This window comes from Vibrio methylphosphonaticus, from assembly GCF_023634655.1.
GTDB classification, from domain to species: domain Bacteria; phylum Pseudomonadota; class Gammaproteobacteria; order Enterobacterales; family Vibrionaceae; genus Vibrio; species Vibrio methylphosphonaticus.
Genome location: NZ_JAMKMS010000011.1, coordinates 115,344 through 167,910 on the forward strand (window position 1 = coordinate 115,344; position 52,567 = coordinate 167,910).

The 52,567-nt window shown below is 45.7% G+C and carries 42 protein-coding genes and 1 pseudogene (1 of these 43 running past the window's edge); 23 read left to right on the forward strand and 20 right to left on the reverse strand.

All coding sequences use genetic code 11. The features are described from left to right. The 3 genes in view from M9196_RS14275 to M9196_RS14285 are tightly spaced (each overlapping or abutting the next) and all read left to right on the forward strand, a layout consistent with a single transcriptional unit that may run on beyond the window. Positions 1 to 412, forward strand: the 3' end of a protein-coding gene (locus tag M9196_RS14275; protein ID WP_250618197.1) for an ABC transporter permease subunit. It extends 476 nt beyond the left edge of the window; the window shows 412 of its 888 coding nt (coding positions 477-888); its start codon lies beyond the left edge, outside the window; it ends in the stop codon at positions 410 to 412. Continuing rightward, positions 412 to 1,407, forward strand: coding sequence for a peptide ABC transporter ATP-binding protein (locus M9196_RS14280; RefSeq protein WP_250618198.1), 996 nt, complete (start codon positions 412 to 414; stop codon positions 1,405 to 1,407). Before M9196_RS14275 ends, M9196_RS14280 begins: the two co-directional genes overlap by 1 nt. After that, on the forward strand, positions 1,404 to 2,189 hold the full coding sequence (locus M9196_RS14285; RefSeq protein WP_250618199.1) for a peptide ABC transporter ATP-binding protein: 786 nt from the start codon (positions 1,404 to 1,406) through the stop codon (positions 2,187 to 2,189). Before M9196_RS14280 ends, M9196_RS14285 begins: the two co-directional genes overlap by 4 nt. A gap of 256 nt (positions 2,190 to 2,445) precedes the next feature. Here the strand turns inward: M9196_RS14285 and rluB are convergent, their stop codons facing one another. From rluB to rnm, 3 genes are all read right to left on the reverse strand, one after another. Then, a complete protein-coding gene (gene rluB, locus M9196_RS14290) occupies positions 2,446 to 3,387 on the reverse strand; it encodes a 23S rRNA pseudouridine(2605) synthase RluB (protein WP_250618200.1) in 942 nt (313 codons plus the stop codon). Between the two features lie 142 nt (positions 3,388 to 3,529). After that, positions 3,530 to 4,150: an L-threonylcarbamoyladenylate synthase gene (locus tag M9196_RS14295; protein WP_250618201.1), complete on the reverse strand. Its 621-nt coding sequence runs from the start codon at positions 4,148 to 4,150 to the stop codon at positions 3,530 to 3,532. A 70-nt stretch (positions 4,151 to 4,220) separates the two neighbouring features. Then, positions 4,221 to 5,093 (reverse strand): RNase RNM, encoded by an 873-nt coding sequence (gene rnm, locus M9196_RS14300; protein WP_250618202.1) that lies wholly within the window; start codon positions 5,091 to 5,093, stop codon positions 4,221 to 4,223. A 377-nt stretch (positions 5,094 to 5,470) separates the two neighbouring features. Between rnm and M9196_RS14305 the strand changes: the two genes are divergently transcribed. From M9196_RS14305 to M9196_RS14335, 7 genes are all read left to right on the forward strand, one after another. Beyond that, complete coding sequence (locus tag M9196_RS14305) at positions 5,471 to 7,036, forward strand: anthranilate synthase component 1 (RefSeq protein ID WP_250618203.1); 1,566 nt, start codon at positions 5,471 to 5,473, stop codon at positions 7,034 to 7,036. Between the two features lie 6 nt (positions 7,037 to 7,042). Continuing rightward, the gene (locus tag M9196_RS14310) at positions 7,043 to 7,684 is read left to right on the forward strand and encodes an aminodeoxychorismate/anthranilate synthase component II (protein ID WP_250618204.1); all 642 of its coding nucleotides are present in this window, start codon (positions 7,043 to 7,045) and stop codon (positions 7,682 to 7,684) included. 34 nt (positions 7,685 to 7,718) lie between these two features. Next, on the forward strand, positions 7,719 to 8,717 hold the full coding sequence (gene trpD, locus M9196_RS14315; RefSeq protein WP_250618205.1) for an anthranilate phosphoribosyltransferase: 999 nt from the start codon (positions 7,719 to 7,721) through the stop codon (positions 8,715 to 8,717). A 16-nt stretch (positions 8,718 to 8,733) separates the two neighbouring features. Continuing rightward, the gene (gene trpCF, locus M9196_RS14320) at positions 8,734 to 10,098 is read left to right on the forward strand and encodes a bifunctional indole-3-glycerol-phosphate synthase TrpC/phosphoribosylanthranilate isomerase TrpF (RefSeq protein WP_250618206.1); all 1,365 of its coding nucleotides are present in this window, start codon (positions 8,734 to 8,736) and stop codon (positions 10,096 to 10,098) included. 46 nt (positions 10,099 to 10,144) lie between these two features. Next, positions 10,145 to 11,335 (forward strand): tryptophan synthase subunit beta, encoded by a 1,191-nt coding sequence (gene trpB, locus M9196_RS14325; RefSeq protein WP_250618207.1) that lies wholly within the window; start codon positions 10,145 to 10,147, stop codon positions 11,333 to 11,335. Continuing rightward, on the forward strand, positions 11,335 to 12,141 hold the full coding sequence (trpA, locus tag M9196_RS14330; protein WP_250618208.1) for a tryptophan synthase subunit alpha: 807 nt from the start codon (positions 11,335 to 11,337) through the stop codon (positions 12,139 to 12,141). The genes trpB and trpA overlap by 1 nt, the downstream gene beginning before the upstream one ends. Before the next feature lie 263 nt (positions 12,142 to 12,404). Beyond that, positions 12,405 to 13,712 carry a dicarboxylate/amino acid:cation symporter gene (locus M9196_RS14335; protein WP_250618209.1) on the forward strand — a complete coding sequence of 436 codons (1,308 nt, stop codon included), beginning with the start codon at positions 12,405 to 12,407 and terminating at the stop codon, positions 13,710 to 13,712. Between the two features lie 113 nt (positions 13,713 to 13,825). On the opposite strand, the gene M9196_RS14340 is transcribed toward M9196_RS14335, so the two are convergent. Beyond that, complete coding sequence (locus M9196_RS14340) at positions 13,826 to 14,566, reverse strand: hypothetical protein (RefSeq protein ID WP_250618210.1); 741 nt, start codon at positions 14,564 to 14,566, stop codon at positions 13,826 to 13,828. A 714-nt stretch (positions 14,567 to 15,280) separates the two neighbouring features. On the opposite strand from M9196_RS14340, the gene M9196_RS14345 reads away from it, so the two are divergent. From M9196_RS14345 to M9196_RS14365, 5 genes are all read left to right on the forward strand, one after another. After that, the gene (locus tag M9196_RS14345; RefSeq protein ID WP_250618211.1) at positions 15,281 to 15,949 is read left to right on the forward strand and encodes a hypothetical protein; all 669 of its coding nucleotides are present in this window, start codon (positions 15,281 to 15,283) and stop codon (positions 15,947 to 15,949) included. Between the two features lie 268 nt (positions 15,950 to 16,217). After that, positions 16,218 to 16,790 (forward strand): septation protein A, encoded by a 573-nt coding sequence (locus M9196_RS14350; protein ID WP_250618212.1) that lies wholly within the window; start codon positions 16,218 to 16,220, stop codon positions 16,788 to 16,790. 88 nt (positions 16,791 to 16,878) lie between these two features. Beyond that, a complete protein-coding gene (gene yciA / locus M9196_RS14355) occupies positions 16,879 to 17,280 on the forward strand; it encodes an acyl-CoA thioester hydrolase YciA (protein ID WP_250618213.1) in 402 nt (133 codons plus the stop codon). A gap of 184 nt (positions 17,281 to 17,464) precedes the next feature. Beyond that, positions 17,465 to 17,761: a YciI family protein gene (locus M9196_RS14360; RefSeq protein ID WP_250618214.1), complete on the forward strand. Its 297-nt coding sequence runs from the start codon at positions 17,465 to 17,467 to the stop codon at positions 17,759 to 17,761. A 4-nt stretch (positions 17,762 to 17,765) separates the two neighbouring features. Then, positions 17,766 to 18,206 (forward strand): GspS/AspS pilotin family protein, encoded by a 441-nt coding sequence (locus M9196_RS14365; RefSeq protein WP_250618215.1) that lies wholly within the window; start codon positions 17,766 to 17,768, stop codon positions 18,204 to 18,206. Between the two features lie 128 nt (positions 18,207 to 18,334). On the opposite strand, the gene metE is transcribed toward M9196_RS14365, so the two are convergent. Then, positions 18,335 to 20,617, reverse strand: a complete 2,283-nt coding sequence (metE, locus tag M9196_RS14370; protein WP_250618247.1) for a 5-methyltetrahydropteroyltriglutamate--homocysteine S-methyltransferase — start codon at positions 20,615 to 20,617, stop codon at positions 18,335 to 18,337. A gap of 190 nt (positions 20,618 to 20,807) precedes the next feature. Here metE and metR point away from each other — a divergent pair, with 190 nt between their 5' ends. Next, the gene (gene metR / locus M9196_RS14375) at positions 20,808 to 21,719 is read left to right on the forward strand and encodes an HTH-type transcriptional regulator MetR (protein WP_250618216.1); all 912 of its coding nucleotides are present in this window, start codon (positions 20,808 to 20,810) and stop codon (positions 21,717 to 21,719) included. Between the two features lie 134 nt (positions 21,720 to 21,853). On the opposite strand, the gene M9196_RS14380 is transcribed toward metR, so the two are convergent. The 5 genes from M9196_RS14380 to M9196_RS14400 form a co-directional block, all read right to left on the reverse strand. Continuing rightward, positions 21,854 to 23,347 (reverse strand): ArnT family glycosyltransferase, encoded by a 1,494-nt coding sequence (locus M9196_RS14380; protein ID WP_250618217.1) that lies wholly within the window; start codon positions 23,345 to 23,347, stop codon positions 21,854 to 21,856. Between the two features lie 352 nt (positions 23,348 to 23,699). Continuing rightward, positions 23,700 to 24,653: a hypothetical protein gene (locus tag M9196_RS14385; protein ID WP_250618218.1), complete on the reverse strand. Its 954-nt coding sequence runs from the start codon at positions 24,651 to 24,653 to the stop codon at positions 23,700 to 23,702. Continuing rightward, positions 24,650 to 24,808 carry a hypothetical protein gene (locus M9196_RS14390; RefSeq protein ID WP_250618219.1) on the reverse strand — a complete coding sequence of 53 codons (159 nt, stop codon included), beginning with the start codon at positions 24,806 to 24,808 and terminating at the stop codon, positions 24,650 to 24,652. The genes M9196_RS14385 and M9196_RS14390 overlap by 4 nt, the downstream gene beginning before the upstream one ends. Before the next feature lie 353 nt (positions 24,809 to 25,161). Further along, positions 25,162 to 25,731 (reverse strand): aldolase/citrate lyase/malate synthase family protein, encoded by a 570-nt coding sequence (locus M9196_RS14395; RefSeq protein WP_250618220.1) that lies wholly within the window; start codon positions 25,729 to 25,731, stop codon positions 25,162 to 25,164. Between the two features lie 306 nt (positions 25,732 to 26,037). After that, entirely contained in the window at positions 26,038 to 26,922 is an 885-nt protein-coding gene (locus M9196_RS14400) for a radical SAM protein (protein WP_250618221.1), read from the reverse strand. 1,066 nt (positions 26,923 to 27,988) lie between these two features. Between M9196_RS14400 and M9196_RS14405 the strand changes: the two genes are divergently transcribed. Continuing rightward, positions 27,989 to 28,915 carry an SMP-30/gluconolactonase/LRE family protein gene (locus M9196_RS14405; protein ID WP_250618248.1) on the forward strand — a complete coding sequence of 309 codons (927 nt, stop codon included), beginning with the start codon at positions 27,989 to 27,991 and terminating at the stop codon, positions 28,913 to 28,915. Positions 28,916 to 29,015: 100 nt separating this feature from the next. Further along, positions 29,016 to 29,804, forward strand: a complete 789-nt coding sequence (locus tag M9196_RS23635) for an IclR family transcriptional regulator (protein WP_250618222.1) — start codon at positions 29,016 to 29,018, stop codon at positions 29,802 to 29,804. A 120-nt stretch (positions 29,805 to 29,924) separates the two neighbouring features. On the opposite strand, the gene M9196_RS14415 is transcribed toward M9196_RS23635, so the two are convergent. The 9 genes from M9196_RS14415 to M9196_RS14455 form a co-directional block, all read right to left on the reverse strand. Further along, positions 29,925 to 30,731, reverse strand: coding sequence for an IclR family transcriptional regulator (locus tag M9196_RS14415; protein WP_250618223.1), 807 nt, complete (start codon positions 30,729 to 30,731; stop codon positions 29,925 to 29,927). A gap of 147 nt (positions 30,732 to 30,878) precedes the next feature. Beyond that, positions 30,879 to 35,906, reverse strand: coding sequence for an NPCBM/NEW2 domain-containing protein (locus M9196_RS14420; protein ID WP_250618224.1), 5,028 nt, complete (start codon positions 35,904 to 35,906; stop codon positions 30,879 to 30,881). A gap of 186 nt (positions 35,907 to 36,092) precedes the next feature. Then, positions 36,093 to 37,616, reverse strand: a complete 1,524-nt coding sequence (locus M9196_RS14425) for a CoA-acylating methylmalonate-semialdehyde dehydrogenase (RefSeq protein ID WP_250618225.1) — start codon at positions 37,614 to 37,616, stop codon at positions 36,093 to 36,095. Between the two features lie 99 nt (positions 37,617 to 37,715). After that, on the reverse strand, positions 37,716 to 38,873 hold the full coding sequence (locus M9196_RS14430) for an iron-containing alcohol dehydrogenase (protein WP_250618226.1): 1,158 nt from the start codon (positions 38,871 to 38,873) through the stop codon (positions 37,716 to 37,718). 128 nt (positions 38,874 to 39,001) lie between these two features. After that, positions 39,002 to 40,492: an FGGY-family carbohydrate kinase gene (locus M9196_RS14435; RefSeq protein ID WP_250618227.1), complete on the reverse strand. Its 1,491-nt coding sequence runs from the start codon at positions 40,490 to 40,492 to the stop codon at positions 39,002 to 39,004. Positions 40,493 to 40,513: 21 nt separating this feature from the next. After that, on the reverse strand, positions 40,514 to 41,359 hold the full coding sequence (locus M9196_RS14440) for a class I fructose-bisphosphate aldolase (protein ID WP_250618228.1): 846 nt from the start codon (positions 41,357 to 41,359) through the stop codon (positions 40,514 to 40,516). Beyond that, positions 41,343 to 43,115 carry a glycerol-3-phosphate dehydrogenase/oxidase gene (locus M9196_RS14445; RefSeq protein ID WP_250618229.1) on the reverse strand — a complete coding sequence of 591 codons (1,773 nt, stop codon included), beginning with the start codon at positions 43,113 to 43,115 and terminating at the stop codon, positions 41,343 to 41,345. The genes M9196_RS14440 and M9196_RS14445 overlap by 17 nt, the downstream gene beginning before the upstream one ends. A gap of 102 nt (positions 43,116 to 43,217) precedes the next feature. Further along, positions 43,218 to 44,204, reverse strand: coding sequence for an aldo/keto reductase (locus M9196_RS14450; protein WP_250618230.1), 987 nt, complete (start codon positions 44,202 to 44,204; stop codon positions 43,218 to 43,220). A gap of 9 nt (positions 44,205 to 44,213) precedes the next feature. Next, a complete protein-coding gene (locus M9196_RS14455) occupies positions 44,214 to 45,167 on the reverse strand; it encodes a sugar-binding transcriptional regulator (RefSeq protein WP_250618231.1) in 954 nt (317 codons plus the stop codon). 459 nt (positions 45,168 to 45,626) lie between these two features. Here M9196_RS14455 and M9196_RS14460 point away from each other — a divergent pair, with 459 nt between their 5' ends. The 4 genes from M9196_RS14460 (at position 45,627) to M9196_RS14475 (ending at position 50,372) form a co-directional block, all read left to right on the forward strand. Beyond that, positions 45,627 to 46,652 (forward strand): sugar ABC transporter substrate-binding protein, encoded by a 1,026-nt coding sequence (locus M9196_RS14460; protein WP_250618232.1) that lies wholly within the window; start codon positions 45,627 to 45,629, stop codon positions 46,650 to 46,652. Positions 46,653 to 46,795: 143 nt separating this feature from the next. Continuing rightward, entirely contained in the window at positions 46,796 to 48,304 is a 1,509-nt protein-coding gene (locus tag M9196_RS14465) for a sugar ABC transporter ATP-binding protein (protein ID WP_250618233.1), read from the forward strand. Then, on the forward strand, positions 48,304 to 49,329 hold the full coding sequence (locus M9196_RS14470) for an ABC transporter permease (RefSeq protein WP_250618234.1): 1,026 nt from the start codon (positions 48,304 to 48,306) through the stop codon (positions 49,327 to 49,329). Before M9196_RS14465 ends, M9196_RS14470 begins: the two co-directional genes overlap by 1 nt. A 14-nt stretch (positions 49,330 to 49,343) precedes the next feature. Next, positions 49,344 to 50,372: an ABC transporter permease gene (locus M9196_RS14475; RefSeq protein WP_250618235.1), complete on the forward strand. Its 1,029-nt coding sequence runs from the start codon at positions 49,344 to 49,346 to the stop codon at positions 50,370 to 50,372. Between the two features lie 106 nt (positions 50,373 to 50,478). Here the strand turns inward: M9196_RS14475 and M9196_RS14480 are convergent, their stop codons facing one another. Next, a complete protein-coding gene (locus M9196_RS14480; RefSeq protein ID WP_250618236.1) occupies positions 50,479 to 51,855 on the reverse strand; it encodes an aldehyde dehydrogenase in 1,377 nt (458 codons plus the stop codon). 523 nt (positions 51,856 to 52,378) lie between these two features. On the opposite strand from M9196_RS14480, the pseudogene M9196_RS14485 reads away from it, so the two are divergent. Next, positions 52,379 to 52,567: pseudogene (locus M9196_RS14485) on the forward strand (diaminopimelate decarboxylase family protein); the annotation flags it as partial.

A 52,567-nucleotide genomic window follows, 5' to 3' on the forward strand; every position in this document is an offset into this window, starting at 1 on the left:
CATTCTACTTGCCATCTGTCTAGCGTTGATCCCTCGCTTTGTTCGTACCGTCTATGTAGCGGTGCATACCGAAGTGGAAAAAGACTACATTATGGCCGCCCGCCTCGATGGAGCCAATGACTTCTACTTACTGTGGAACTCGATTTTGCCAAATATTTTCTCCATTATTGCTGCCGAATTCACCTTCGCATTGTCCATCGCAATTTTAGATATTACTGCGCTGGGCTTTTTAGGGTTAGGTGCTCAAGCCCCTAGTAGTGAATGGGGTGCAGTATTGGGTGATGCAGCAGAGCTTCTTTATCTCGCACCCTGGACGGTGGTCTTACCCGGCCTTGCGATTTTATGTGTGGTTGTCGTCATCAACATCGTCGGCGAAGGCGTGCGCAGCGCGTTAAACGCGGGAGTGGAATAATGCCTGTATTAGATATTCGTCATTTAACGATCGAAATTGAAACCCCACAAGGTTTAGTTAAAGCCGTCGACAGAATGAGCTTTACCATTAATGACGGTGAAATTCGTGGGCTTGTTGGCGAATCTGGATCCGGAAAAAGCTTAGTTGCCAAAGCCATCGTTGGCGTATGTAAAGAAAACTGGCGGGTCTCTGCCGACCGCATGCGCCTTGGTAACATCGACCTATTGCAACTCACACCACGTGAAAGACGTCGAGTCATCGCCCGCGATGTCGCGATGATTTTCCAGGAACCATCTACCTGTCTGGACCCATCAGAAGAAGTGGGACGTCAGCTAATTGAATCGATTCCTTCACGATCCTTCGACGGCAAGTGGTGGGAGCGATTTAAATGGCGTAAAAAGCAAGCTATAGCACTCTTGCATAAAGTCGGCATCAAAGAGCATACTCGCGTCATGCACAGCTATCCGTATGAGCTCACCGATGGCGAATGTCAAAAAATCATGATTGCCATGGCGATTGCAGCTAAGCCGAAGCTACTGATTGCCGACGAGCCGACTAACGATTTGGACCCGATTACTCAGTCGCAGATCTTACGCTTACTGAGCCGTATGAATCAGCTCCATAACACCACATTGATCCTCATTGGCCATGATTTAACCACCATTACCCAATGGGCAACGCGTATTACCGTGATGTATTGTGGACAGTCTGTTGAGTCTGCTGACACCAAAAAGATCTTGGAGATGCCCAAGCACCCTTATACCGTTGCTTTATTGAAAGCGATGCCAGACTTTGGTGATTGGATCCCGCATAAAGAAAAGCTACAGTCTTTGCCTGGTTCCATTCCACCGCTTCAGCACCTCCCTATCGGTTGCCGGCTCGGTCCTCGCTGTCCTTATGCGCAAAGGCAATGTGTCGAAATTCCACCCGTCAAACGAGTGAAAAACCATAAATTCAGCTGTCACTTCCCGCTGAATACGGAGAAAAAAGCATGAGTGCATTGTTAGAAGTCACAGGGCTTAAAAAGGACTTTGTGACTCGTTCAAAGCTTTTTCAGAAAAAAATTCAACATGCAGTTAAGCCCGTCAGCTTTAGCCTGGAAGCGGGTCAAACTATTGGTTTTATTGGTAAGAATGGGTCTGGTAAGTCGACACTGGCTCGCATGTTAGCAGGTGTTGTCGAGCCCACTGCCGGAGAAATACGTGTCAATGGCGATTTGCTAGAACACAAGGATTACTCCACACGCTGTAAGCTGATTCGCATGATTTTCCAAGATCCCAACACCTCTTTGAATCCAAGAATACAAATTGGTCGGATTCTGGAAGGACCACTTAAACGAAATACCAACATGCCACCAGAAGCACGAATGCGACGCGTAAAAGACACATTAGTCCGAGTTGGTCTACTACCAGAACACGCTTACTTTTACCCACAGATGCTCGCTACCGGTCAAAAACAACGTATTTGTTTGGCACGAGCACTTATCCTACAGCCTTCTATCATCGTTGCTGACGAGGCACTCAATGGCTTGGATATGGCGATGCGCTCGCAAATTATTAACCTATTTTTAGAGCTGCAAGAAGAAATGGGCGTGGCGTTTGTCTACGTGTCGCAACATTTAGGGATAGTTAAACACATTACGGACAAAGTGATGGTGATGCATGAAGGCGACGTGGTTGAATACGGCGATACACAAGACATCCTCACCACACCTCAACATATTGTGACGCAGCGAATGGTCGAGAGTCATTTTAATAAAAAGCCAGTTTACCGCTAGTATTTAAATTAACGTTGGTATTTAAATTAACGCTACTATTTAAATTTTCACTAAGACTTAAACCGCTCTTTTCCGTCTCCCCATCAATATTTCTCGGCATGTGCTTCACACTGACGCTTTAGTGTATAGAGACATTTAGGGTGGGACATACCGATAAAAAAAGCCCGTTAGTCAAACTAACGGGCTTTTTATAATTTGTCACTCTCTTAACGACTTAAGAACTCTTAACGACTTAAGAAGTGGCTAGCGTCTGCTATTAGCTACGACCCGTTTTGGCACGAGAACCCGCTTCGCCTGCACTCTTTTTGTTGCGACGTTGTTGGTTGCTGCGTCCTTTCGACGGTGTGCTCACACGCTCTTCGTGACGACGTACCGCACGACGGATTTTTTGACTGCGAGAGCGCTCACGCTGACGAGAAGTGTTGGCGCTGTTCTGATCAAGAAGTGTTTCTTTCTCAGGCTTTAGCTCAACCAATTCACGCAAGTAGTTCACGTCTTTTAGCGTTAGTTCTGTCCAACCACCACGAGGCAGCTTTTTGTCTAAGTAGATATCACCGTAACGAACACGCTTCAGGCGGCTCACTGTTGTCTCTTGTGATTCCCACAAACGACGTACTTCACGGTTTCTACCTTCGTTAATCGCAACGTAGAAGGTGTGGTTCATACCTTCACCACCTGCGTACACAACATCTTCAAAACGAGCCATGCCGTCTTCAAGTTTTACGCCATGAACCAAGTTGCGAATTTTACTTTCAGTCACATCACCAAACACACGAACGAGGTATTCACGTTCAACTTGGCGACTAGGGTGCATTAGGCGATTTGCCAGTTCACCATCGGTAGTAAACAACAAAAGACCAGATGTGTTTGCATCAAGACGACCAACTGAAATCCAGCGTGAACCGCGGATTTTTGGCAGGCGATCAAATACCGTACGACGACCTTCTGGATCGTGACGCGTACAAAGCTCACCTTCAGGCTTGTAATACGCCAATACACGACAAACCACTTCTTCTTGTGCTTTCGCCGATACAGTATGTCCGTCAATACGAATTATCGCACTGTCGTCTTCAAGGCGCTCACCCAATTTTGCAACCTGACCGTTGACACTCACTCGTCCTGACTTGATCAATGTTTCAAGTTCACGACGTGAGCCGTGGCCTGCGCGGGCAAGCACTTTTTGTAATTTTTCGCTCATCTACCTACCTATAATGTCGTCTTCACAGACGTCGAAACCAGATATTGCGATCGTCAAAATCGCGGTCGCGTATTATCGCAGAGAAACCGGTTAGAATCACCAAGTTTCTCAGGTTATTTCATCACATCATCTGGCTCGATGTTTATTCGAATGGTGCAGGATCGCCAGCACCGACACGAAGAACTTTTGGCTCGTCATCACTAAAGTCAATAACGGTGGTCGGTTGTTCACCCAAGTAACCGCCGTTCAAAATAACGTCAACGGCATGTTCAAGTTTGTCACGAATATCTTCTGGATCCGACTCTGTTATGTCATTACCCGGAAGAATCAATGACGTAGACATCAGCGGCTCGCCTAATGCTTCAAGCAAATCGAGGGCAATTCTATTATCCGGCACACGAATACCAATCGTCTTTCGCTTAGGATTCATTAAGCGACGCGGCACTTCTTTTGTTCCCTTGAAGATAAAAGTAAACGGCCCTGGCGTATTGTTTTTTAGCAAACGAAACGCCGTATTGTCGACTCGCGCATAAAGCGAAATTTCCGACAAATCACGGCACAAAAGTGTGAAATTATGTTTATCATCTAGACGACGAATCTGACAAATTCGCTCTAGTGCTTGTTTGTTTTCAAGCTGACAACCCAGTGCATACCCCGAATCTGTCGGGTAAATGATCACGCCCCCATTACGAATAATCGCGACAGCTTGACTGATCAAACGCGCTTGAGGGTTGTCTGGGTGTACGTAAAAAAATTGGCTCATTGTTATTCCTTCAGCTAAATACTCTCGGCTCAACTTTCCTTGTTGATTCACATCAAGAGCTTAAATAATACTATTTTTCGGCACTCTGGCTTTCGAGCGTTGTTGCCGTTTGTAATGATAGGCGATCCCAGACAGGTTCAACACCTGATGGCAGCCATAAGTTTCTACCCAGTTCCGTCCAAGGCGATTGATAATGAAAATCGGAACCTTGAGAAGCTAATAGATTGTATTGTATCGCATAATCTGCAAGGTTGCGTCTTTCTTGCATACTTTGTTGTGGTAACGCTACTTCCATGGCGTCTCCACCAGCCTCAGAAAACGCAGCAAGTAATCGCTTTAACCACTTCGCCGTGAGTTGATATCGACCAGGATGTGCAAGCACTGCTACGCCACCTGCAGCGTGAATGGCATCGACGGCTTCACGCATTGTGCACCAATTTGGAGGTACATAACCGGTGTTGTTTCGCGTAAGGTATTTTTTAAATACCTGCTGCATATTCTTGGCGTAGCCATTTTCAACAATCCACTTGGCAAAGTGCGAGCGTGTAATTGGTGCACCGTCGGCTATCGCTTGAACCTCTTCTAACACGCCCGGACGTGTCGCTTTTTCTAAACGCTGTGCCATTAACTCAGCGCGTTCTGCTCGTCGTGCTTTTTGTGCGGCGATGAGGGATAAAAGCGCATCGTTATCGAGCGCCACGCCTAAGCCAACAATGTGAATGTCTTTATTTTGCCAAACGGTTGAGACTTCAATGCCATTCACAAGCTCAATCGGCAATTCACGCTCTTCGATCAGGCGTTGAGCTTCAGGCAACGCATCGAGCGTATCATGATCCGTAATCGCAATAATTTTCACGCTAAACTCAATCGCTCGCTCTAGAAGCGCTTCAACGGATAAGCGACCATCCGATGCTGTTGTGTGACTGTGTAGATCTATCTTCATTTTATTTTTAATATCGGTTGACTTTCACACCCTGAACTAGTTAACTAGTACGCAGGTACAGAATTAGAGTAATGCACGTATGGTACAAGAAATTAACCCAATCCAAAAACCCCAAATCGGAGTTAAGCACTCTGCGGGTAATTGGTGGCGCACATGGAGCGATTCCAAGTGGGCTTTTTTACGTGCGTAAAAGATAAGTAGATTTAATACTAGCCCACTCAAATGAGTGGGCTTTTTTATTTTTTAGTTTAACTGATTAACTATGCGGCAATTTGGACAGATTCAACGTTGGGCAAACGTTTTAATTGTGCGAGTATGGAGCACATAGTTTTCTGGGTAGATACTGCCAAAGCAGATTGATGAAGAGAGGAGGTTTTGTGAACAAAGCCATTACTATTCAAAAACAAGGTCGTTTAGAGGTTCTTTCATTACAAGTCCCTTACTCAAAAGACCCGACAGCACTTTTTCACACGCTTTGTGAAAACAAAACCGACAGCCTATTGCTTGAGTCAGCAGAGATTGACTCAAAACAAGATCTACAAAGCTTATTGATCGTTGATTCTGCCGTTCGTATTGTTTGTGACGAACACATCGTCCGCTATGAAGCGTTGACGACAAATGGCGAAAATTTATTAGCCATATTAGCGGGAAACTTATCTTCCGACATTCATTACACACTTAGCAAGACCGAGCTAACGGTGCATTTTGAAATGCCCGATGATCAGCTTGATGAAGACTCTCGATTACGCGAAGCCTCATCGTTCGATGCCTTAAGATTAGTTCAACATAGCTTTGATGTAAGCGGACTAAACAAAAACGCGATTTTCATGGGTGGCTTATTCGCTTATGATCTCGTCGCTCAATTTGAACCTTTAGGTGATGCGAAACAGTCTAATCGCTGCCCTGACTACGTTTTTTACGTCGCTGAAAGCTTGCTTGTTGTCGATCACCAGAAAGAGTCATGCGACCTACAAACCACTCTCTTCAATCATGACGACAACGAGCTTGCTCGTATTCGTGAACGCATTCAAGAGATCAGTCAGCAGTGCAACAACCTGAAAGCTCTGCCTACTGCGCAAGTGGTCAAAGACAATCAAGAAGTCGCCAGTGTCTCGGATGAAGACTTTTGCCAAACCGTCCGTGACTTAAAAGAATACGTCGTCCGCGGCGATATTTTCCAAGTTGTGCCTTCTCGACGTTTCACGCTTCCTTGTCCATCCCCTCTTGTGGCTTATAAAGAGCTAAAAAGAAGCAACCCAAGTCCTTACATGTTTTACATGCAAGACGAACTGTTTACGCTCTTTGGTGCTTCACCAGAAAGCGCCTTGAAATATTGCTCTCAAAGTAATCAAATCGAAATTTACCCAATCGCTGGGACACGTCGCCGCGGTAAAAACCCGGATGGCTCTATCAACCAAGATCTAGACAGCCGTATGGAGTTAGAACTCCGTTGCGATATGAAAGAAAATGCTGAGCATATGATGCTAGTCGATTTGGCAAGAAATGACGTCGCTCGTATATCAGAGCCAGGCACCCGCCACGTTGCAAGCTTACTACAAACCGACCGCTATAGCCATGTGATGCACTTAGTGTCGCGCGTGGTTGGTCAACTTCGCCTCGATCTTGACGCGCTTCATGGCTACCAAGCTTGTATGAACATGGGCACCTTAACAGGCGCACCAAAAATTCGTGCCATGCAGCTCATTCGTCAGGTCGAAGGCCAGACTCGAGGGAGTTATGGCGGCGCGGTCGGTTACATGAATGGCATTGGTGATATGGACACCTGCATCGTCATTCGAGCGGCCTACGTAGAAGATGGTATCGCGCAAGTTCAAGCAGGAGCCGGCGTAGTATTTGATTCCGATCCACAAGCTGAAGCTGACGAAACCCGTGGTAAAGCACAAGCCGTAATTTCCGCTATTAAAACCGCGCATCAGGGGTAGACACGTATGAGTAAGCAATCCAACACATCCGAACAAGCCAATACCTGTTCTACAAGCACAGCAAACATTGTCTTTGTCGATAACTTCGATTCATTCACATACAACCTTGTGGACCAATTTCGTAGTTTAGGGCACAACGTGACCATTTACCGCAATCATATTGCAGCGCAAACCATTGCTGACGCGGTGCTTAAATTAACCGATGCCGTGGTTGTTTTGTCTCCAGGTCCAGGCGCGCCATCAGAAGCAGGCTGCATGCCCGCTTTAATTCAACAACTCAAAGGCAAGGTACCGATGATTGGTATTTGTCTGGGTCACCAAGCTCTAGTGGAAGCCTATGGTGGCACAGTGGCAGGCGCAGGTGAGATTATCCATGGTAAAATCTCGATGATGGCACATGAAAATCATGCTATTTATCGCGGGCTGCCCTCGCCTCTCGCCATCGCACGTTATCACTCACTCGTGGCGACGCACGTGCCTGATAGCCTAACCATTACTGCCGAAGTGGATGGATTAGTGATGTCAATTGCCAATGAACAAGACCGAGTTTGCGGTTTTCAGTTTCACCCAGAGTCCATTATGACAACCCATGGCGCTGCGCTACTCGGCAATGCTATCGATTGGGCTAGAGCGGGTTCACTTCGCTAATTCAAATAACTCACAAATTTAAGGAATCGTAATTATGGAAAATATCATCAACAAACTTTACGACCAGCTTTCGCTTAGCCAGCAAGAAAGCCAAGAGTTGTTTGACACCATTATCAAAGGTGAACTTGACCCTATTCTTATGGCCGCGGCATTAACGGCGCTAAAAATCAAAGGCGAAACACCAGACGAAATTGCTGGCGCGGCGAAAGCGTTACTTGCCAATGCCCAACCATTTCCACGACCAGACTATGATTTTGCTGATATTGTCGGCACAGGCGGAGACGGATCCAATACGATCAATATCTCCACCACCGCCGCATTTGTTGCCGCGGCATGTGGCTTAAAAGTCGCAAAGCACGGCAATCGCGGTGTCTCGAGCAAATCGGGTTCATCTGATTTGCTTGACTCGTTTGGTATCAATCTCGCCATGAGCCCGGAAGATACACGCCAAGCCGTGGACGATTTAGGGGTAGCATTCTTATTTGCTCCGCAATATCACGGTGGGGTGAAGCACGCGATGCCTGTTCGCCAAACAATGAAAACACGCACGCTATTTAATATTCTAGGTCCACTCATCAACCCAGCTCGTCCCAACATTGAATTGATGGGCGTTTACGATGCGAAGCTGGTTCGCCCAATTGCAGAGACCATAGTACAAATGGGGATGAAACGTGCGGCAGTCGTCCACGGCAGCGGCCTTGATGAAGTGGCGATTCATGGCGACACTTTAGTGGCAGAAATAAAAGATGGCGTCATCACCGAGTACACCTTAACGCCTGAAGATTTTGGCGTGAATCGACACCCTCTCGAAGCCATCAAAGGTGGCGAGCCGGAAGAGAATCGCGCCATCATTACCAATATGCTGACGGGTAAAGGAACCGAAGCCCAACTTGGCGCGGTTGCCGTTAACGTCGCACTACTCATGAAACTGTTTGGCTTTGAAGATTTAAAAGCAAACGCACAACAAGCTATCGACGCCATGAATTCTGGTAAGGCTTATGAGCTTGTAAAACAACTCGCAGCGCGCGGTTAAGAAATAGGAACTAGCAATGGAAACGGTACTAGCAAAAATCGTCGACGACAAACGAGTTTGGGTAGAAGCCCGCAAACAGTCACAGCCGCTTGAAAGTTTTAAGGCGCAATTAACGCCTTCAGATCGTTCTTTTTATGACGCCCTTTCAACGGGAAAAACCGCGTTCATTCTAGAGTGTAAAAAAGCGTCACCGTCTAAAGGGCTAATCAGAGACGACTTTGATTTAGACTATATCGCCTCGGTTTACAATAACCATGCGAGTGCGATCTCGGTGCTAACAGATGAGAAGTATTTCCAAGGTAACTTTGACTTTTTGCCACAAGTGCGTGGTCAAGTTAAGCAACCTGTTATCTGCAAAGATTTTATGGTGGATGCATACCAAGTCTACCTAGCTCGTCATTATCAAGCCGATGCAATTCTCTTAATGCTGTCCGTACTTAATGATGACGAGTATCGTGAATTAGCGGCGGTTGCCGACTCACTTAGCCTCGGTATTCTTACTGAAGTCAGCAATGAAGAAGAGCTTGAGCGTGCCATTAAGCTACAAGCGAAAGTGGTTGGCATTAACAACCGTAACTTACGAGACTTATCGGTTAATTTAGATAGAACCAAAGAACTCGCACCTAAGCTACCTGCTGGGACCATCACAATTTCTGAATCTGGTATCTACAATAACCAGCAAGTTCGTGACCTTTCAAACTACGCAACGGGCTTTTTAATTGGCAGTTCGTTGATGGCTGAAGACAATCTTGAGCTGGCGGTACGTAAAGTACTGCTTGGCGAAAACAAAGTCTGCGGATTGACCCACGCTGATGATGCAGCAAAAGCGTATCAAGCTGGCGCCGTTAAAGGTGGATTGATTTTTGTTGAAAAGTCCCCTCGTTATGTAGATTTTGAAGCGGCTCGAATGGTCATGAGTGGCGCGCCCCTTGAATATGTTGGCGTGTTCCAAAATCATAATGTAGACAGCGTAGCGCGTACGGCTAACGACTTAGGTCTATCTGCAGTTCAACTACATGGTAATGAAGACCAAGCCTACGTTGAGGCACTAAGAACACAGTTACAAGCTGATGTTGCTATTTGGAAAGCGCATGGGGTAAAAGACGCGCTACCTGATCTCACCGCAATCAGTGCAGACCGACATTTACTTGATGCTCAGGTCGGTGAGCAAACTGGTGGAACGGGTCAACGCTTCGATTGGCAACTTCTCAATAATACCAACGACATTATGCTTGCCGGTGGTTTGTCTCCAGACAACATCAAGCAAGCCAGTAAATTGGGCTGTATCGGATTGGACCTAAACTCTGGCGTGGAATCTGCACCGGGTAAAAAAGACGCCGATAAACTAAACCAAGCCTTTGCACTTTTAAGAGATTACTAACACTTGCTCACCAGCGAGTCACCAGAATTAACGAGAGGAAACAACCATGGCGAAATTGGATGCCTATTTTGGCGAATATGGTGGGCAGTTTGTACCACAAATTCTTGTACCTGCGCTTGACCAACTTGAACAAGCTTTCATCGATGCACAACAGGACGACGAATTTCAGGCGGAATTCATGGGACTGCTGCAAGAATACGCGGGACGCCCAACGGCATTGACGCTAACCCGCAACTTAACGAAAGGGACAAAAACAAAACTGTACCTAAAACGTGAAGATCTGTTGCACGGTGGCGCACATAAAACCAACCAAGTACTTGGTCAAGCATTGCTTGCCAAACGCATGGGTAAAAAAGAGATCATTGCAGAAACTGGCGCAGGTCAACATGGCGTTGCCACCGCCCTAGCCTGTGCACTACTCGGACTAAAATGCCGTGTTTATATGGGTGCTAAAGACGTTGAGCGTCAAAACCCTAACGTATTCCGTATGCGTTTAATGGGCGCAGAAGTGATTCCAGTACACTCTGGTTCTGCCACGCTCAAAGACGCCTGTAACGAAGCTCTGCGTGATTGGTCAGCCAGCTACGAAGACGCTCACTACCTACTGGGTACAGCAGCAGGCCCGCATCCATTCCCAACCATCGTACGTGAATTTCAACGCATGATTGGTGAAGAAACCAAACATCAAATTTTGGCACGTGAAGGTCGCTTGCCAGACGCGGTGATTGCCTGTGTCGGTGGCGGTTCAAATGCCATTGGTATGTTTGCTGATTTTATCGAAGAAGAATCGGTACGCCTTATCGGTGTAGAACCTGCTGGACTTGGTATTGATACCGACCAACATGGTGCACCGCTTAAACATGGTACAACGGGCATATTCTTTGGAATGAAAGCGCCACTTATGCAGGATCCTCATGGCCAAATTGAAGAGTCTTATTCAGTTTCTGCAGGACTTGACTTCCCATCGGTAGGTCCGCAACACGCTCATTTAAACGCCATTGGCCGTGCTGAGTATGGCGCAATTACTGATGACGAGGCCCTAGACGCCTTCCAAATCCTTGCTCGTCAAGAAGGTATCATCCCTGCTCTAGAATCGTCTCACGCGCTCGCATATGCGCTGAAAATGGCACACGACAAACCAGAAAAAGAACAGCTACTCGTGGTAAACCTTTCAGGTCGTGGAGACAAAGACATCTTTACCGTACATGACATTTTGAAAGAAAAAGGAGCGCTATAATGGACCGTTATCAAGACATGTTTCGTCGCCTAGCAGAAAAAAAACAAGGCGCGTTTGTCCCATTCGTCACCATTGGTGATCCTAACCCTGAGCTGTCTTTACAGATCATGGAAACTCTAGTGGATGCAGGAGCTGATGCACTAGAGTTAGGCATGCCATTTTCCGACCCTCAAGCCGATGGTCCGACAATTCAAGGGGCGAACATCCGTGCACTTGAGGCGAAAACCACGCCACCAATCTGCTTTGATTTGATTGCAAAGATTCGCAGTAAATACCCGGAACTGCCTATTGGCCTACTTATGTACGCCAACTTAGTGTATTCAAAAGGGGTCGATGCATTCTACCAACAGTGTGCTGAGGTTGGCGTAGACTCCGTACTTATTGCTGATGTACCAACCAACGAAAGCAATGAGTTTGTGGCAGCAGCGCATAAACATGGCGTACACCCTATCTTCATCGCGCCACCAACAGCGACAGAAGAAACAATTAAGCAAGTAGCGGAGCTCGGTGGTGGTTATACCTACCTACTGTCTCGTGCGGGCGTGACCGGTACTGAAACCAAAGCGAATATGCCGATGACCACGCAATTAGACAAACTGATCAAACATAATGCGCCACCATCATTGCTAGGCTTTGGTATTTCTGAACCGCAGCAAGTCAAAGATGCGCTTAGCGCAGGCGCAGCAGGTGCAATTTCAGGCTCAGCGGTTGTAAAAACTATCGAACGTAACCTCGAGAACCCAACACAAATGCTTGCTGAACTCAGTGAATTTGTTGCATCCATGAAAGCCGCCACTCAACACTAAGCGAATTGTTATCAGTTCATAAAGGTTGCACTTAAGTGCAACCTTTTTTTTACATCCCGCCCCGCCAACCCATTCAGAAAACCCATACCACCACACCAACCAATAACAATTACACAGCGCAAACGTTTGCCCTTGATGGATAATTGACCGCTCGGTACTCAATTTGTGCATTATTCGGCATTATTCGTTTCCTAACAGTTGCTAAGAGTGCTAATTAAGTGTAAAAAAACACTCGAAATAATAGTCCAACATTACCCGTTCTAATGGAAGACTATTCTGGAGTATTGCAATATAACAGCACAGAGGTTAAGGAAGTGTTAAAAGATAAGTCAATGATAAAAAACATCGGTGTGCAAGTCGTCATCGCGATGATTCTTGGTACCGTTATCGGTGCAATGATGGGTCAGTCGGCAGCTATGTTTGCGCCACTCGGAACCATTTTCATCAATCTAATTAAAATGCTGGTCATTCCCCTAGTTGCTGTCGCACTGATTTCTGGTGCTGCAGGGCTAGGTAACAGTAGTAACGCAGGTAAAGTTGGAGCGACAACGTTGGCCTTTTTTGGCCTCACGTCCGCGCTTGCAGTAGCGCTTGCTTTATTCATGGGTGAGGTTTTTGAACCAGGGGTCAATATTGACACTGCTGGTATCGAAGGCATGTTCTCGACAGAGTACGCTTCAAAAGGTGACCTACCTTCTTTTTGGGCGACCCTAACCGGTATGATCCCAACCAACGTTTTCCAATCACTAAATGAAGCAAACATCCTGCAAATTCTCGTTTTCTGCTTATTCTTTGGTATTGGTTTATCAAAACTCGAAGTTACGAAGCGTGACCCATTACTAAACGGTGTTAATGCCATCGTTGATGTTATGGTTTGGATGATTAACAAAGTAATGATCATTGCTCCTATTGGCGTATTCGGTCTCATGGCTGAAGCAGTAGGTACATTTGGTTTTGGTGCTTTGATGGTCGTATTCAAACTGTTCATGGTTTATATCGCAGCGATTTTAGTGTTTGGTTTTGTGGTTTACCCACTACTTATCCAAGTGTTTACTAAAACATCGGCTAAGAAATTCCTGAGCGTAATGAAGAAGCCACAAGCAGTCGCGTTATCGACAGCATCTTCAATGGCAACACTTCCAGTAACAATGGAAACATGTGAAAAAGAACTAGGAGTGCGTAACTCTACCGCCTCTTTTGTTCTGCCACTTGGCGCAACCATCAATATGTCTGGTAATGCGATTTACTACGGTTTGGTTGCTATCTTCTTTGCTCAGCTATTCAACATTGACTTATCAATGGGTGCGTATGTAGCGATTATCGTTACATCAACGCTAGGTGCAGTCGGTCAAGCTGGTGTCCCTGGCCCATCGTTCCTTGTGGTTGCCGTATTACTTGCTGCGGGTATTCCAATTGAAGGCTTACCGCTTCTATTCGCTCTTGACCGTATCTTCGATATGATTCGTACAGCACTTAACATCACAGGTGACGCGGCGTGTGCGGTTATCGTTGATGCTCTTGTTGAAGAAGAAAAAGAGAAAGAAATAGAACTGAAGAAACAAGAAGCGTAAATTACCCATTAGCGCTGAAAGCCACTCCCTGTTGAGTGGCTTTTTATTTTAGTGAAGTGACCATTCAGGCTTCGTCTGTTTAATCCTAGCCAAAAAGTACAAAACAAGCGCCCCTAACTCTGGAACACGCTATCAAGTAAACAAGAGGTAATTTTGTTACTTTTGATGTTAGTAGTATCCATCTGTCCACTATCATCCCTGTACTCTATTTCATTTAGAAGCCCTGTGCCTTTGACGGTAATGTTATTGAGGCCCATTTTATTTAGGTCTTCGATAGAATAGTACCAGCCATCTGTTTTTTGCTTAGTTTGACAACTACTTTTTACCGTTTGACCATACGACGTAATCTGTTGATCGACACCGATATAGCCAAAAAAGGCGGTTTCTTTAACTCGTAAGCGATTTAAGTAAATCATAAATGCTGGTCTATCTTTTTTAGGAACACTTAACTCCCAAAGCTCATCAGCTTGCTTTGTTCCACCATGCCAGCCAATCAACGAGTTAGTATTAATCACCACGTTTTTTGCCGCTGGTAAAATGTAATTAGCACAAGCAGAAAAACATAACTCACTCACTTCCACGTCGAGATTATGCTCTTTGATAAAATAACCAAACTCAATACCCACAGCCATATCGCCACCAGTACTGGTAATCTTTAGCTTTTTGATTGGCTTGTTGCTATCTTGAAAGACTCGCTGAGCCTCAAGTACCGCTTCCCCCGTGATCATTCCATCGTAAACAAGCGTATCTCCAACCACTAAAACTTTATGTGCAGTAGGGTAAATAACGGGGATACTTTGACAGCCTGCTAGCGCAAGAACCATCGCTATGATGGAAAAACCTCTAGTCTTCATGTTAGCTTCCTTTTATTCCCTTAAAGTAAATCTGTGCCCTTAAAGTAAATCGTATATCTGCAATACCTGTCGCCTTACCGTTCCTTTGCGGCATACGCTCTCATATCGCCAGGGGGCATTTCTATCGACGATCACGCGATCTGCATAATATCAAGCCACGCGATCGGTCAATTAACCAGCAATTGCATTTGCGAACAATATCAACCAAGTTACACATCAGAGATGTCGATTAACGCACATTAGTGTGATCAACATTGGCATGGTAATTGGCCGTATTTCAATACCTAGCTTATTCCCGCATACAAGAAGTCCGGATTTTTACCGTCTATTTATCTCTAGTTTGAAAGATATAGAAGCCGTTTACGCACACCACATTGATAGTATTGGAGCCACGGCGACGAATACTCGATGGGGAATTCTCTATCGACATGCCTCATTGCGTGGCATAGGTCGCATATAGCAATGAAACATAAAGAACAAACCTCATCCAACCTCTACAAGAAACTCAATAAAATTCAAATTAATCAAACGCTTCCACAAAAGATTTAAATGTTGCCATCGGTCCTATTCGCATAACCTGCCAGTCTTCTACTATGGTTAACAAATCACTGTTATCAAAATGCACCTCTTTACTACGTTGAAATGCTTCATCTAAGTTCAAACGTATTTCATCGGTCGATAACAGAATGTTTAGAAAAGGAAGTCGAGGACACTATGGGAAAGATTATTTTTTACATGCCCACGCCCACAACGGATGCTAGAGCATGGTTAGAGTATGGTGATTATCAAGACGAAAATGGCGCTTACTCTACCAGCCCAATGAGACGTAAGAATCATCAGTGGATCCAACATTTGTGGACTGAAAAGGATAAAGAAGCGATTCAAGTGTGGTATAAACCCGGCGTAAAAATTGCTGATTTGGTCAATATAGCCAATGACGACCAAATCTACATTCGCGGTCATGGTTATCCAGGCACTGAGCATATCGCGATGGCCAAATGTTGGGGAACGACGGTTGGTCACCGTTTTGTTGTGGATCGTTTAAAAGAGAATGGGCTGCCTAAAACCTTTTCTGGCAAAATTAAGTGCTATAACTGCAACAGTGCATCATGGGTTGACGGTAACCGAAGTTTTGCACAAGCGTTAGCGGACTATATGTATGGTTGGGGCTATGACAAATGCACCTATTACGGATACAGAGGTAAGCTAGACTCTTACTACAAAGATGGGCTGGCTGGTCTTCATAAATATGTGCGCGGCAATGGTGGGGATACAGATGGCGTCTGTCGAGCGAGTGATGCTCGGGTGCAAATTAAACCGCAAGATCTGAACCCACCGCAATACGCGTCTATCTCTGGGCTCAAAAAACCGATTGCACAGTAGCAGTTGCAATTGCATCAGTAACAGTAACAACAAACTAACGTTTATCTTTACTCAATTGTTTTACCTTACTCTCACCATTTGTTCAAAGTGCCCATTGGTCACTTTGAACACCCTTCTTTCCTTACTCTTACTGCTAAAATACATACTATGACCTCTACAATACTTACTATTGAGGAAGGTTATTGTTTCTAATTGTCTCAAATGGTTTTGTATTCTTGAAGTTTTGGTTACACTGTCGTCAATTATTACTGCAGGGTTTGCAAGAAACATGAAGCAACTTATTGATTTTATTCCTCTGATTATTTTCTTTGTGCTGTATAAAATGCAGGACATCTATGTCGCAACAGGCGCACTCATTGCTGCAACTGCAGTACAAATTGTCTTAACCTACTTCCTTTACAAGAAAGTAGAGAAAATGCAGGTCATTACCTTTTTGATGGTGGCGGTATTTGGTGGTATGACTATCTTCTTACACGATGACAATTTCATTAAATGGAAAGTCACCATCGTATACACTATTTTTGCAATTGGCCTAGCAGTAAGCCATGCCATTGGGCGTAGTGCCATTAAAGGCATGCTAGCCAAAGAAATCACCTTACCCGAGCACGTCTGGGCGAAGGTCACTTGGGCGTGGGTTGCGTTCTTCTCGTTTTGTGCTGGCCTAAACGTTTATGTTGCTTATGAGTTTCCACTCGACGTGTGGGTGAACTTTAAAGTCTTTGGTCTATTAGCGGCAACTCTCGGCTTTACGGTTGTAACGGGTGTCTACATCTACAAATACATGCCAAAAGACGAAGACGGCAAACCAGCCAAAGATGAGAATGAAGATCACATGTCTTGATTCATTGTGCGGATTTTGTATACTCCGCACCATATTTGAATTACAGCGACCTTAGGGTCGCTGTTTTGCTTTTTGGAAGCTTATTATCATGACAAATACAATTACGACCACTCCTAAAGGTCAGTTAATCATCCGCACGCTGGCAATGCCGGAAAATACCAACGCTAATGGCGACATCTTTGGTGGCTGGATCATGTCTCAACTCGACTTAGCTGGCGGTATTCTTGCGAAAGAAATCTCTCACGGTCGAATCGCCACGGTTTCGGTTTCAGGCATCACTTTTAAACACCCTGTGAAAGTGGGTGATGTCGTTTGCTGTTACGGCGAGTGCACAAAAATCGGCAATACATCGATGTCTATTAACCTGGAGGTTTGGGTTAAACCTGTGACAACAGAAGGGGTTGGTGAGCGTTATCAAGTCTGCGAAGGGACGTTTCATTACGTTGCTATTGACGGAAATGGGAGGCCACGTCCAATTAATCCAAATTAAGCATCTGTGAACGATGACTTTTCAGCTAAAAAGTGACATCGTATAGTCATAGGTATCGTGTGTTATTGTTTTTCTGTACGTTAGCATGAGTCAACTCAAGTATTCGCCCTTATGGGCTGAGAGACCAGTCGCTAACAATATAACCGCACCATTGTCACGACTTAAAGATTTGAAGGAACCAAATATGTGGTATGTCATTTTTTCTCAAGACGTCGAGAACTCACTTGAGAAACGTATGAGCGTTCGTCCTCAACACCTCGCTAGGCTGCAACAACTTCAAGATGAAGGACGCCTGCTGACCGCAGGTCCAATGCCAGCTATCGATAGTGATAACCCGGGCGATGCAGGTTTTACCGGTTCAACGGTCATCGCAGAGTTTAGCTCTTTAACCGATGCACAAGCATGGGCTGATAGTGACCCGTATATTGACGCTGGCGTATATCAAAACGTCATCGTAAAACCTTTTAAAAAAGTATTCTAAAATCATGAAATCTCTTTTGAAAAGTCGCGTTATTTGGTTGTCACTTGCTGCCATTACCTCTCTTGTAGGCTGTTCAAGCAAAGGTGATGATGAGCAACGTCAATTGGAGATGCTCGCGCAAAGCCGAGCCAGTATTTTATCTTCTGGTTTGCCCATTGAGCATGGCCCTCTCTCCATCATGAAAGCTTCTGCTAATAAAGGCATGGTTGAGATTATGATGCTATACAACACGGATGCTCGAGGCGCTAAGCCTATTGACGAAGTATTGCATAACAGCATGAACTTTTACTGTACCGACCGAGAAGTGAAAGCCAACCTCGACTTAGGGCTGACTTATCGCATCATGATGCGTAATACTCGCGGTCAGATGATGGTCGACCAAGTGGTGACAAAACAATATTGTGACCAACCGTCCAAGTCTGCTGCTCAACCTGCAGCAAAATAATACGGTTAGCGCGCGGTTCAACAAGCAAATCGTTATTGCGCTCACGTAATGTCTTTGAAATACCAATAAAAACGGCTTGCATCGGCAAGCCGTTTTTAATTTTACGACCTAAACTGACTGCGCTCCGGCTAAGCCAGTGTTGTACGTAAACGCTTCGCGGCTTCGACTAAATGCTTTAGTGACGCTTCTGTTTCTTGCCAGTTACGCGTTTTTAGCCCGCAATCTGGGTTTACCCATAAACGCTCAACCGGGATACGGGTCGCCGCTTTTTCAATCAACTGCTCTATCCATTCTACGTCAGGTACGTTAGGTGAGTGAATATCGTAGACACCAGGGCCAATTTCATTGGGATAGTTAAAAGCTTCAAACGCATTGAGCAATTCCATATTCGAACGAGACGTCTCAATAGTAATCACATCAGCATCCAATGCAGCGACCGAGTCAATAATTTCATTGAACTCGCTGTAGCACATATGTGTGTGAATTTGAGTTTCAGGCTTCGCACTGGCAGCCGAGACTTTAAAAGCGTTCACCGCCCAGTTTAGGTACTCGGCATGATCTCTCGTTTTAAGCGGCAGCCCTTCACGAATGGCTGGCTCATCAATTTGAATGATATTGATACCAGCGGCTTGAAGATCAGACACTTCATCTTGTAAAGCAAACGCTAACTGGTTGGTGATGGTTTCTCTCGTCACATCTTCACGGGGAAACGTCCAGCATAAGATGGTGACGGGCCCGGTTAACATGCCTTTCATCGGTTTGTCAGTTAGCGACTGCGCGTAACACGTCCAATCAACGGTCATTGGTGCTTCACGCTCAATATCAGCAACGACAATGGCGGGTTTCACACAACGTGAACCATAGCTCTGCACCCAGCCAAATTGAGTGGTTTGGAAGCCAGACAAATTTTCTGCAAAGTATTCCACCATATCATTGCGTTCAGCTTCGCCATGAACCAATACGTCTAAGCCTATCTCCTCTTGACGCTTTACAGTGTCTTGAATGAACCCTTGAATCGCTGTTTTATATTGGGCTGGTGTAATAGCACCTCGCTTAAATGCGGCTCGAGTTTGCCTCACTTCACTGGTTTGAGGAAAGGAACCAATTGTCGTCGTTGGCAGCAATGGGAGGTTAAGTACTTCTTTTTGGTGATGAGCACGCTCTGCATAAGCCGCGCTGCGGTTAGCATCACTGACATGTAAACCCGCCAGTCGTTGTTGTACATTCGCTTTATTCACCCAAGTTGAGAGCTCACGATCGATAATTGGCTGGCTGTATTGGGCGCAATACTCAATGGCGTTTTCATCCCCTTCTAACGCTCTAGATAGCCAATTGACTTCCGCCACTTTTTGCTTAGCAAACGCAAACCAGTTTTTAGTTTCTTCTGGAAGCTGAGTCTCAAGCGCCAAATCAACAGGGCTGTGTAACAAAGAACACGAGGTGGCAACCCAAAGGCGCTCGCCCAAATCCTGCTTCGCTCCACGTAAGCTATTGAGTTTACTATGCAGGTTTGCACGCCAAACATTACGCCCATTAATTGCACCGGCCGACAATACCCATTGGCTTGGTAGTGCTTTCACAACGTCATCAAGTTGCTCAGGCGCGGCGGCTAAATCAATGTGTAAGCCATCCACTTCCAGCTCGGTAATGGTGGGCAGCGCATCAACAATAGAGTCAAAGTAGGTGGTCAGAAGGACCTTCACGTCACTACGAATCACTTGATAGGCCAGTTTGAAACTATCTCGCCACTTAGGTTCAAGCTCAAGCGCTAAAATAGGTTCATCCATTTGTACCCACTCCACACCCAACTTTTCAAATTTAGTGAAAATAGCTTGATAAGCGGTGAGCAGTCTTGGCAACAACGTTAGTCGGTCAAAGTCCTCTTCCACTTCTTTACCTAGGTACAGATAACTCAATGGGCCAAGCAATACGGGTTTCACGTTATGACCTTGCTGCTTCGCTTCGCTTATCTCATCAAACAGCTGTGTCCAGCTCAATTCAAACTTATCATCGGCTGTAAATTCCGGCACGATGTAGTGATAGTTAGTATTGAACCATTTAGTCATGTCTGACGCCGCTTCCCCCGAACAATCACAATTAGCTTGTGATTGCCCTCTACCGACACGAAAAAGCGTATCCAGATCTGGGAACCCATTTCGATGACGCTTAGGAATATGCCCCAACAGTAAACTTGTTCCCAATACATGGTCATACCAAGCAAAATCGCCAGCCGTCGTAAATGACAAAGCATTATCTTGCTGGAGTACCCAATTCTTTTTACGAATACCCGCCGCCACTTGTTGCAGTTCTTTTACGTCACTCTCACCTTTCCAGTATTGTTCAAGTGCAAATTTCAGTTCGCGTTTCTCGCCAACTCGTGGGTAACCCAAAATATGTGTGGTTGTCATGATGATGTTCCTTATTAAGCAGTCCAGATGGCTAGACTATCTCGCACCGCCCAATATGAAACAACTCCAATTAATTCACCTTGATTATGAATTATTTTCAACACCTTTAGTAATAATTCATAGCCGTCTAGACGTTTACTTAAAGAAGAATTCGCGTTAAGTTAGTCGATAGGGATAAAGATTAGGGACAGTCATGATAGAGCTTAAGCATCTAAAAACATTAGCAACATTACGGGACACAGGGTCGCTTACCGCGACAGCGACCTCACTACACCTGACTCAGTCTGCTCTCTCCCATCAGCTTAAAGATCTAGAAACACGGATCAGTGCGCCGCTGTTTATTCGGAAAACCCGCCCTGTAAAATTCACCTCAGAAGGCGAGATTCTGTTAAAACTTGCCAATGAAATATTGCCTCGATTTGCGCAAGCAGAAGGTGAGTTGGCGGGGCTAAGAGAAGACATTCACGGTCGGTTACACATGGCGATTGATTGCCATTCTTGCTTTCAATGGCTCATGCCGGCGCTTAAGGAGTATCAGCTTGCGTGGCCCCACGTGGAGTTGGATTTTTCTTCTGGCTTTGGCTTTGAACCATTACCAGCGTTAGTGGCTGGCGAACTGGATCTCGTCATCACTTCCGATATTCAGCCCCGTTCTGAAGTGCACTATGAAGCACTGTTTGATTTTGAAATGCGACTAGTCACGTCAATTTCTCACCCATTAGCGGAAAAAGATTGCATTCACCCTCTCGACATCGCCGACCAAACTCTACTGACTTATCCGGTACAGAAACAGCGTCTCGACATCGTGAAGCACTTTCTAACCCCAGCAGGTGTTGAGCCACAGAAATGGAAACAAGCCGACAATACCTTAATGCTGATTCAGATGGTCTCTGCCGGGCTTGGCGTGGCGGCATTACCTAATTGGGCGGTAAGCGAGTTTTCAAGACAAGGTTTGATTACCAGTAAACCACTGGGTGATGGGCTATGGCGAAGGCTATATGCGGCAGTTAGACACAGCGAAAAGGACAAGCATTACCTGCAAGCCTTTTTCTCCACTGCCAGACAGCAGTGCCAACAACACTTAGATGGGATCCGCGTCGCGTAAGTCACATAACGAATAACGTAACGAGTAACGTAACGAGTAACAACAGGTACCCACAGATACCCTCAGATACAACAATGGCTCGTTGTTTAAACGAGCCATTTTTATTTCCATGCCTATTGATTAATAACGGCGATTTACTGAGGCTTTACCACACCAATACAGATCGGCTCTTCTGGCTCTTGTGGTGAATCTTGAAATATCACTTCTTTTTGAACATCGACCGTAAACTGAGGCCATTCATTCGTGAATCGCGAAAACGCACCATCATGACAACCTTGACCAGCGTAGCCCAATAGCAACACACCTTGAGTACGAATTTGGTCTGCGGTGATGTAACGGTTATACACATTAGGCAACGTATCGTTATTCCATTGATTCGTCATTTTTGGATGGGATGCGATATAAAACGTCAGCCATTCAGACAGTTCACTGCCGCCCACTAACGTAAGCTCTGCGTCACTATTTTCATCCCAATACTGCTTAGCTTGATTGCTCAGCGTCTTAATACCACTAAAATCTTGCCCTGCATTCTTCACGTTAAAAATCATCACCGATGCATAACCAGTAATAATCACCAGTGCCATCACAGACAGCACCTTAAACGCGCCGCGCAGTTGACCGTGGACTTGCGTCGACAGATAAGCCACTAACACAGCAGGCGCAGGCATGAAGAATGGGTGTAACCACTCAACCAAACGTCCACCTTTATGGAAGGTAAACCAACCCATAATCGCAATTAAAGGTGCGAGTAATACAAACGTGTTTAGCCATACTTTCTCAGGGATGGATGACTTAAAACGAAAGGCGTTCTTACCAAGCAAACCTGCAAGGAGAATAAACGGATAAAATACCGAAAGCAGCGCCAACCAACTACCAGGGCTTAACTGAGCTGATACCTGTCCACTCACCCACTTTAGTGAAGAGAAATTGTTAGCAAACAGCCAAAAAAAGTTTGGCAGTACCAGAGCAATAAACGCCGCAATGCCCGCGTAAAACATCGGTTGTTTCCACGCTTTACGCACGCTTGGCACTGCTAGACTCACAATAAACACCATCGCAACCGGTGCGAAAGTAGTGTATTTCGCCATCGCAGAACAACCCGCAAGAATACCAAATGGTACCCACCACTTTGGATTCTCATACACCGCTTTGGTAAACATCAACAATAACCATGACCATGACCCAAACAACAAGTAATTATCGTTATAAGGGATTGCCTCGAAGTTAATGACACCAGAAAGGTTAAGCGTTAATAATCCCAACCACGCTAGCGCAACAGAATCCGTTAGCTTGAACGCCAATCGGTAGCAACCCAGCATACCTAACGCGATGACACCAAAGTGACCCACATACCAAAATGCAGAGGCAAATTCTGTAGAAGTCGACATTAAAAGGATGCGAGCAAAAAATCCCACAAACCAAGGGTTATTTGGGCTACCCCATTCCCCGTTACTGGCCCAGTTTAAGGCTTCAATCGCATCATAAGGGACGGTAGGGTCAAGTTGGTAAGAGACAAGTGCCCATGCAACAGCATAAATAAAGCACCAGACACCAGCCATTCGGTGTGAACGCTCCACCTCTGAGGCGCTTACCCCTTCTCGATCAAAACTTAAGATTGTTGCTAGCATTGGCTGAACTGACTCCCCGATATCTTTCATATCGTTGTTAACGTTTTCGGCTGTGAACTTTACGCAAAATAAACTCGAGACTAAACGGCCCTACGTCAATTCTCTGTAAATATCAAGGTGATATATAGATAATATAAATATAGCCATAGATATTATAAAAGGCACGCATAAAAGGCAGGTCTTAACATGTATGGGTTTGTCATAGGGGAGAACAATTGGGGTGTTGTAACTGGCACTTTTAGTGGTTGGTTTGGTACTTATAAAAAATGTGTGGCTGCTAGCTAGGGGCGATCGTTGCTCATGAGTGGTCGTGCTGGAGCAAGCATTACTAGCTTACGACATAGACCCAGCGCTAGCGGTATAATTGAGACCAAAGAAGCTGGTTTGGGTCTAATTTTTCAGCCCAAGTTTGATCCTCACGAGCCTGTAAATACAATTGAATGCCATCAAATAACTGAAATGCTCTTGGGCCACCTAAGTGTTCATGCTCTTCGAAAAAGCAATCTTCAAAGCGCGACAGCTCATTAAGTGTCGAGATAGCTCGAGCCATCATCCATGTGATGGCTTCCACTTCAATCACTGTATTGTTCAATACAATCGGTCGAATCGCGCTAATATCTACGTCATTCACCCGCGAGTTTGATAGCGTTGCGACTTTATCTGTTTCTCTGCGTTGCTGCTCTACCTCACGTAGTAACTGCTTTCTTAGTTTTTTTGTCGGCCTTGGGTTTAACCGTGTAATTCGCAAACCGTATTCAAATTGATCCTTACCAACAATATCGAGCAACCCTGACAACAATGCATCATCTAACCCTTCAGATTTAACATAGTAAGCCACAGCTGACTCCACAGTTAAAAACCGAGTACCTTGAAACTCAAAAAAGAAGGTATCATCCAATGACTCAACGGCATTACCATCCACCGTTAGCGCCCAGCCTTGAAAATCGATCCGTTGACGCGCGATTTCATACATTGTCCAAGCGCTGGTTCTAAAGCCTTCAAAAATCGCCCCTTCTAATTGCGACTGTTCCAGTTCTTCCTTGGTCCAAATCACACCGATACCAAGATGTTTCGCATACTTATTAAGAAGGCGGTCTTTAATGTGCAGACGAAGCGGCCAAATCGTCATTTGGGACCGTTTATCAACAAAGGATGCGCACTCGGTACACACAGGCAGCTCAATACCATGTAATGAAACATGACTGATAGACTGAGGGCATCGCAACGTCCCATTGCTAGGCTCGCCACAAAACCAACACTGATGTCGTGATTCAAAAGGTATATCAATGGTTACATAATCGGTCACAATAGTGGTTCCTGAAACGGTGACAATGACGGGCCAAACACGGCGTTTTCTAATAAGTGCGAGAATACAGGAAGATGGCCGGACATGTCGATGTGATTAGGGGACTTAACAAGACATTTAGCCGCTTGAGTGGCCGCCACACTACCACCTTTCATATTGGCTCTACATCGCCTTTGGCCTGTACTAAATCCTTTGACATCTATGAGGTTCTAGGAAAATAACGGATACTCACTTTTAAATTCGCGCAAAAACCACTCACTTCATCCGTCTCAACAAAAATAAGACAAAACCCAAAAAAGCAACATTAAATCAGAGTCTTAAACCCAAAAATCAAGAGAAACAACAAGTAAAAACCAAACATGAAGGCTACTTTTTACACACCAACTGCCACATTCAACGCTTTGACAACAAAAAATCAACATCGCGAGTAAAAGTGAATACAAAAATGAGCCAGAGAATTAGATTCTCTGACTCATTATCGAATAATACTGTCATTGCTCAGCGCATATTAAAAGGAGAACGCAAACCCTAGAGTATAATCTTCACCGTTTTTCGCTGTGTATTCTTTGTCTTCATTGCTGGCTTTCGGGCGGCATTTTTCATCCCCTTTAACCAAGCTTACCCAATGACGAAGTCCCGTTCCGTTATGCCCTTCCGCTTGTCCAAACGTCGTGCAGGTTTCCAGTTGAATATCGTCAATGGCCACTAATTCAAGGCACCCTGTTCCTTTACGGCGACCCATTGTCACTTCAACATGGGTACCACTTTCGTCTCGAAGTAAAATAGAGTCTGGCGAGCACTTATCACCGGCATAGGCAACGAAGCGTTTCGCGTGCTTTAAACCGCTGTGCTGACCATTTTTAAAGTAAGCCTGTACATGACGGTAATCAATTTCATAACTTACTACATCTTCATGAGAGCCACTTTCCAATGGGAATAACGTATCAAGAAGTTGTTTGGCTTTAATTTGCTTTTGCGTCTGCTCATTGGATTTGACCATTTCCACGGCAAACACAGCTTCAGCGATAAAATTATGCGGGTTATGTTGTTCTGTTTTATCGAATGTCTGCATATTCATAGTCTATTCCTTCAAAGCTAATGGATAATACCTTAAGCAAATACCCTAAACGCTTGTCTCTTTCGTCTTCGTTATTGCTTGTTAAACAGCATAGCGCTTTTTACGCAACAATTTCACAACGAAATTTTCACACTGTCAATTTTACAAAAACAAATTGTAAAATTGACAAGACAACCATCAGAAATAAAACCAATTAACGCTTAATAATCAGAAGATTAACTAAATATAAAGCGATCTTAACGCAACACAGCCCTTAAAAAAGGGCTGTGTAAAAGCGTACAGAACCAGTCACAAAAACTCTCTCGGCTACAAACCGCGTTGCCATTCCTGACGCAGTGGGATCTGATCAGGGTGATTAATGGCTAACTCAACTTTTTGTAATAACGCTTGCTTATCCCGCCCCAGAATGCCTTTCAACACCAAGTAGTTCGACGCATGATCCGAACGAAAAATCGTCTTTTCTAAGGTTAGATTCGTGAGCAATAACTGAATTTCACTAAACAGTTCCGGTTGCGTCAGTTGGCGAAACTCACCATCAAAGCCTGCAGCAACACGCTCCTCCCCTAATGGAAAGGAGACCACCAAGGTTGAAAGGTAGTCTGGTTGCGCCGCATTCATCAATTTGGCGGAGTTCAACGCATGTTGCTTACTCAAGGTAGGACCGCCCAGACCATTCAAGATCATTACAGAACTTTTCATTCCCGCCGCTTTAATTTTGTTAAGCGCAGCGAGTGATGAGTCAAACGTCTCTCCTTTTTGTACTTTCTGTAACACTTCATCGTCACCACTTTCACAACCGATGTACATTAAGCTCAGCCCTAACGCCCGCAATTCAACTAACTGCTCAGTCGTCTTGTTCGTTAAGTTGCGTGGTAAGCAATAACTGGAAATACGCTGTACCTGAGGAAGGATTTGGTTGATAAGTTGGCAGATCGCTTGCAAGCGATGGAACGGCAATGTCATAGCATCACCATCGGCAAGAAATACACGGTGAACCCGAGCACCGGACTGGGCGATCGTCTTCAGCTCTTGTTCTATTTCTTCCAGTTTTTTCGGTCGAAATTTTTTCTGAGGCTGAGTGTACATGTCACAGAACGTACATCGATTATGGCTACACCCATTGGTCACTTGCAGGATCAACGACTTCCACTCTGAAGGTGGACGGAATACAGGTTCGATATAGTTGAGCATCAGTTAATCTCATTGAGTCGGCGCTTTGATTAATCCTTATCGTACTTTCTCTGGATGGAATAACAATCCGCACGTTGCAAAATTTCCAAGCTAAACCGCTTAAACCTCTACGTTTGAGATTAACTTTATCTTTGGGGGTCGTTCTAAGTTTCGAGGCGAGGTTTGAATTTCGAGGCGAGGTTTAAGTTTCGAGACTCGCTTAGAGTCCTAGACTAGCTTGGACTCCGAGACAAATTTAACATCCGTCGTGGCTTCGGACACATTTACCGTATGCAGACAAAGAAAAACCCCGAGACCTTTCGGTCATCGGGGTCATAACTTTTACTTGCAGCAGTCCAGCTACTTAATGGTGCTCCCTGCATCAGTCCATGATAGTAATGCTAAACTCCGTTAGCTTATTCCATTCATCGCCGTCCTAGCGGTGTCCAATTTGGTTTTCCTAACCGACCAACTGTCCAAGTTAGCCTACGTCACTCAATCCTTAAGCGGTGTCCTTTGCATCATTTCAATGCTATTCCATTACTTCATCCAGAAGTTTCCACTGCCTTCCTTAGAGCGCTACCAATCCTTGTAGAACTGCTTCCTTTCAATATCCTTTACGAATTCCTTTCTTGGCTTTTTTCCTTTTAAAGCTATCTCTTCATCCTGAAGAGGCTCAATCCTTAAGCGATTCCTGTTCCACCGTGGTCGTCATCCTGTCGACAAGAGATATAATAACGACAATCCGCGTCCTTTACTTGTTAATAGGCTGTAAAAATACCATTTACATAATCACACATAAAAATAAAACAAGGTAAAACAAATAGATAGAAAAACACCTTCCCATTTCGCGCTTCAAGCCGTCACTTAGGATTACAACGTTGTGAGAGATCTCTTACCCGCCGCGTAGACAACGCATATCGTCATAGCCATTCACATTATTTCGTTGTTATCACGTATTCACTTAGCACTCCATTCCTCAGCTCTGCGCAGCTTCGCATATTCTTCCATCAAGCTTGCCACAACCCACAATTAATATATATTGATACAATTGGTATCGATATAGATTAATTATGGGGCGTGAGTGATGCAGGTGATAAACAACGTTGTAACGACTATCGGTGAGTCCCCCATATGGAAACCTGACACAAATAGTGTGGTTTGGGTCGAAGCAGCGGGTCAGGCGATCTACGAATACTCGCTCCAAACCACAACCGTCGCGACATTTAGTGTGCCATTCGATATTACCGCCATCGCGCGTTGCGATGACAATGGGTGGGTCTGCGCAAGTAAGCAAGGGCTGTTTTATTGCTCAATGAACTTTGATAAATTCATCCCTATTATTGATCCCTGCTTCTCAGCCGCTCACCTCCACCTTAACGATGCCGTGACCTCACCAGTCGGTACTTTATGGTTTGGTTCTATGAATCATGCACAGCTTGAAGCGCCTGATGGAAAGTTCTATCAATTGACGGACGGTGTGGCAAAAGAAATGGACACAGGATTTAGTGTTGCTAATGGTATTGCATTCAACCCAATACTAAAGCGCGTTTACTGTTCAAACATGTTTCAGCGGAAAGTGTATGAATACCAATTAGATGACAGCATGGGCCGAATTCTAGACAAGGCAGTTTTTGTCGAGTTTGAAGAAAACCAAGGGTATCCAGACGGACTGACGGTCGATCGTCAAGGCAACCTTTATGTCTGTCACTGGGACGGTGGCATTATCTCTTATTATTCCGCTAACGCTCAGCAGGTCGGTGTTGCCACACCCGTTGGCGAAATCAACCTCCCGGTCAAGCACGCCACTCGCTGTACGTTCGGCGGTGACGATTTCAACACCTTATTCATCACCACCGCAAACTTTGAACTCACCGACCAAGAGATAAGTAAATACCCTTTATCAGGACACTTACTGATGATGGATGCACCAACCACTGGTCGAGAGGAATATTTAATTAATTCGATCGCATTACCCAATTTGAAACACGCTATTGAACCGTTAACCAGTTGAAAGTCGTTGAAGACTCTGGGACTATAAAGCGCTTCTGCCCACACCGTTACGCATTATTGCCAGATGTGATCTTAGGGCTCGCCATTAAAAGGAAATAAAGGTGTCAGAAAAAGTAAATTCAGTTGATCGTCTTATCAACGTTATTGAGCGTATTGGTGAAGCCAAGAGCCCGATTGCAGCCTCTGATATCATTTTTGAATCTGGCATTCCAAAGCCAACTTGCCATCGATTACTTCAACAGCTTGAAGAAGCCAATTACGTTCAACTGGATGAACGTGGTCATTTCTATCCCGGCTCACAAATGCTGTCGATTGCTCTAGATGTAAGATTGACCAACCAACACAAGTTACAACGCCAAGCTATCCTGCACGGTCTATCACGTAAACTTGAAGAAACCTGCGGTCTCGCGCTTGCCAATGACGATCCTAGCCCACATATGGTGTATTACGATCGCATTCAAACCAACTGGCCACTGCAAATCGTTATCCCTGTTGGTTTTCCGACACCACTTTGGGCATCGGCAAGTGGTAAGTTATTTTTGAGTACGCTTACACCGCCACAACTTCGCCGCGTTTTAAGTAAGTTAGAGCTCTCTCAATGCGCGAAAAACACCATTGTCGATAACCAGAGTCTTAAAAAAGAGCTCAATGCAATTCAACGACGTGGTTACAGTGTTGATGATGAAGAATTTATTGATGGCATGGTCGCTATTGCACTGCCGCTTTACGATCAATTAGGCAATTTTATGGCTGCATTATTCTGTCATTGCCCGAAAAGCCGTAAGAGCGTCACTGAGCTTGAAAACTACTTACCCATTTTACGTATCGCGCAACAGAGCTTAGAAGCCGTTTATCAAGATATGAAACTGTCGGCTGATCGCAAAGATTAATTAAGTAGGCAGGATTAAACTGTGCTGCTTAGATCGGACTCACTGAGTACAAAGTACTAAATAATAAGCACTAAGCACTAAGCACTAGAACCCAAGCAGAAAAGATAAACGTCAGCGACGTTACGCTTGATCTCGCTTTAGCTCCGCTAACGTAAAATCTAAAATCTCTTTGGCCGAAGACTGCAATTCTGGTAGATAGGTTTTTAACTTCTCTAACGAAGTACGAAAGCTCGGGGCGTGGCAAAATAAGTAACCAAAACTAAGCTCATCAGAGCCAATGGGTACCGATATCGCAACCATGCCATCAACAAACTCTTCATTATCTTCACCAAATCCCTGTTCAGAAATACGCGCGAGTTCTTCAAGAAAGAGACCTTCATTAGTGATGGTTTGCGGCGTGTATTCTGTTAATCCCATATGCTGTACAACGTTTTCTCGAATTGTACTATCAAGCGATGAAAGATACAGTTTGCCAGAGGCTGACGCCGCAATCGGTGCTAAGCTGCCTTCTGCCAAGTTAATTTGCAACGGCCAGTTGCAATTCACGCGCTCGAAATAAATCATCTCTATGCCATTAGGCACTGAAATTCCGCACGTTTCACCGATACGGTCAGATAAACCTTGCAGCACCACTGTGCGCTGCTCAGAAAAACGCTGATTCTTTAAAATATCATGAGACAGCGATTGGAGGTTGGGGCCCGCAATCACTCTACCGATGATGTTTTCTTGCAGGTGACCTAATGAAATAAGCTGATTGATCAGTTTGTTGGCAGAAGCAATTGGCATAGAAAGCTGCTCTGCTATCGATTCTCTGTTCAGTTGACCACGACAACTCGCCACTATAGCGATAACTTGCAGCACACGGTCTAAAGTCGAACCTTTAGTTGTACTTTCCGAATCAGAGCTTGCCGAATTAGAAGTTGCCATAAAACTGAATTCTTCCTTGAGAGGGTAGCCAATATGCTCTGGATAGCCTATTGCTTTTATCACGTAAGTGCAACTTAACACGTTCTTCAATCAAGTATTATCACATTTAGAATAAAAAAAGGCTTACCTAAGTAAGCCCTACTGAATTTAGTTTTGAAGGAGTGCGGCGTTCCCCCAACTCGCATGATCATGTCCGTTGCCATCACCCGCATCATTTACTTTGAGAGTCAGTGACGTCGTGCCTGGTGGGATATCAATAGACACTACCTCGACCCCATCCATTCCCGTTAAGGTTGCGCTCTGATAATACAACACACCATCCAATTCCACTTGGAACACTACCGAGCCTTTATTACCCACTCCATCATCAATGCCAATATTTGCAGAGAAACGACTGTACTGACCTGCAGACAAGGTATAACTAATGATAGCGTTGGCATGAACACCAAGCCCTTTAGCAAAGCTTTGCCCGTCAATTGAGATTGTCGTTCCGTCCTGAATTGCTTGCTCTCCATTACTCATATCTTTTTCAATAGCTCCCCAACCGTTAGTCGACGAGTCCTCTTGGAGGTCACTTAAATAAACCAATGTTGACGGTGTTGAATTACTGCCTGGGTCTTCTGTCATAAATAAGTGACCAGAGCCATTATCCGATGGATGAAGCCAATTGGTTCCACCATCAGGATCATACGCAAAGGCAAAACCATTATGAGGCCCACTCCCTCCACTCCCGTTACTCAATCTGAGTTCAAACTGATGCCACCCTGGAGAGAGATTAAGGTTAGTCGTCGATACTCTGTCACTCCATAGATCGCTACTTAATACTAATTGACCATCTATCCATAGACGCGTCTTGTCATCGTTATTCTCACTAAACGAAATCAGACCATCAGCGTCGTAGATATAGCCGGTATAAACCTCTGTTGTATTGCCTACAATAGTGTCTTCCGTCTCACTCAAACTGGTCGTAATAACCGTTTTGGGGTTGGCATCAGTTTCATTAATATTGCCCGAAAGGGTGCCATAGAAAAGACCAGGAACGGCGGCGGTAGAGCCATCACTCGGCGTACGCAGTTTTGCATCGCCCCAAGAACCGTGATCACTACCTACACCATCACCCGCATCGCTTACCACAAGCTTTAGCTCTTGCGCGCTATTGCTTATGTTTACCGCTACGTACTCGGCGACATCACTGCCTCGTAAAATACTACTTTGATAGGCCATCACACCATCCAACCAGACCTCAAATACAACAGAACCTGAACTACCAGTCTCATCATCAACGCCAATAAAGGCCGTAAACTGATCGTAATTGCTGCCCGTCAGACTATAGGTAATTTCCGAGTGAGCGTGAACGCCAAGGCCTTTTTCAAATTCACTGCCTCCAATAGAGATTGGTTGCCCATCTCCTGCTAACTCTTCTCCCACACTACTGTCTTTCTCAACAGGTCCCCAACCATTGCTTGATGTCGTTTCGATTAGATCACTGAGATAAGTGTAAGTCGTAGCCTGAGGCGGCTCTGGAACAACAATATCTGGACCTTCGTATTCGATTTGCTCAAGATACGCAACCAGTGCCGCTCTCTCGGTACTATCAGCTACGCTATGCTGAGCCCCAATTTGTAATACATCATCGAGTGTCGCAGCCTGTCCGTTATGGAAGTACGGCGCACTACTCCAAAGCCCAATAAGACTTGGAGTATCAAAGCCAACTCCAGCTAATGGGGCATTGATGCCTTGCCCTGATGACGCTTCAATGGTGCCAACATCATGTCGCTGCATGTCGATAAAATACACGCCAGAGTGACAGCTATCGCAACTTTTCGAACTAAACAATGCTTCACCAGTCAACGCTTCCGCTGTCAATGAACCAGACGATTCTCGATGCGGACTTTTCGGAAATTGATTTAAGCTACTCACATAGAAAGCCAGGTTATCTAAGTCTTCACTTTTTCCCGATTTAGATACGCCTAATGGACTTTCCGACAGATTAAATAAAGCATCTACCATAAAGCCCCGCCCGCCAAAGGCATAACGAATATCGTTTTCAAAATCTTGAATTTCATCGAAATTAGCAGTCCAATGAACTCGGCCGTTGCCTGTCCCTGTTTTGCCTAATAATGAGATAGTATTTCTTAGCCCTTCACCTCGGTCCGTGAAGTCCCAAACCCGATGATCGCTATCGCCATCAGCATGACAACTTGCGCAAGAAATATAGCCATCTTGCGTCATTCTGGCATCGGCGGCGTTGTAGAATATTTGCTTCCCGCGTAAGACTCTTGGGTGTAACGCTTCATTAGCCACAACCGAAACCTGGGCGAGTGTTGAGATATCACCGCGGTCAGAAAGGAATGTGGTGACATCGTGGACAGACACCGTTCTCGACATAAAGTTATGGACAAATAATGTTGAACCAGACAACAACAACCCTCGTGGTGCAAGCCCGGTATCGAAGATCTCCCCCGCTCGATTCAAATTGAAGGTATTACGAATTTCAATACTATTTTGACCTTCAACAGCAATAAAAACCAAATCGCCAATATCACTAAACACAGCAGCTTTGGGTTGCGCTCGGTCATCGATATCAAGCGCATTCGCCATCACTGTATTCGTATTAAGATCGAGTCGATTCACGACCGCTCTTACCGTCGTCTCAAAGGTTAACGCTTTCGCATCATCCCCCTCAAGATACGCACCGCGATCGACGTTAGCTTTGTTGGATGGTAACCAAGCACTGTAGCCATCAGGCGAGATCGCTACCGAACCTAGGTAGTTCGCAATGCCTCGGCTTCTGTCTGGCCCATCAACCGTGGTGGTATCTTTGCTAATGAGGTAACTCTGGTCAACGGTCATTGTTGAGGCATCAACAGCAACCACTTCAGCATTAGATTGCGGAGAAATAAAGCGGGTCACTAAAACCCGAGAAGAAGCACTGTCTATCGCTAATCCACGAGCGCTACGCCCCACCTCAGCCGTCGCCACGATACTTTTCGAACTTGGGTCAATTTTAACCAGTTGGCCACTCGCTTGAAGAGAAACAAAAGCGTTGCTTCCATCTGGGGAGAATGCAATACCATAGGGTTGTGAGCCTCGTGGCAGAGCAATATTTTCGACAAATAGCCCGGCGCTAGTCACGATAGAAATCGTAGCGTCTACTTGATTCACCACCCAGAGATTGCCATTAGGTGCTACCGCCAAGGTTCTTGGCTGATCACCCACTGCGGTTTCCCACAACTTAGCATAAGGCGCCACATTACTGATCGCACTTATCGTGTCATTATCTTCATTGACCATCACAACTTGGCCTACCGACTCAACAATAGTAGAGGAGGCAGTAGGTGAGGTAGCGGTTGGCTCTCGATACACCGTAATCGGCACCGATTTGCTACTTTCAAATACCCCATCAACCGTGGTTTCTTTGATCGTCACAACTGCCGACCAATGATTCGGCTGACCATACACATAATCGGCATTTCCACTCACAGAGAACGGCGTCGAGCTTCCTCCATCACCAAAGTTCCACGAATACTCTACAGTGCCACCTAGCAAAGGGACGGTTGAGGCGGAAACACTCACGCTACTGCCTAACGTCACTTTATCGTTCGCCGACACCGAAACGTCATGCCCTACTTGAGAGCCTGTAGCAAATCGATACTCAGTGCGCGCCATCGGATTTCCAGCAAAGTCTTCGATCCCTTCAAGCACAACTTCATAAATGCTATCCGCCTCTAGGCTTTGCGATGGTGTGAAGTGAACAAAACCTAAGTTGGTGCTGTATTGGCCTTGAAGTGGTGTCACACTACCAATTTTTGTTACGGTAAATGAGCGACTGTTGACTGATTCCATTAGCACACTGTCTGACAATGCGACACCAATCCGGGTTGATAGTGGTTGCAAGGTCGAATCAATCGCTGGGTTGGCCGCAGAAATATAAGGCGGCACCTGGTCGGCGGTACTTTGATGAGCAATCAGCCCACTTCCCGACCCATGGTCATTCCCCACCCAGACTAGGTTACCAAATGGAAACACTTGCCCATGGTCTGTGTTACTGCTCGTTGCATTAAGAGAACTTCGCCCTAGCTCGCGAATGTTGTTGATATCACTAACGTCTAACACCGCGATGTCGTCTTGATTACCCAGAAACAACTTATTGTCTTGCACGTTGCAGTAAAGGTTTTCAAAGCCAGTAAGCTTTTCGTTAACCAAACTCATTGGGTTGGTGGTCGTATCATAAACGCGCAATGCATCATTGGTGCTTCGAGCACCAAAATAGGCGTATTTCCCATCCCAACAGGACGCATAGTATTTTTCAGGAAGCCGATTCACCGTCTTCACTAACGTTGGATTGACTGGATCATCGATATTCAGCATAGAGAAACCCGCCGTCCCTTCCATGCTTGAGATAAACATACGGTTACCCAACGCAAACAATGGTCCGATATTAAAGCCACCCAGTTCAGAGTTTGCGACCGTTTTAACTAATGTGGGATTACTCATGTCGCTGGTGTCAACGATACTGAGTCCAGCATTACCACGAGCGATATAAAGGTAAGGTGCTTGCCAGAAAAGTTGCCACGACACATTGTTATAATCACCAAAGTTCACCCCTGATATCGCAAGCTTTGACAAGCGAATTGGGTTAGCAACATCAGACCAATCCCAGATTTCAATACCCTTACCCGTCTGAATAGCGATCGTATTGTTTTCACCTAAACCAAACGAATGAGGTTCGCGAAACTCTGCCGTTCTTAATCCATCACCAGTACGATCCAAATTAGCTAAATCTGGCTCATAAACCGTTTTTACTAACTGCATAGATTTGGGATTAGAAACATCAAGTGCAATCCAACCGCCAGGACCACCACCACTATCAGGAGCGAACACACCCACCATATAACCATTAAGCATGGTCATAACGTTGACACCATAATGTTTTCGTCCAGGGTAATCAGGTGGCAAAAAGTTGGTGGTATCATCGACAAGCGGACTCGAGACATGAGTAAATGCTTCAGATGAACCATAACTTAGATTACCTAAGCCGGGTCCTTGCACCGCATGAACCGGGGTCATCACCGAGGCGCCGTATAACCCCGCTAGAACACTTCTTACAACAACACTGCTTACAACTGGGCGACGCCACGTCTTAAAAGACTTTTTCACACTAATGGCTTTCATCGCCTTCTCCTTGTTTTTATGGTCACTAAACAAAGCTCACTTCTCTAAGAAAAGTGAGCACTTAAAAACATGAAGAGGACAGGATCGCCAACCTATTCAATCCAAATTCAATTAGCCAATCTAGTGACCGCTAACTAAATTTAAGCAAACCTACCGCACCCCTCATCACGTCAATGCGTTATCTCGCTATTTCATAGTCGGCATGACGAATTCGGCTTGTGATTGAGTCGTCTCTTTTGAGCCGACTTTGACATCAGACTCTGGCCAGCGAGTGGTGATGGTTTTCATTCGAGTAAAGAATCGCACGCCATCTGGCCCATGCATATGAAGGGGCCCAAATAACGAACGTTTCCAGCCGCCGAAGCTATGGAATGCCATAGGCACTGGGATTGGGACATTAACACCCACCATACCGATTTGAACATTGGTGCTAAAATCACGCGCGGTATCGCCGTCGGCAGTGAAAATGGCCGTCCCATTGCCATACTCGTGGTCATTGATGATCTTCAACGCCTTTTGATAACTGTCGACTCGAACAATGCACAATACCGGACCAAATATCTCTTCTTGATAGACCGTCATGTCCGTGGTGACATTGTCGAATAAAGTGCCTCCCACGAAATAACCGTCACTCGACTTCGCCAACTCCAAATCTCGACCATCCACCAGTAAACTCGCGCCTTGATCGACCCCTTTTTGGATGTAACCACAGACTTTTTGTTTATGTTCTTTGGTGATGAGCGGACCCATGTCGTTTTCAACTGACTGGCCGTAACCAGGTCCAACCTTGAGCGTGGCTAATTTGTCCTGCAGATGGCGACCTAAGGCATTCCCCGTTTCTTTTCCTACGGCAACGGCAACAGAAATCGCCATGCAACGTTCCCCCGCTGCGCCATACGCAGCCCCCATTAATGCATTGACTGCACCGTCAATATCCGCGTCAGGCATGACCACCATATGGTTTTTTGCACCACCTAAGGCTTGGACTCGCTTGCCATATTTTGCACCTTCAGAATAGATATATTCAGCAATAGGGGTTGAGCCAACAAAGCTCACGGCTTGTACTCGCTCATCTTGAAGGAGCGTATCTACGGCTTCCTTATCGCCTTGCACCACGTTAAACACACCGTCAGGTAAACCCGCTTGTTTAAGTAACTCAGCAAGAAACAATGGCGCAGAAGGATTTTTCTCTGACGGTTTAAGAATGAAGGTATTGCCCGTCGCAATGGCAATCGGAAACATCCACATCGGCACCATCACTGGAAAATTGAAAGGTGAAATACCAGCAACCACACCCAACGGCATCATTTGAGAATGCGAGTCCACGCCAGTGCCGACATTTAAGCTATGCTCGCCTTTTTGTAGATGGGGAATGCCGCAAGCAAATTCGACGACTTCTAAACCGCGGGTGATTTCTCCCAACGCATCACTAAACACTTTGCCATGTTCACGGCTAATGATATTGGCCAGCTCCTCGCGATTGTCCTCAAGTAACGCTTTGAATTTAAACATCACTCGTGCACGGTTGAGAGGTGTGGTTGTAGACCAAGAACGCAGTGCCGCCTCAGCGTGTGAGATCACTTGCGTCACTTCATTGCTGGTACTGAGCCCAACGTGGTCTTGCACTTGCCCTGTTGCAGGATCAAACACAGGCTGCTGCCTTTCTGACTGACTTTCAACACGTTGGTTGTTGATGAAATTGCTGATCATTTTGTCTTCCTTGTCTGTATTTTTATGCTTAATTTGTAATGGGCTCATTTGCGCTTGAGCTATTGGACATAGATACAATTACCTTGGACATAGGCACAATTACCACGCCGCTTTGTATAGCTCGATAACGGCCTCTTTATCTGGAATTCTTGGGTTATTATTGGGCGAACCGGACGCCAACGCTTGTTCGGACATGATGTCGAGATTTGACCAAAACTCCTGTTTATCGATACCAAAATCACTCATCGAAGGAACCGATAAATCTAGATTGATTTGCTTGAGCTCTTTTAGCAATGCGGCGACTGCGTCATCCTCTTTGGTTATCGCGTCGGCAACTCCCATCGCTCTAGCACACTCAGCATATCGAGTCTTCGCTGCTGGAATCGAGTATTCAGTGACCGTTGGCAGTAACATGGCGTTGCTCATGCCATGAGGGACATGAAAATGCGCGCCGATGGGACGACTCATGCCGTGTACAAGGGCAACGGAAGCATTAGAGAAAGCCACACCGGCTAATGTCGCGCCTAACATCATCTGCTCCTTCGCCGCTTTGTTGTCGGGGTTATTCACCGCTTCTCGCAAATTGGGAGCGATAAGCTTCATCGCTAACAGCGCTTGTTGATCGGTAAACAAACCCGACTTACCACTGACATAGGCTTCAATGGCATGCGTCAGGGCGTCAATCCCCGTATCCGCCGTAATTCGTTCAGGGGCTGTCATCGAGAGGGAAAAATCAATAATCGCCGCAGAAGGAATCAGGCCCGGCCCCATACACAGCAGTTTTTCATCATTGGATTCATCGGTGATAATGGTGACTTTGGTGACTTCAGAGCCTGTGCCCGCGGTCGAGGGAATGGCAATAAGCGGCATGATGGGCGATGTGACGATATTGGGTACACAATAATCGCGAATCTGCCCTTGATACTGCGCCAGTAAAGCAATGGCTTTAGCACTATCGATGACACTGCCTCCACCTAACGCAATCACGCCATCGTAATACCCATCGATGGCCTTGGTGACCGCTGGTAATATAGACGCTTCTGTCGGCTCTGGAATCGTATCGGTGAACACATCCGCTTCTACGCCGGCTTGATTCACAATCGCTATCACTTGGTCAACCTGACCGAGCGTTTTCATAACAGGATCGGAGACAATCATGACTCGGCGACAACCAAGTTGAATGGCAATCTCTCCAACTTGCTTTATCGCCCCTTCTCCTACTTCCAAAAACTTCGGTAAAACAATAAATTGACTCATAATCCACCTCACACTTTATATCGATACAATATGTATCATTATCTGAAATTCCATATTCTTGGCGTAATGACCCCACCACCGTAAAATCGTGGTTGAATTAGAATTAGTCGTTATTTATTCGCTCGTGATTAGCTCAACAAGGTCAGCGCGTCTCTTAACAAGCCATATTTGCGGTATCGCGCAGCAAAAAATTCGCCACGCTTGTGGTTTGGCTCAAATCGTCGTTGAGTAACTTGACCGGCTTGAGCGCGCTTATCACGCTTGTCGATACTCCGTACGCTCGCAAACGCTAACATCGCGACCCCTTTTGCGCCCACTTCATCGCAGCCACCAGGGATTACGGTAACGCCTAGCACATCGGCAAATAGCTGACACCAATACTGACTTCTCGATGCTCCGCCACTTATCGCAATACAATCAACTTGATAACCGTTTTCTCGTAAGCGCTCGATATGCTCAAGGTGAGCGAAAACGATGCCTTCATAAAAGGCGTAAACGATGTGTATATCTTGATGCCAGCCTTTAAGTCCAAACAAATTGGCCGATGAATTATCTTGATGGGTTGACCCATATAGATAGGGGTGAAAGATTGGCAGAGAATGGGTCAGTTCTACGTCTTCAAGCTGACGATTAAACTGTTCGAAAATAGTAGTGCCTGACTCCGCTTCACGCGCTCTTTTATCCGAGAAGAAGCGTTCCACCAACCACTCTAAATTGGATGCTGAACAGGTACTGGATTCAATGGCTAAATAACGGTCTTTGGAAAACTTACACGCCATGAAAATACTTTTCGGTGGCAGCGAGTCCGTGACTACTTGATTAATATTCCACGTTCCTGCCACCACAGAAGTCGCACCAAGTTGGCTTGCCTCAGATCCGTAGGCACAAGCCACAACATCAAATAACCCGGCAATCACTGGCGTACCGGCTTTCAGCTTAGTTAGGCTTGCCACACTATCTGTCACCGACCCTATCACCTGATGACTTTCATAAATTGACGGCAGTTTGGCGCGAATATCAGCCAGATCGTAGCAGTTAAGCAACTCTTCTGAAATCATGTCACGTTCAAAATCAAACAAACCAGATGCAGTAATGTCGCCCCATTCGGTCGCACATTCGCCCGTTAAGCAGAAGTTGACGAAATCTTTGCAAAACAGTACCTGACCAATTTTCTGGTAAACACTAGGTTGATGCTGTTTCAACCACAGCAACAATGTCGCGGTCTGCGATGACCAAGCCCCCTGCCGATTTCTTGTTTTTATTTCTTGAAAACGCGCTGAGTACTGGAGTTGTTGTACCACCTTCTCCGCGCGATTATCCAACGATTTAATGGCTAGTAATGGCGACTTATCGTGGTTAAGAAGGTACAGTCCATTGCCATGTCCACTGGTACCAATTGCCACTACGTGTTGACTATCAATGCCTGTTTTTTCAATAAGGTTCGCAATGACGTTGGCACAAATCTGCCAACATTCATTCATGTCGGCTTCGGTATAATCCGGGCAGGGGATATGAGTCGGATAATTGTTGGCGACCGTTGCTATTTCATGACCATTCTCATCAAATAGCGCCGCTTTTATCGCTGTGTTACCACAATCTATCCCTATCGCGTATGACATCCTATCCCCCTCCTAGAGTGACTATTTATCACCAATATAGATATTCATTGCATCTGTTGTGGACGCATCGTTGTGAATCATTGCCATCAACGCATCAACAACGCGGCTTGGGTTCGGGTGTTGATAAATGTTACGCCCATACACCATCCCCAGTGCGCCTTGGTCGAGCAGTGCTCTCGCTTTGCTAAACACAGACTCAATATCTTCACGACCTCCCCCGCGAACGAGCACCGGACAACGTGCCGCTTCCACCACTTTATGGAAATCATCCGCCTGCGCCGTAGGATCGGCTTTGATAATATCGGCACCTAACTCGCGAGCCATACGAACAAGCGTCACAATTTTCTCGCAATCACCATCCACCATATACGCCTGACCTTGCCTGTTGGGTTGCATCACCAAAGGCTCAACCATAAGCGGCATACCATACTTCTCACATTCCGCTTTAACTCGGCTGATATTCGCCACACACTGTTTAAACAAATCAGGTTCGTCTGGCAGCATAAATAGATTCACGACTACGCACGCGGCATCCATTTGAAGCGCCTGTATCAAAGGCTGCTCAGAGTTTTGTAGCAGCGCCCACATATGACGATGACGCTCAGCATTGTAAGGATTACCTAAATCAATGCGCATCACTAATGCTGGCTTATCCTTACCGTCCACGTTTTGCAGTAAATCTGCTTGGCCAGCATTCATCTGAATCGCATCAGGTCTTGCCTCGACCAGCTGATCAACCACTGAAGACATATCTTCTAGTCCATCCAAGAATGATGGCTCATTGCAGACACCGTGATCAATAGCAACGTCCAGACAACGTCCTCGTTTAAACAGGCGGTTCATCCTGACTTTACTGGTTAAATACATACTCTTCTCCATCTAGTAATTGTTCATTTTCCGTAACGGTAGGTGGCAATTGAGTTTTCTGGGGGCGCGTGGCAACCTCTAACGTCACACCATGGAACTGCAATAGCACGTGTTTGCTTCGAGCTCGATCTGAATCACGCTCGTTTTGCTGCCAAGAAAAATAGTCAGCCACAAAGTCTGATACTTCATCAAAACTGTGTTGAGAAAGCTGCCCTTCGATCGCTATAGAGGTACGACGTAGCAATACATCTAACGTGGTCGAGACAGACTCATGCGCCAGGATGTAACTTATCTCGCCTTCTGTGTATGACGGCAATGAAGTAAAAGGCGCATCGTTAAAACCATCCAGCCAAGCCAGTAGTGTCGCACTGTGGGTGCCGTAGCGCTGAAACCAAATCCTAATTTGTTGGCGAGAATACTGAAGATGTTGTGCGACCAACTCATCGATGTAATCTTGCTGATCGGCCTTAGTGACAGGGTAATCAACACCACCGCCAATCACTTTTTGTTTGGTGCAGCATTGTCTTTGTTTTTTTAACGATGTAAGTAAGTCGTCGGCGACTTCTTCCCCGAAAGCACGAAACGTTGTCCACTTTCCGCCAATGAGCGAAAGAATGTTCACACCATCGACCGTGTCTTGTTTAACAGAATGACTGCGAGGAATTTGCCCTGTCGTTGTTGTGTTAACAGACGGCAACGGTCTTACGCCGCAAAATTGATAGACAATTTGGTCTTTGCTAATCGTCAGCTTAGGTAGAACACCTCTTAAAGATTCTAAGATGTAATCTATTTCTTCATCGGTGCAGCGCACTGAGTCTGGGTCACTAACAGGAATATCTGTCGACCCCACTAATACCTTGTCGAAATACGGGAATAAAATGCAGACACGACCTTCACTGTTTTCATAAAACAGCATATTGTCATCAAGCTCTGCCAGTAACTCAGGGTTATCAACAATAATATGAGAGCCTTTAGTCCCCTGCATATACTGACTTGGCGCCGCCAATAACCCGTTAGTGAAATCAACCCAGGCCCCAGTGGCATTGACGATGTGTCCCGTTGTAAGCTTGACCGACTCCGCCAACTTCTCACTTTCGATTGATAGCTGACCGTTTTCAAACTGTGCAACCTTGCAATAGTTCAGCGCCATGCCACCAGCCTCAACGCCTTCTTGGATTAACTCCATGGCTAATCTCTCTGGCGAACTAATCCACGCATCAAAATACGTGGCGCTGCTTTTAGCCCTAGCAGCCATCATTGGCCAGCGTTGGTCAGTTGATCTAGCAGAGTGCATTTGGTGGTTTGGCATCAATTGGTCACGCTTGGTAAACCAATCATACAAACTCAGCCCTAACTTAATCACCACAGAGCCACGTTGAGACGGCTTATCTTTTAGACTAAGAAACTTGAACAGCCCATCAAACAGCCCTGACCATGTAGAGTAAATGGGGATGGTGGTTTGCAAAGGAGCAACAAAGTGCGGCGCATTGTCGAGCAGTCGATTTCGTTCATATAAGGCTTCTTTTACTAAGCCAAACTCACCGTTTTCTAAGTAGCGTAATCCGCCGTGAATCATACGCGAAGGTGCGGCACTGGCCTTGGAGCAAAAGTCATCCTTTTCAACCAGTAAGACTTTCACACCCTGCAGCGCCAGCTCACGAAATACACTGATACCATTGATCCCACCACCAATCACGATGACGTCAAACTCATCGTTGTCTGTTAATTGCCTAAAGGTTTCTGCGCTATTTTTCATTGTTGCTCCCTGCCAACGGTTTTTGCTTCCATGCTTCCATGCTTCCTTGAACCGTATCCCTTGAACCATAGTCTGTGAGTTCAGCTCTATGAAAGCGGCTTACTACGCCAACTCCAACTCACCAAAAAACTCATGAGATTTGGCATCAATGAACTTAATTTCCTCTTGGGACAACACCACACCGCCAGCGGCGGCATTTTCAATCGCTTGTACAGCATTACGAGCGCCACACAACGCATAGGTAATACCAGGTTGCTGCAACGTTGCCGCTATCACGAGTTGCGCGACGCTGATATTTTTTTGTCGAGCAATCGGCTCGATGGACTGACAGAATTTCTGCACCCAACGACGATTTTCGACGGTGAACATAGGGTCCGTAATACGCTGATCATCACCGGTAAATATGCGCTCTGGCGTCACCTTGCCACTGAGCAACCCCATCGCGAGAGAAGAATAACTGAGACAAGACACGTTGCTTTTAATGGTGCTTGGTAACAACGTTTTTTCCAATTGACGTTCAATTAGGTTGTATTTTTCCTGAACCGCATCAACCACTCCACTTCGTTGATATTGATCTAGGTCGAATTGGTTGGCGTTACTGATGCCAATCGCTCGGATCTTACCGGCTTTTTTTAGTGCTAATAACGCATCCATGGTTTCTTCAACTGGCGTAGTGGGATCCTGCCAATGCGTGATGTACAAATCGAGATAGTCGGTTTGAAGCCGCTTTAAACTCTGCTCTACTTCATGTTGAATAGCATCCGCACCAAGGTAACGATGCACTGGCTTACCATTTTCATCAAAGAAATGATTGCCCTTATTGGTGTGCCAGACCAGCCCACACTTAGTCGCCAATACCACTTGATCGCGTCGCCCTTTAATGGCTTTACCCACCAACTCTTCAGAGACGCCTAACCCATAGGCAGGCGCAGTATCAATCAGGGAAACCCCATTATCTAACGACGCGTGAATGGCATCGATGGAGGCCTTCTCGTCTGTACCGCCCCACATCCAACCACCCATTGCCCACGTTCCTAAACCGATAACGGAGGCTTCAATGCCTGACTGACCAATTTCTCTTGTTTGCATGTTCATTCCCTATTTTGCTTGTTCTAAAACACTGGCGACCGTGTCTTCATCTGAGACCAACCCATTAATCAGCCCGCCTTTTAAGGCCGCCAACACCGCCGACACTTTAGAGCGCGTAGCTGCCACACCAAAACTGTGTTCAATGCTGCTAAGCTCTTGTAAATTAAGACCAATCAATTTTTTATTAATATGCTCTGCACATTTATCTCCGTGTCCGTCATAAAGATGAGCTAACACTTCACCTTTGCATTGCGCGCTGATCATGGCTTCTGTTTCATGACCACTGAGCGATCGTAAATCATAATAACTGTCACTTTCACTGGCTACCGACCCTATGCCGACCAAAGCAATATCAGCACGGCGAGCTAAATCAAGCACCGCTTTCACACTGCGCATCTCCATTAAGATGGAACGCTGCTCATCGGTATCAACAAATAACGGAGCGTGCAATTGAGTACTGGTTCCCCCCAGCTTTTCAGCGAGTTTGCTCGCAAGATAATTCACATCAGTAAAATGATGGCCCTGAATCCCCCCCGTTGCCGGTACAACGCGAACCTTGGGGAAACTCATTGGTTTTATTTGGTCGACAATCTGCGCCATGGTTTTACCTGCACTAATGCAAATAACGCTGTCTGGTTTGATGGTTTCGATCAGTAATTCACCCGCCGCCTGCGCCACTTGGCGCGTCACGACGTCATCATCTTGGCTAAGACTAGGTTGAATCACCGCCGTCTTAATGCGGAAATGCTCGATTAAACGCTGCTCAAGAGTGTGCGTTCTTTCTTGAGGAAGATTTAAGGTAATTTCCACCAAGCCGTCATCATGAGCTTGCTTAATGACTCGATTCACTTTTGCCGTGGACAACCCAAGCAGCTTTGCAATATCCGACTGACTGCGATTTTCCATATAACGCAGCGTCAGAACCTTTGCAGTTTGCCTTAATATGTCGTCACGTTCGTTCATCGTCATATCCCTATCTTTGTCCACTCAAACTCATCTTTAGTAAGACGTCACACCCCATCTTTAACTGCACTTTATCTAAACAACTCGAGTTAACGGAATGTGAAATATATTTCATCTGAGTAAAAAGTAATCATAGAAAACAACTTTTACAAGATAAAATGATACCAAACGTATCATTTTAATTATTTAGGTGCGACAGATCACAAATATCAAGCAAAATGATACGTATTGTATCGATATGGGATTGACCGACTACATTTTGTTCACTACCTTTTAACACGTGAAATATATTTCAACAGACTGAAAGATAATTCACATCATCAAGAACAACGTGTTGTGCTGCTTACTGCTGATAAAAGACAAAACATATCTTGCTAAAGACAAAGGTGTTTTTCCAAAGCAAAGCAGCAGTTGCTCCTAAGACGACGAGTGAATACCCAATAAAAAATGGAGAAAATTATGAAGTCAGTGACTTTGAAAAAGATATTTACTAAGGGACTTATTACTACGAGTATTATTGTCGCTTCAAGCCTAGCTGCCACAACACAAGCTAACGAACGAATCGCGTTTTTCGTTTCCGACTTGTCGAATGTTTTTCACCAATCTCAAGCAACAGAAGCAAAACGTTATGCAAAAGAGAAGTACGGTGCAGAAGTGGTTATTTTCGATGGCAAAGCCGATTCTGCTGTGATGACGCAAAACGTAGACCAAGTGGCCGCTGGGGCATTTGATGGCGCTTCTTTACATATTTGGGATGGCGAAGCGGCAACGCCTGGCGTGGAAGAAGCGCTAGAAGAAAACATTGCCATGACCTCTTTCTTTAGCCCTATTACCGCCACTGGGATCCCTACTGCGCGTAGTGATGAAGCCACGGTCTCGTTTGATATGGGTGCACAAATGGCAAAAGCCTGGAAGCAAGCCAATCCAGACAAGCCAATTGTCATGGTTCAACTAGGCTGGCCTAACCACACCGAAGTAAGCTCAGGTCGAACAAATCCGTTTGCGGAAGGCGTATTATCGGTAGATCCATCGGCGAAAAACTTAGGAGCGTTGGATGCCAGTGGCGGTCAAGAAGCTGCCAAACAGATTGTTGTAGACCTACTTACCCAACAACCTGAAATTAATCTTATTTATTCAGAAGCCTCTAACTTAACCGTAGGTACGATGGCGGGTCTATCACAACTGGGACGTGGCAAATTTAAGGATGGCAAACCGGTCACAGAGATTGTGGCTAGTGTCGATTTTGATTCGGTTGAGTTTGGTCAAATCTACGACCCAGAATCCAGCCTAAAAGTGTCTATGGGGCTACCACCGATTGAAACTGCTCGCGGTCGTATCGACTTGGTGATGGACGTCATCAATAAGAAAGTCAAACCGACTCAAGACGAAGCACAAGAGTTCTTCTATAAGGCTTATACCATTTCATATTGGTCAATGCCAAAGCCAGATGCAGAGCAATGGCTAGACGCTCAATTTAGCAACTAACTCTCACTCAAGGTCGGCCACAACTCGGCTGACCTTGATTCTTTTAATATATTCAAAATCTCAGTGTTAAGGAAAGACCGACTTCATCTGCATTGTCTTACAACAAGCAGTAGGAACGGGAAGCAACTGAAGGAGATGTCATCTTGAATAGTCACAATTCAACACCCGCTCTATCAATCGAAGGGCTTATTAAAGACTACCCCGGCGTGAGGGCGGTGAATGATGTTAGCTTTTCCATTGAGCGAAGTACCGTTCATTGTTTAATTGGCGAAAATGGCGCGGGTAAATCGACGTTAGTCAAAATGATAACGGGGGCCATACAACCCACTCAGGGCACGATGAAAGTCAATGGTCATAATTACCAACCAACCGGCACTCAATCTGCACGCGAATCTGGCATTGCGACCCTATTTCAAGAGCTGCATGTGGTAGACGAACTCACAGTACTCGAGAACCTGACATTAGGAATGGAACAAAGTCGCTTTGGTTTTCTAATCAAATCGGATCTTGAACACCGAGTCATCGATACGCTCGCCACTATCGAACCTTCAATTGACCCTTACGCTCGTGTATCCACACTGGGCGTAGCGCAAAAACAGATCATCGAAATCGCACGAGCCGCCTCATCAGGTGCCAACGTCATTATAATGGACGAGCCAACCGCCGCCCTTTCTGAAAGAGAGGTAGAGAGGCTATTTACCGTCATTCGACGACTGCAAGAACAAAGCGTTACGGTGATTTATATTTCTCACAAACTCGATGAAATCCTCGCTTTAGGTGACCAAGTAACAGTAATGCGCGATGGTAAGCACATTGCCACAAAACCGATGTCTGAAGTTAACGGGCGAGCAGAGTTGATTGATATGATGATTGGTCGCAGCATCATGCATGATTATTCCCCCCGTGACTCCATCACCGATGAAGTCTTTTTAGCCGCGCAACGTCTCAACAATCACCGACTTAAAAATGTCTCATTTGATATTAAAAAAGGCGAAATCGTTGGCTTTTATGGGCTAGTGGGTGCCGGTAAAACCGAAATCGCCCGCGCCATTTTTGGTGCCGATAAAGTCTCTGGCACTATTCGCCTAAACGGGAAAGACGTCGGCAACTCACCGAAAGAGGCTATCGCCGCTGGTATTGCTTTAGTACCCGAAGAGCGCCGAACGCAAGGTCTATTCACCAACTTAACCATTCGCGAAAATATTCCGGTGATGAACCTACCGCGAATGTCGGATTTTGGAGTATTTCGAGAAAATGACGAGCTCAACGCTGCGATGGATTATGTCGACAAACTGTCCATCGCCACCAGCTCAATCGAAAAACATACAGAGAAACTTTCTGGTGGTAACCAACAAAAAGTGGTGATCGCCAAATGTCTTTTTTCCCAAGCCAAGTTACTGCTGCTCGACGAGCCGACACGCGGTGTTGACGTGGGTGCCAAGAAAGAAATTTATGATTTAGTCAAAAGCTTAGCCAATGAAGGAAATTCGGTCGCAGTATTTTCCACAGAGCTTGAAGAGATCCTTGGCGTATGTGACCGGATTTTCTTGCTCTACGATGGCGCGCTGGTTTCAGAGATTCAAAACGGACCCAATGTCGACACCAACTATATTTTGAATGCCGCCACGGGTGGCCTTGAGGAGGCAGTATAATGAACACGTCGGTAAAACGTAATCCCTCTCCCGTCGAATATCGACGGATAAGCGACCAAATGTACATTACCTTACTGGTTGCGTTTGTCGCTATTGGCCTGTTTTTAGTGGCCTCCGCTTTTGTGCCTAACTTTTTCCAAGTTCAAAACATGTTGAATTTAATCACCAATAACTGGGCCGTCATATCGCTTGGGGTTGGGGTTTCCTTCCTTCTTGTTTCGGGTAACTTTGATCTCTCTGTTGGCGGTATCGTAGCACTTTCAGGGGTGCTATCGGTTTGGTTTGCACAAGCAATTGGTGGCGGCTCTGCACTGTCAACCGGACTTGGCTTACCCTATTGGATGGCCATTGTCGGTGCATTATTAGGGGCTCTCGCCATCGGCGGACTCAACGCACTGTTTGTGGTCAAGTTTCGTATCCCGTCGATTATTGTCACCTTAGGAACAATGATGGTCGCGCGCGGCATCGCACAGGTGATTACTCAGGGCTCGCAACGTAATACCAACCTTCCAGAAGAATTTGGTGTATTGGGCAATCTAAAAGTGTTCGATACCTCCATGCAATTTCCTGTTCTATTCATGTTGATACTGTTCTTCGTTGCGATCTTTATTGAACGTAAAACCGTTTTTGGCCGCATCACCTACTGGATTGGCGCGAACCCAGAAGCAGCAAAGCTTTCTGGCATCGATAACGCTAAGCACATCACTTATTTATATCTGTTTAGTGCATTAGTCGCTGGCATCGTGGGCGTTTTATTGTCTTCGGAATTCAAATCTGGCTTTTCTAATCGCGGGCTTTTAATGGAGTTCGATGCATTAGTCATTGCCCTACTTGGCGGAATAGCGATTGCAGGCGGATTCGGCTCGGTCATTGGCATGTTCTTCGGCGCCATTATTTTAGCCGTCGTGACCTCAGCCGCAACCGGACTGACACTTTCACCGGATTGGCAATTCATTCTTAAAGCAGTCGCCGTTTTTCTAGCGATCACCGCGCAAACATGGGCGTTGTCCCTCAGAAATAAATAAGGAAGGTGAGGGTTATGTCTGATTCAACTAAATCACTGAGTATGGCACCCACGTTTAGTGGACAGCTGGTTAAATTTATTGCCAATTACTACATCTATTTTGTACTGGCGGCGATCGTTATTTTCTTAAGTAGCGTCAACCTAGAGCAATATGCGCTGTTTGAACGTGGCAACTTTCTTTATAAGAAAAATGTCATCAATATTTTGCGTGTGTCTGCGCCCATTTTAGTCTTGGCTGGCGCGTTCACATTACTAATGGTTTCTGGTTACATCGATTTATCGGTGGGCAGTACAATGGGGCTGACCGCGGTCATCTACGCGCTACTTGCCATTAATGGCGTCCCCTTCTGGGCGGCATTTTCCATTACCGTCTTTTGCGGCGTGTTATTGGGGGCATTTAATGGCTTATTGGTGGTGAAGTTCAATATCACCCCAGTGATTGCCACGCTCATTACGCTTAGTCTGTACAAAGGCATTGCGCTACTGTTGGTACAAGACGGCGTGTCGGCGATCAAATCCATGGGCGACTTAAAAATGCCAGCATGGTTCAACGACTATGGTCGCGATGGTGTCCTACTCGGCCTGCCAATGGCCTTTTGGGTCGCGGTGGGGGTCACCGCGCTCTTGATCATCTTGCAAAACCGTTCATTGCTTGGCAAATATGCGGCGGCGACAGGCGGCAACCCAACCGCAGCCAAACTTTCTGGTATCAAAACCGGGCTTGTGGTATTCAGCTTATACGCCATTGTGGGTGCGACTGCCGCGCTTGCTGGGATTGCTCGCTCGAGTTTCATGTCTTTAGGTGACCCACTGTCCGGAGATGGTATGGAGCTAACTGCGATATTGGTGGTGTTAATTGGCGGCACCGCATTTAGCGGCGGTGAAGGTAAGGTTTTGCGCTCGTTTGTCGGCGCCTTGATCATAATGACGTTGACAGTAGGAATGCTAACGTTGGTTCCGGCTTATTATCAAACACTCGTCATTGGTGGTGCACTGCTCGCCGCCGCCGCGTCCAACCACTTGGTGAGCCGCAAGCGTAACTAGGCTAATTGTTAAGCCTCAATAACGGAAGGTTATCCAAAAAGTATCAATCTAATAAACACAAAAAAAGACGCTCAAGGGCGTCTTTTTTCATTAAGTAACGTTTCGATTAAACGATACGCAGACCGCCTTGAGCAATAGCGAATCGACGTGCACGTGTGTAAGACAGTGCGTTCGTGATGCCTTCGCCCGTAGGACCAGCAATCGTGAAGGTTGACGTGCCTTCTGCGTTGTAGCCAACACCTGAAAGTGTTGGGCCATTGTGCGCAAAGATAGTAGTGTTAACCGCGCGACCAAACTTAGTCACGTTGTCAATGTTACCTGAGTAGATGCATGAAGAGTGCTTGTTACCACGCTCTGCCGCGACAGCGCGCTCAACCGCTTCATCGATATCTTTACAGATAACCACTGGCAGTACTGGCATCATTTGCTCAACGTGAACAAGTGGGTGATCGTTCTCAACCAGCATAACTGCAAGACGAGTATCAGCTTCAACACCGATAGACTTCAGGATGTCACTTGCGTCTTGACCTACGTGTTGCTTCACTGGGTGCCACACACGTGCGATTTCATGTGCAGTACATGGCTTAGCGCCTTCAAATTCATCAAGCGTTAGGATTTGCTCGGTAAGTTTTTCTGCTTCTTCTGCAGATAGCACGTAAGCGCCTACTTCTTCTAATTTATCTAGGAACGCATCGGCTACCGCTTCTTCAACGAAGACTTCTTTCTCACCGATACAAAGCAAGTTATTATCGAAAGATGCACCGCCGTATACGCCAGCAGCAGCAAGGTCTAGGTTAGCAGAAGCGTCAACGATAACAGGTGGGTTACCCGCGCCTGCGCCAATACCTTTCTTACCCGATTGTAGAATCGCTTTAACTAGACCAGGACCACCCGTACCAACCAGCATATTGATAAGTGGTGATTTAGCGATTTCATTCAGTGTTTCTAGCGTTGGCTCTTTCACCATAGTAATTAGGTTTTCTGGGCCGCCCGCTTCAACAATGCTGGTGTTTAGCATATCAATCATGACTGCAGACACGACTTTAGAAGAAGGGTGAACATTAAAGGTCACCGCGTTGCCACCCGCAAGCATAGAGATAGCATTGTTTACAATGGTTTCTGTTGGGTTAGTCACTGGCGTTACTGCGCCAATCACACCGTATGGTGCGCGCTCACCCAAAGAGATGCCGTTATCGCCCGACCAGACTTCAGTATCTAAAATTTCAGTGCCTGGCGTCTTAGCTGCTGTCAGTTGGTGCTTAGCAATTTTATCTTCAACACGACCTAATTTTGTCTCTTCACGAACCATTTTAGCGAAGTCTTCTGCACGCGCTAATACTGCTCCACGAATAGCAACAATGATGGCTTCGCGATCTTCTTTTGTGGAGTTCACATAATACTCTTTTTGAGCTTTGTGAGTTGCTTCAATCGCAGCGTCCACTGTCGCGAATACACCTTTAGCGTTGTTGATATCGAAAGACATGATTATTACCTCGTAAAATTGGGTATTGTGAAGAGCCAGACATTGTCTCATCTCTCTTCTACTTATTTGGTCAGACTCAAAAATGACTCGTGTCAGACTCTCATCTTGAAACGGCTATAATCTAACCCTATTCCCCTCCAACACACTGTCACTGGGCGTCAGCTTATTTGACTCATCACCGTTATTTAGTTGGGCATGTTACTTGACGACGACCCAAGCGATTCATACCAAGCCTAAAGATCAGCAAGTTACCCCTATTCTTTTCCTCATAACGGCAAATTCCACAATAGTAACGTTACGTAAATAACCTCAATGAATCATTGTTACCATTCATCATTAGCGTTGAAAATTTATTATGAAAAATCAATTAAAGGCTTAATATTCATTATCTTAACTGTAAGCGTAAGATTAATTGACCCTCAGTGACATGTTGAATTTTTAGCCTCCAGATAAACTAGTGGTCATCAAGCAATGCTGACATACAGCATGCCTACCAATTGAAATGACCTCGTGAGGAACGAATATGAAAAATCATGCGCTTTTAGAAGAATCTGTAAAGCAACTGAGCACTATTTTAGAGACTCAGCAGCAACTGTTGGAAGAGCACAAAGCGAACCAAAACTATGCTGAACGCCTCGAAAATATTCTTACTCCTACTGACGAGTTAAGCACTCAAGGCGACGACCTTTACATCGGCGGTTGCAAAGCGTCA

Excerpts from the sequence above, each read along its gene's own strand:
- M9196_RS14280 (WP_250618198.1), top strand. The coding sequence starts at position 412 with ATGCCTGTATTAGATATTCGTCATTTAACGATCGAAATTGAAACCCCA.
- M9196_RS14285 (WP_250618199.1), top strand. The coding sequence starts at position 1,404 with ATGAGTGCATTGTTAGAAGTCACAGGGCTTAAAAAGGACTTTGTGACT.
- rluB (WP_250618200.1), bottom strand. The coding sequence starts at position 3,387 with ATGAGCGAAAAATTACAAAAAGTGCTTGCCCGCGCAGGCCACGGCTCA.
- M9196_RS14295 (WP_250618201.1), bottom strand. The coding sequence starts at position 4,150 with ATGAGCCAATTTTTTTACGTACACCCAGACAACCCTCAAGCGCGTTTG.
- rnm (WP_250618202.1), bottom strand. The coding sequence starts at position 5,093 with ATGAAGATAGATCTACACAGTCACACAACAGCATCGGATGGTCGCTTA.
- M9196_RS14310 (WP_250618204.1), top strand. The coding sequence starts at position 7,043 with ATGAGTAAGCAATCCAACACATCCGAACAAGCCAATACCTGTTCTACA.
- trpD (WP_250618205.1), top strand. The coding sequence starts at position 7,719 with ATGGAAAATATCATCAACAAACTTTACGACCAGCTTTCGCTTAGCCAG.
- trpCF (WP_250618206.1), top strand. The coding sequence starts at position 8,734 with ATGGAAACGGTACTAGCAAAAATCGTCGACGACAAACGAGTTTGGGTA.
- trpB (WP_250618207.1), top strand. The coding sequence starts at position 10,145 with ATGGCGAAATTGGATGCCTATTTTGGCGAATATGGTGGGCAGTTTGTA.
- trpA (WP_250618208.1), top strand. The coding sequence starts at position 11,335 with ATGGACCGTTATCAAGACATGTTTCGTCGCCTAGCAGAAAAAAAACAA.
- M9196_RS14335 (WP_250618209.1), top strand. The coding sequence starts at position 12,405 with ATGGAAGACTATTCTGGAGTATTGCAATATAACAGCACAGAGGTTAAG.
- M9196_RS14340 (WP_250618210.1), bottom strand. The coding sequence starts at position 14,566 with ATGAAGACTAGAGGTTTTTCCATCATAGCGATGGTTCTTGCGCTAGCA.
- M9196_RS14345 (WP_250618211.1), top strand. The coding sequence starts at position 15,281 with ATGGGAAAGATTATTTTTTACATGCCCACGCCCACAACGGATGCTAGA.
- M9196_RS14350 (WP_250618212.1), top strand. The coding sequence starts at position 16,218 with ATGAAGCAACTTATTGATTTTATTCCTCTGATTATTTTCTTTGTGCTG.
- yciA (WP_250618213.1), top strand. The coding sequence starts at position 16,879 with ATGACAAATACAATTACGACCACTCCTAAAGGTCAGTTAATCATCCGC.
- M9196_RS14360 (WP_250618214.1), top strand. The coding sequence starts at position 17,465 with ATGTGGTATGTCATTTTTTCTCAAGACGTCGAGAACTCACTTGAGAAA.
- M9196_RS14365 (WP_250618215.1), top strand. The coding sequence starts at position 17,766 with ATGAAATCTCTTTTGAAAAGTCGCGTTATTTGGTTGTCACTTGCTGCC.
- metR (WP_250618216.1), top strand. The coding sequence starts at position 20,808 with ATGATAGAGCTTAAGCATCTAAAAACATTAGCAACATTACGGGACACA.
- M9196_RS14380 (WP_250618217.1), bottom strand. The coding sequence starts at position 23,347 with ATGCTAGCAACAATCTTAAGTTTTGATCGAGAAGGGGTAAGCGCCTCA.
- M9196_RS14390 (WP_250618219.1), bottom strand. The coding sequence starts at position 24,808 with ATGAAAGGTGGTAGTGTGGCGGCCACTCAAGCGGCTAAATGTCTTGTT.
- M9196_RS14395 (WP_250618220.1), bottom strand. The coding sequence starts at position 25,731 with ATGAATATGCAGACATTCGATAAAACAGAACAACATAACCCGCATAAT.
- M9196_RS14400 (WP_250618221.1), bottom strand. The coding sequence starts at position 26,922 with ATGCTCAACTATATCGAACCTGTATTCCGTCCACCTTCAGAGTGGAAG.
- M9196_RS14405 (WP_250618248.1), top strand. The coding sequence starts at position 27,989 with ATGCAGGTGATAAACAACGTTGTAACGACTATCGGTGAGTCCCCCATA.
- M9196_RS14415 (WP_250618223.1), bottom strand. The coding sequence starts at position 30,731 with ATGGCAACTTCTAATTCGGCAAGCTCTGATTCGGAAAGTACAACTAAA.
- M9196_RS14420 (WP_250618224.1), bottom strand. The coding sequence starts at position 35,906 with ATGAAAGCCATTAGTGTGAAAAAGTCTTTTAAGACGTGGCGTCGCCCA.
- M9196_RS14425 (WP_250618225.1), bottom strand. The coding sequence starts at position 37,616 with ATGATCAGCAATTTCATCAACAACCAACGTGTTGAAAGTCAGTCAGAA.
- M9196_RS14430 (WP_250618226.1), bottom strand. The coding sequence starts at position 38,873 with ATGAGTCAATTTATTGTTTTACCGAAGTTTTTGGAAGTAGGAGAAGGG.
- M9196_RS14435 (WP_250618227.1), bottom strand. The coding sequence starts at position 40,492 with ATGTCATACGCGATAGGGATAGATTGTGGTAACACAGCGATAAAAGCG.
- M9196_RS14440 (WP_250618228.1), bottom strand. The coding sequence starts at position 41,359 with ATGTATTTAACCAGTAAAGTCAGGATGAACCGCCTGTTTAAACGAGGA.
- M9196_RS14445 (WP_250618229.1), bottom strand. The coding sequence starts at position 43,115 with ATGAAAAATAGCGCAGAAACCTTTAGGCAATTAACAGACAACGATGAG.
- M9196_RS14450 (WP_250618230.1), bottom strand. The coding sequence starts at position 44,204 with ATGCAAACAAGAGAAATTGGTCAGTCAGGCATTGAAGCCTCCGTTATC.
- M9196_RS14455 (WP_250618231.1), bottom strand. The coding sequence starts at position 45,167 with ATGAACGAACGTGACGACATATTAAGGCAAACTGCAAAGGTTCTGACG.
- M9196_RS14460 (WP_250618232.1), top strand. The coding sequence starts at position 45,627 with ATGAAGTCAGTGACTTTGAAAAAGATATTTACTAAGGGACTTATTACT.
- M9196_RS14470 (WP_250618234.1), top strand. The coding sequence starts at position 48,304 with ATGAACACGTCGGTAAAACGTAATCCCTCTCCCGTCGAATATCGACGG.
- M9196_RS14475 (WP_250618235.1), top strand. The coding sequence starts at position 49,344 with ATGTCTGATTCAACTAAATCACTGAGTATGGCACCCACGTTTAGTGGA.
- M9196_RS14480 (WP_250618236.1), bottom strand. The coding sequence starts at position 51,855 with ATGTCTTTCGATATCAACAACGCTAAAGGTGTATTCGCGACAGTGGAC.